The 57,092-nt window shown below is 73.8% G+C and carries 49 protein-coding genes (1 of these 49 running past the window's edge); 25 read left to right on the top strand and 24 right to left on the bottom strand.

What is annotated here, in order from left to right; genetic code table 11:
* Positions 1–1,161, bottom strand: partial view of a malto-oligosyltrehalose trehalohydrolase gene (gene treZ, locus ABT026_RS28615; RefSeq protein ID WP_351118070.1) — the 5' portion only. Its footprint begins 585 nt before the window's first position; the window shows 1,161 of its 1,746 coding nt (coding positions 1–1,161); its start codon is at positions 1,159–1,161; its stop codon lies off the left edge, out of view.
* A 182-nt stretch (positions 1,162–1,343) separates the two neighbouring features.
* On the opposite strand from treZ, the gene ABT026_RS28610 reads away from it, so the two are divergent.
* Entirely contained in the window at positions 1,344–1,826 is a 483-nt protein-coding gene (locus tag ABT026_RS28610; protein ID WP_351118069.1) for an SSI family serine proteinase inhibitor, read from the top strand.
* A gap of 173 nt (positions 1,827–1,999) precedes the next feature.
* On the opposite strand, the gene treY is transcribed toward ABT026_RS28610, so the two are convergent.
* The gene (gene treY / locus ABT026_RS28605) at positions 2,000–4,348 is read right to left on the bottom strand and encodes a malto-oligosyltrehalose synthase (protein WP_351118068.1); all 2,349 of its coding nucleotides are present in this window, start codon (positions 4,346–4,348) and stop codon (positions 2,000–2,002) included.
* A 234-nt stretch (positions 4,349–4,582) separates the two neighbouring features.
* Positions 4,583–6,718 carry a glycogen debranching protein GlgX gene (glgX, locus tag ABT026_RS28600; RefSeq protein ID WP_351118066.1) on the bottom strand — a complete coding sequence of 712 codons (2,136 nt, stop codon included), beginning with the start codon at positions 6,716–6,718 and terminating at the stop codon, positions 4,583–4,585.
* A 432-nt stretch (positions 6,719–7,150) separates the two neighbouring features.
* On the opposite strand from glgX, the gene ABT026_RS28595 reads away from it, so the two are divergent.
* The 3 genes from ABT026_RS28595 to ABT026_RS28585 all read left to right on the top strand — a co-directional run bounded on the left by ABT026_RS28595 (position 7,151) and on the right by ABT026_RS28585 (position 9,786).
* Positions 7,151–8,386: a DUF5919 domain-containing protein gene (locus ABT026_RS28595; protein ID WP_351118065.1), complete on the top strand. Its 1,236-nt coding sequence runs from the start codon at positions 7,151–7,153 to the stop codon at positions 8,384–8,386.
* Between the two features lie 135 nt (positions 8,387–8,521).
* On the top strand, positions 8,522–9,232 hold the full coding sequence (locus tag ABT026_RS28590) for a 3'-5' exonuclease (protein ID WP_351118064.1): 711 nt from the start codon (positions 8,522–8,524) through the stop codon (positions 9,230–9,232).
* Positions 9,229–9,786: a hypothetical protein gene (locus ABT026_RS28585; RefSeq protein ID WP_351118063.1), complete on the top strand. Its 558-nt coding sequence runs from the start codon at positions 9,229–9,231 to the stop codon at positions 9,784–9,786. The genes ABT026_RS28590 and ABT026_RS28585 overlap by 4 nt, the downstream gene beginning before the upstream one ends.
* A gap of 67 nt (positions 9,787–9,853) precedes the next feature.
* Here the strand turns inward: ABT026_RS28585 and ABT026_RS28580 are convergent, their stop codons facing one another.
* Together ABT026_RS28580 and ABT026_RS28575 are read right to left on the bottom strand one after the other, a co-directional pair.
* Entirely contained in the window at positions 9,854–10,747 is an 894-nt protein-coding gene (locus tag ABT026_RS28580; protein WP_351118062.1) for an aminoglycoside phosphotransferase family protein, read from the bottom strand.
* 240 nt (positions 10,748–10,987) lie between these two features.
* The gene (locus ABT026_RS28575; protein WP_351118061.1) at positions 10,988–12,022 is read right to left on the bottom strand and encodes a M4 family metallopeptidase; all 1,035 of its coding nucleotides are present in this window, start codon (positions 12,020–12,022) and stop codon (positions 10,988–10,990) included.
* 190 nt (positions 12,023–12,212) lie between these two features.
* Here ABT026_RS28575 and ABT026_RS28570 point away from each other — a divergent pair, with 190 nt between their 5' ends.
* The 13 genes from ABT026_RS28570 to ABT026_RS28510 all read left to right on the top strand — a co-directional run bounded on the left by ABT026_RS28570 (position 12,213) and on the right by ABT026_RS28510 (position 24,429).
* A complete protein-coding gene (locus ABT026_RS28570; RefSeq protein ID WP_351118060.1) occupies positions 12,213–13,523 on the top strand; it encodes a hypothetical protein in 1,311 nt (436 codons plus the stop codon).
* Between the two features lie 86 nt (positions 13,524–13,609).
* A complete protein-coding gene (locus ABT026_RS28565) occupies positions 13,610–14,194 on the top strand; it encodes a GNAT family N-acetyltransferase (protein WP_351118059.1) in 585 nt (194 codons plus the stop codon).
* Between the two features lie 614 nt (positions 14,195–14,808).
* Positions 14,809–14,988: a putative leader peptide gene (locus ABT026_RS28560; RefSeq protein ID WP_351118058.1), complete on the top strand. Its 180-nt coding sequence runs from the start codon at positions 14,809–14,811 to the stop codon at positions 14,986–14,988.
* 144 nt (positions 14,989–15,132) lie between these two features.
* A complete protein-coding gene (locus tag ABT026_RS28555) occupies positions 15,133–16,824 on the top strand; it encodes a nitrite/sulfite reductase (RefSeq protein WP_351118057.1) in 1,692 nt (563 codons plus the stop codon).
* Positions 16,825–16,993: 169 nt separating this feature from the next.
* Complete coding sequence (locus ABT026_RS28550) at positions 16,994–17,704, top strand: phosphoadenylyl-sulfate reductase (protein ID WP_351118056.1); 711 nt, start codon at positions 16,994–16,996, stop codon at positions 17,702–17,704.
* Positions 17,701–18,288 carry an adenylyl-sulfate kinase gene (gene cysC, locus ABT026_RS28545; protein WP_351118055.1) on the top strand — a complete coding sequence of 196 codons (588 nt, stop codon included), beginning with the start codon at positions 17,701–17,703 and terminating at the stop codon, positions 18,286–18,288. Before ABT026_RS28550 ends, cysC begins: the two co-directional genes overlap by 4 nt.
* Positions 18,285–19,220, top strand: a complete 936-nt coding sequence (gene cysD, locus ABT026_RS28540) for a sulfate adenylyltransferase subunit CysD (protein WP_351118054.1) — start codon at positions 18,285–18,287, stop codon at positions 19,218–19,220. Before cysC ends, cysD begins: the two co-directional genes overlap by 4 nt.
* Before the next feature lie 2 nt (positions 19,221–19,222).
* Positions 19,223–20,572, top strand: coding sequence for a sulfate adenylyltransferase subunit 1 (locus tag ABT026_RS28535; protein WP_351118053.1), 1,350 nt, complete (start codon positions 19,223–19,225; stop codon positions 20,570–20,572).
* 2 nt (positions 20,573–20,574) lie between these two features.
* Positions 20,575–20,748, top strand: a complete 174-nt coding sequence (locus ABT026_RS28530; protein ID WP_351118074.1) for a hypothetical protein — start codon at positions 20,575–20,577, stop codon at positions 20,746–20,748.
* Positions 20,749–20,795: 47 nt separating this feature from the next.
* On the top strand, positions 20,796–21,899 hold the full coding sequence (locus ABT026_RS28525; protein WP_351118052.1) for an ABC transporter substrate-binding protein: 1,104 nt from the start codon (positions 20,796–20,798) through the stop codon (positions 21,897–21,899).
* Between the two features lie 67 nt (positions 21,900–21,966).
* Entirely contained in the window at positions 21,967–22,758 is a 792-nt protein-coding gene (locus ABT026_RS28520; RefSeq protein WP_351118051.1) for an ABC transporter ATP-binding protein, read from the top strand.
* Entirely contained in the window at positions 22,745–23,650 is a 906-nt protein-coding gene (locus ABT026_RS28515) for an ABC transporter permease (protein WP_351118049.1), read from the top strand. Before ABT026_RS28520 ends, ABT026_RS28515 begins: the two co-directional genes overlap by 14 nt.
* A gap of 11 nt (positions 23,651–23,661) precedes the next feature.
* Positions 23,662–24,429, top strand: a complete 768-nt coding sequence (locus ABT026_RS28510) for a sirohydrochlorin chelatase (RefSeq protein WP_351118048.1) — start codon at positions 23,662–23,664, stop codon at positions 24,427–24,429.
* Between the two features lie 7 nt (positions 24,430–24,436).
* Here the strand turns inward: ABT026_RS28510 and ABT026_RS28505 are convergent, their stop codons facing one another.
* Complete coding sequence (locus ABT026_RS28505; protein WP_351118047.1) at positions 24,437–24,985, bottom strand: DUF1697 domain-containing protein; 549 nt, start codon at positions 24,983–24,985, stop codon at positions 24,437–24,439.
* A gap of 65 nt (positions 24,986–25,050) precedes the next feature.
* On the opposite strand from ABT026_RS28505, the gene ABT026_RS28500 reads away from it, so the two are divergent.
* Positions 25,051–25,578, top strand: coding sequence for a flavoprotein (locus ABT026_RS28500; RefSeq protein WP_351118046.1), 528 nt, complete (start codon positions 25,051–25,053; stop codon positions 25,576–25,578).
* 190 nt (positions 25,579–25,768) lie between these two features.
* Here the strand turns inward: ABT026_RS28500 and mgt are convergent, their stop codons facing one another.
* The 4 genes from mgt to ABT026_RS28480 all read right to left on the bottom strand — a co-directional run bounded on the left by mgt (position 25,769) and on the right by ABT026_RS28480 (position 30,141).
* On the bottom strand, positions 25,769–26,986 hold the full coding sequence (mgt, locus tag ABT026_RS28495) for a macrolide-inactivating glycosyltransferase (protein ID WP_351118045.1): 1,218 nt from the start codon (positions 26,984–26,986) through the stop codon (positions 25,769–25,771).
* A gap of 65 nt (positions 26,987–27,051) precedes the next feature.
* Positions 27,052–27,861, bottom strand: a complete 810-nt coding sequence (locus ABT026_RS28490) for an ABC transporter ATP-binding protein (protein ID WP_351118073.1) — start codon at positions 27,859–27,861, stop codon at positions 27,052–27,054.
* Between the two features lie 70 nt (positions 27,862–27,931).
* The gene (locus tag ABT026_RS28485; protein ID WP_351118044.1) at positions 27,932–29,050 is read right to left on the bottom strand and encodes a FecCD family ABC transporter permease; all 1,119 of its coding nucleotides are present in this window, start codon (positions 29,048–29,050) and stop codon (positions 27,932–27,934) included.
* Positions 29,047–30,141 carry a FecCD family ABC transporter permease gene (locus ABT026_RS28480; protein WP_351118043.1) on the bottom strand — a complete coding sequence of 365 codons (1,095 nt, stop codon included), beginning with the start codon at positions 30,139–30,141 and terminating at the stop codon, positions 29,047–29,049. Before ABT026_RS28480 ends, ABT026_RS28485 begins: the two co-directional genes overlap by 4 nt.
* A gap of 96 nt (positions 30,142–30,237) precedes the next feature.
* Between ABT026_RS28480 and ABT026_RS28475 the strand changes: the two genes are divergently transcribed.
* The gene (locus tag ABT026_RS28475) at positions 30,238–31,209 is read left to right on the top strand and encodes an ABC transporter substrate-binding protein (protein ID WP_351118042.1); all 972 of its coding nucleotides are present in this window, start codon (positions 30,238–30,240) and stop codon (positions 31,207–31,209) included.
* A gap of 253 nt (positions 31,210–31,462) precedes the next feature.
* On the opposite strand, the gene ABT026_RS28470 is transcribed toward ABT026_RS28475, so the two are convergent.
* The 3 genes from ABT026_RS28470 to ABT026_RS28460 form a co-directional block, all read right to left on the bottom strand.
* Entirely contained in the window at positions 31,463–32,062 is a 600-nt protein-coding gene (locus ABT026_RS28470; RefSeq protein WP_351118041.1) for a TlpA family protein disulfide reductase, read from the bottom strand.
* A 488-nt stretch (positions 32,063–32,550) separates the two neighbouring features.
* Entirely contained in the window at positions 32,551–32,766 is a 216-nt protein-coding gene (locus ABT026_RS28465) for a hypothetical protein (RefSeq protein WP_351118040.1), read from the bottom strand.
* A 100-nt stretch (positions 32,767–32,866) separates the two neighbouring features.
* A complete protein-coding gene (locus ABT026_RS28460) occupies positions 32,867–33,232 on the bottom strand; it encodes an MDR/zinc-dependent alcohol dehydrogenase-like family protein (protein ID WP_351118039.1) in 366 nt (121 codons plus the stop codon).
* 191 nt (positions 33,233–33,423) lie between these two features.
* Here ABT026_RS28460 and ABT026_RS28455 point away from each other — a divergent pair, with 191 nt between their 5' ends.
* Together ABT026_RS28455 and ABT026_RS28450 are read left to right on the top strand one after the other, a co-directional pair.
* Positions 33,424–34,425 (top strand): helix-turn-helix domain-containing protein, encoded by a 1,002-nt coding sequence (locus tag ABT026_RS28455; protein WP_351118038.1) that lies wholly within the window; start codon positions 33,424–33,426, stop codon positions 34,423–34,425.
* A gap of 315 nt (positions 34,426–34,740) precedes the next feature.
* Positions 34,741–37,164 carry a helix-turn-helix transcriptional regulator gene (locus ABT026_RS28450; RefSeq protein ID WP_351118037.1) on the top strand — a complete coding sequence of 808 codons (2,424 nt, stop codon included), beginning with the start codon at positions 34,741–34,743 and terminating at the stop codon, positions 37,162–37,164.
* A 19-nt stretch (positions 37,165–37,183) separates the two neighbouring features.
* On the opposite strand, the gene ABT026_RS28445 is transcribed toward ABT026_RS28450, so the two are convergent.
* The 11 genes from ABT026_RS28445 to ABT026_RS28395 form a co-directional block, all read right to left on the bottom strand.
* Entirely contained in the window at positions 37,184–37,912 is a 729-nt protein-coding gene (locus tag ABT026_RS28445) for a gamma-glutamyl-gamma-aminobutyrate hydrolase family protein (protein WP_351118036.1), read from the bottom strand.
* Positions 37,909–39,249 carry a PLP-dependent aminotransferase family protein gene (locus ABT026_RS28440; RefSeq protein WP_351118035.1) on the bottom strand — a complete coding sequence of 447 codons (1,341 nt, stop codon included), beginning with the start codon at positions 39,247–39,249 and terminating at the stop codon, positions 37,909–37,911. Before ABT026_RS28440 ends, ABT026_RS28445 begins: the two co-directional genes overlap by 4 nt.
* A gap of 25 nt (positions 39,250–39,274) precedes the next feature.
* Positions 39,275–41,674 (bottom strand): carbamoyltransferase HypF, encoded by a 2,400-nt coding sequence (hypF, locus tag ABT026_RS28435; RefSeq protein WP_351118034.1) that lies wholly within the window; start codon positions 41,672–41,674, stop codon positions 39,275–39,277.
* Positions 41,675–41,686: 12 nt separating this feature from the next.
* Complete coding sequence (hypE, locus tag ABT026_RS28430) at positions 41,687–42,718, bottom strand: hydrogenase expression/formation protein HypE (RefSeq protein ID WP_351118033.1); 1,032 nt, start codon at positions 42,716–42,718, stop codon at positions 41,687–41,689.
* Between the two features lie 80 nt (positions 42,719–42,798).
* Positions 42,799–43,386, bottom strand: coding sequence for a cysteine hydrolase family protein (locus tag ABT026_RS28425; protein WP_351118032.1), 588 nt, complete (start codon positions 43,384–43,386; stop codon positions 42,799–42,801).
* A 140-nt stretch (positions 43,387–43,526) separates the two neighbouring features.
* On the bottom strand, positions 43,527–44,996 hold the full coding sequence (locus tag ABT026_RS28420) for a condensation domain-containing protein (RefSeq protein WP_351118031.1): 1,470 nt from the start codon (positions 44,994–44,996) through the stop codon (positions 43,527–43,529).
* A 90-nt stretch (positions 44,997–45,086) separates the two neighbouring features.
* Positions 45,087–45,278: a hypothetical protein gene (locus ABT026_RS28415; RefSeq protein WP_351118030.1), complete on the bottom strand. Its 192-nt coding sequence runs from the start codon at positions 45,276–45,278 to the stop codon at positions 45,087–45,089.
* The gene (locus ABT026_RS28410; RefSeq protein WP_351118029.1) at positions 45,275–46,174 is read right to left on the bottom strand and encodes a phenylalanine 4-monooxygenase; all 900 of its coding nucleotides are present in this window, start codon (positions 46,172–46,174) and stop codon (positions 45,275–45,277) included. The genes ABT026_RS28415 and ABT026_RS28410 overlap by 4 nt, the downstream gene beginning before the upstream one ends.
* A gap of 58 nt (positions 46,175–46,232) precedes the next feature.
* Positions 46,233–48,143, bottom strand: coding sequence for a non-ribosomal peptide synthetase (locus ABT026_RS28405; RefSeq protein ID WP_351118028.1), 1,911 nt, complete (start codon positions 48,141–48,143; stop codon positions 46,233–46,235).
* A 67-nt stretch (positions 48,144–48,210) separates the two neighbouring features.
* Positions 48,211–48,939, bottom strand: a complete 729-nt coding sequence (locus ABT026_RS28400; protein WP_351118027.1) for a thioesterase II family protein — start codon at positions 48,937–48,939, stop codon at positions 48,211–48,213.
* A gap of 21 nt (positions 48,940–48,960) precedes the next feature.
* Positions 48,961–52,038, bottom strand: a complete 3,078-nt coding sequence (locus tag ABT026_RS28395; protein ID WP_351118026.1) for a condensation domain-containing protein — start codon at positions 52,036–52,038, stop codon at positions 48,961–48,963.
* 248 nt (positions 52,039–52,286) lie between these two features.
* Between ABT026_RS28395 and ABT026_RS28390 the strand changes: the two genes are divergently transcribed.
* From ABT026_RS28390 to ABT026_RS28375, 4 genes are all read left to right on the top strand, one after another.
* Positions 52,287–53,036, top strand: coding sequence for a 2OG-Fe dioxygenase family protein (locus ABT026_RS28390; protein WP_351118025.1), 750 nt, complete (start codon positions 52,287–52,289; stop codon positions 53,034–53,036).
* Positions 53,033–54,328, top strand: a complete 1,296-nt coding sequence (locus ABT026_RS28385; protein ID WP_351118024.1) for an MFS transporter — start codon at positions 53,033–53,035, stop codon at positions 54,326–54,328. The genes ABT026_RS28390 and ABT026_RS28385 overlap by 4 nt, the downstream gene beginning before the upstream one ends.
* Positions 54,325–56,697, top strand: a complete 2,373-nt coding sequence (locus ABT026_RS28380; RefSeq protein ID WP_351118023.1) for a M20/M25/M40 family metallo-hydrolase — start codon at positions 54,325–54,327, stop codon at positions 56,695–56,697. The genes ABT026_RS28385 and ABT026_RS28380 overlap by 4 nt, the downstream gene beginning before the upstream one ends.
* Positions 56,698–56,774: 77 nt before the next feature.
* On the top strand, positions 56,775–56,954 hold the full coding sequence (locus ABT026_RS28375; protein WP_351118022.1) for an MbtH family protein: 180 nt from the start codon (positions 56,775–56,777) through the stop codon (positions 56,952–56,954).
* Positions 56,955–57,092 lie beyond the last annotated feature (138 nt).

The following is a 57,092-nucleotide window of genomic DNA, read 5'->3' as shown; positions in this document are numbered from 1 at the left end:
GCCCTGCGCGCGGTTGCCGATCTGGTCGTGGGTCTGGGAGTAGCCCAGCAGCTTGTGCGCCGCGAACCGGCTGCGGTCCAGCGGCCGCCCGTGCCGCCGCCCGCGGAAGCCGGAGTACGTGCCGTCGTGGAAGAACCCGGCGGTCAGCGTCTTGGCCAGCGCGGCGAAGGGGTCACGGGCGAAGTCCTCGTAGTAGCCCTGCGACTCGCCGGTCAGCGTGGTGTGCACCGCGTGGTGGAAGTCGTCGTTCCACTGGGCGTGCAGCCCCAGCCCGCCCGTCTCGCGGGGCGCGACCAGGCGCGGGTCGTTCAGGTCGGACTCGGCGATCAGGAACAGCGGACGGCCCAGTCCCACCGCCAGCCGGTCCACGGCCGTGGAGAGCTCCTCCAGGAAGTGGTAGGCCCGGTTGTCGCACAGCGCGTGCACCGCGTCCAGCCGCAGCCCGTCCAGCCGGTAGTCCCGCAGCCAGGACAGGGCGCTGTCCACCAGGAAGTCGCGGACCTCGTCCGAACCGGCGGCGTCCAGGTTCACCGCGGCGCCCCACGGCGTGTGGTGGGTCTCGGTGAAGTACGGGCCGAACGCGGGCAGGTGGTTGCCCGACGGACCGAGGTGGTTGTGGACGACGTCGAGCACGACGCCGAGCCCCAGCTCGTGCGCCCGGTCCACGAAACGCTTGAGGGCCTCGGGCCCTCCGTACGGCTCGTGCACCGCCCACAGGGAGACGCCCTCGTAGCCCCAGCCGTGCCGGCCGGGGAACGGGCAGAGCGGCATCAGCTCCACATGGGTGACGCCCAGGTCCGCCAGGTGCTCCAGCCGCGCGGCGGCCGCGTCCAGGGTGCCCTCGGGCGTGAAGGTGCCGACGTGCAGCTCGTAGAGGACCGCGCCCGGCAGCGGCCGCCCCGGCCAGTCCGCCCGCCACCGGTAACGCCCGTGGTCGACGACGGCGCTCAGCCCGTCCGGGCCGTCCGGCTGCCGCCGCGAGCGCGGGTCCGGCAGCACCGGCCCGTCGTCCGGCGCGAACCCGTACCGCGACCCGTCCGCCGCGTCGGCCTGCGCCGTCCACCACCCCCGGCGCAGCGCGTCGGGTTCCATCGCGTGCTCGCTCCCGTCGCAATGGAGCGTCACCCGGCCTGCCTGCGGCGCCCACACCTCGAACTCCACGAACGGCTCCCCTTCGTTCCAGCGATTGGCCCGGATTCCCTGGTTGCAGCGGGTCCATCCTGCGTCACCGAGGGATCATCGCGCTCCGGATCAGACCTTTCCCTCCCGTGCGACGCCTCACGCCCTACTCCCTTCAGGTGACTTGGGTGTGGCAGACCCCCGCGCATGCCGATGCATGGGCTATGAGACTGATCCCCTGCGCCCCGGCCTTCCGGGGCCTTCCGGTGCGCGGCGCCCTGCTGACGGCGGCCGCGCTGCTGCTGACGACGCCCACGGCCCCCGCCCAGGCGGCCCCCGAGCCCTACCAGGGCAACTGGGTCTACCTGTCGGTGACCGGCGCGGACGCCCGTTCCGGGGCGCCGGCCGCCGCCCGAGGGACGCTGCTGCTGTGCGACCCGCCGCAGGCCGTGGGCCATCGTGAGGCGGTCCGCGCCTGCGCCGAACTGGCCGACGCGCGCGGTGACCTCCAGGCGATCCCTGCGCGGTCCGACGCGGTCTGCCCCATGCGGTACGCGCCGGTGACCGCCCGGGCCCGCGGCGAATGGGGCGGCAAGCTGGTGCAGTACACGGAGACCTTTCCCAACGAGTGCGTGATGACCGCCCGAACGGGTGATGTGTTCACGCTCGCGGAGACTGCGCCGGCCGAGGTCCCCGGCCCGGCGTGAGGGCGTGACGGCGTGACGGCGTGAGGGCGTGACGGCGTGACGGTGTGCGGGAGTGATCCGCCGCCGGGGCCGGCGCGGACGGGCGGGCAGGCGGGCGGGGCGCGGTCTTCGGGCCGCGCCCCGCCCCCCGCGTGGCCCCACCGGAAGGGGCTCGCGGGGCCGGACGCCCGGGGTCAGTCGTCGTCGGCGCGCTCCAGCAGGGCGACCGGCAGCGGGCCGAGAAGGTCGGAGAGAGGGACCCGCCCCTCGAACACCCGTCCCGGGGCGCACAGGTCGTTCCAGCGGCCGGGCGGCAGCGGAAGCTCGGTGCCGCCCCAGCCGCCGGACTCCGCCAGGCGCAGCGACAGCCGGGTGACCACGGTCAGCACCCGGCCGGAGCGGCTGAAGGCCAGACAGTTCCCGGCCGCGGCCCCCTCCGCGGCCAGCGGGCGGTAGGAGGCGTCCGCCCCGAACAGCTCGGGCCGGCGGCGGCGCAGGGCGAGTGCGGCGGTGGTGAGCACGCCCTTCACGCCCGGGTCCGGGTGCGGGAGGACGGCCGGGTCGCGGTTGTCGGGGTCGACCAGGGCCCGGTACTCGCCCTCGCCGCCCTGGTAGACGTCCGGGACGCCGGGCATCGTCAGGTGGAGCAGCGTCGCGGCCAGCACGTTGGCCCGGATGTGCGGCTCCAGCGACCGGCGCAGCTCCGTGACCCGTCCGCCGGGCGACCCGCACAGCGCGGTGGTGACGAAGGTGGTGACCGTCTCCTCGTAACGGGCGTCCTGCTCGGTCCAGGTGGTGTGCAGGCCGTTCTCGCGGGCGTGCTTCAGCAGGGCCCCCGACAGCCGCTCCTCGGAGGGCTCGCCGAGCCCGAACAGCGTCTGCCAGCCCGCCCAGGCCAGCTGCCGGTCGGGTCCGCCGCCGCTCGCGGTGCTCGCGGCGGTCGCCTCCTCGACGACCTCGGCCCAGCGGTCCGGGCACTGGCTCAGCACCGCGATCGCCGCCCGGACGTCGGCGCTGCGCTTGGTGTCGTGGGTGGAGAGCACCGTGCCGGTCAGCGGCCGCTCCCGCTGGAGACGGGCGCACCAGTCGTGGAACTCGTCGGGGGTGACGGCGGGACGGTCGGGGGAGCCGCCCACCTCGTTGGCCGACAGCAGCGGGACGTGCCGGTAGAAGGCGCTGTCCTCCACGGACTTGGCGCGCAGCGCCGACGAGGTCTGGGCGAAGCGGGTGCACAGCTCGACCTGTTCCGGCCACTCCCCGTACCGGCCGACGAGCAGCCCGCGGACGACGTCGACCGCCTCGGCCTCCTCGGGCACCGTGAACGCCGCGCGGGCCTCGGCGGCGGCCTCCTCGGTGAGCACCGTGACGGCGTCGCGCGGCGTGTACGGGCGGTAGACCTCCATGCGCACCAGCAGTTCCCGCAGCGCGGTGCGCAGCGCCCACGGGGCGCGGTCGCGCAGCTCCGGATCGGTGCAGGAGGCGCAGGCGGCGGCCGCCGCGCGGGTCAGCCGGGTGGTCTCGGCGGCGAGTTCGTGGTCGATCACCCGCTCGGCGCTGCGGTGCCGGGTGGCCTCCCAGTCGCCGCCGAGGGCGTCGGGCACCGCGGTGTGCCGCCGGTGGTGGTCCAGCAGGGCGCGGGCGCCGTCCGGGTCGGTGAGGACCGCGTCCAGGCGGCGCAAGGTGTCGTAGCCGGTGGTGCCGGCCACCGGCCAGGCCTCGGGGAGGCGTTCGTCCTCGGCGAGGATCTTCTCCACGACCGTCCAGCGGCCGCCGGTCGCCTTCTCCAGGCGCCGCAGGTAGGCCCCGGGGTCGGCCAGGCCGTCCGGGTGGTCGATGCGCAGGCCGTCGACGACGCCCTCGTCGAGCAGCTCCAGGATCTTGCCGTGGGTGGCGTCGAAGACCTCGGGGTCCTCCACCCGTACGCCGATCAGCTCGGAGACGGTGAAGAAGCGCCGGTAGTTCAGTTCGGTGCGGGCCAGCCGCCACCAGCCGAGGCGGAAGAACTGGGCGTCGAGGAGTTCGGGCAGCGGCAGGTCCTCGGTGCCGGGGCGGAGCGGGAAGGCCTGGTCGTGATGGCGCAGCACGTCCCCGTCCACGCGCAGGTGGGGGAGTTCCGCGCCGAGCGGCGCGCCGAGGACCGGCAGCAGCACGCGGCCTCCGCCGGCCTCCCAGTCGATGTCGAACCAGGCGGCGTACGGGGAGCCGGGACCCTTGCGCAGCACCTCCCACAGCGGGCGGTTGTACAGCGGGGCCATCGCCATGTGGTTCGGCACGATGTCGACGACCAGCCCGAGGCCCAGCGAGCGGGCCGTGCGGGACAGGGAGCGCAGGGCGTCCTCCCCGCCCAGTTCCTCGCGGATCCTGGTCGGGTCGGTGACGTCGTAGCCGTGCGTGGAGCCCGGCACGGCCTCCAGGACGGGGGACAGGTGCAGGTGCGAGACGCCTAGGGCGGCGAGGTGCGGGGCGGCGGCCTCGGCCGCGGCGAACGGGAAGCCCGGCTGGAGCTGCAGCCGGTACGTGGCGGTGGGCGCGCGGGAGTCCATGCAAGGGGTGTACCCCGACTCGGGGCGGGCGTTGCCGCGTTCCGCCGGACGAGTGACGCGAGGGGTCGACGGGACGGGCGGGGGCGCCGCCGGCACCGGCCCGCCCCGCCCCGGCGGCCAAACCGCTCCGGCCTGGCACCGGACCGCCCCGCCCGGGGCGACGGGGCCGAGGCGGGGCGGGGCGGTGTGCCGTGCGGGTGGCGGCCGGGCAGCTAGGGGCCCCGGCCGCCGGGGTCAGGCCGGGCGCTGCAGCACCGTCAGGGAACGGTCCGTCAGCGTCAGCCGTTCGCCCGCGCGCAGCTTCGGCCCGCCGCCCTCCGGCACGCCCTCGGCGAGGGCCGTGTCGACGACCACCTGCCAGTGCTGGCCGTGGTCGTCCGGCAGGGTGAACTCCATCGGCTCGGGCGAGGCGTTGAACAGCAGCAGGAACGAGTCGTCCGCGACCCGCTCGCCGCGCGTACCCGGTTCGGAGATGGCGTTGCCGTTGAGGAACACGGTCAGCGCCCCGGCCGTCGTCGTGTCCCAGTCCTCCGGCGTCATCTCCGCGCCCTCGGGGGTGAACCAGGCGATGTCGGAGAGCTCGTCGTGGGTGCCCGCGACGGGGCGCCCGTGGAAGAAGCGGCGGCGGCGGAAGACCGGGTGGTCGCGCCGCAGCCACACCATCGCCCGGGTGAACTCCCGGATCCGCAGCGTCTCCTCGTCGAGTTCCCCGTCGTCCTCCCCGGACGGCCAGGCCACCCAGGCCAGCTCGTTGTCCTGGCAGTAGGCGTTGTTGTTGCCCTGCTGGGTGCGGGCGAACTCGTCACCGTGGCTGATCATCGGCACGCCCTGGGAGAGCATCAGGGTGGCGATGAAGTTGCGGATCTGCCGGCCGCGCAGCTCCCGCACGCCCGGGTCGTCGGTGTCGCCCTCCGCGCCGCAGTTCCACGACCGGTTGTGACTCTCGCCGTCCCGGTTCTCCTCGCCGTTGGCCTCGTTGTGCTTGTCGTTGTAGGAGACCAGGTCGCGCAGGGTGAAACCGTCGTGGCAGGTGACGAAGTTGACCGAGGCGAGCGGACGGCGGCCGTCGTCCTGGTACAGGTCCGAGGAGCCGGTCAGCCGGGAGGCGAACTCGGCCAGGGTGCGCGGCTCACCGCGCCACAGGTCGCGCACGGTGTCGCGGTACTTGCCGTTCCACTCCGTCCACAGTGGCGGGAAGTTGCCGACCTGGTAGCCGCCCTCGCCGACGTCCCAGGGCTCGGCGATCAGCTTCACCTGGGAGACCACCGGGTCCTGCTGCACCAGGTCGAAGAAGGACGACAGCCGGTCCACCTCGTGGAACTGGCGGGCCAGCGTGGCCGCCAGGTCGAAGCGGAAACCGTCCACGTGCATCTCGGTGACCCAGTACCGCAGCGAGTCCATGATCATCTGGAGGACGTGCGGAGAGCGCATCAGCAGGCTGTTGCCGGTGCCCGTGGTGTCCATGTAGTACCGCGGGTCGTCGGTCAGCCGGTAGTACGAGCAGTTGTCCAGGCCGCGGAAGGACAGGGTGGGGCCCAGGTGGTTGCCCTCGGCGGTGTGGTTGTAGACCACGTCGAGGATGACCTCAATGCCCGCCTCGTGCAGCGCCCGCACCGCCGACTTGAACTCCAGCACCTGCTGCCCGCGGTCACCCCAGGAGGCGTAGGCGTTGTGCGGCGCGAAGAAGCCGATGGTGTTGTAGCCCCAGTAGTTGCTCAGACCCAGGTCGGCCAGGCGGTGGTCGTTCACGAACTGGTGGACCGGCATCATCTCCAGCGCCGTCACGCCCAGATCGGTCAGGTGCTCCAGGATCGCCGGATGGGCCAGCGCCGCGTAGGTGCCGCGCAGCTCCTCGGGCAGCCCCGGATGCCGCATGGTCAGGCCCTTCACATGGGCCTCGTAGATCACCGTCTCGTGGTACGGGGTGCGCGGGGGCCGGTCGTCGCCCCAGTCGAAGTAGGGGTTCACCACCACCGAGGTCATGGTGTGCGGCGCCGAGTCCATGTCGTTGCGGCTGTCCGGCTCGCCGAAGCGGTAGCCGTAGACCTCCTCGCCCCAGCGGACGGACCCCGACACCGCCTTGGCGTACGGGTCCAGCAGCAGCTTGGCCGAGTTGGTCCGCAGCCCGCGCTCGGGGGCGTACGGACCGTGCACCCGGAAGCCGTACCGCTGACCGGGCATCACCCCCGGCAGATAGGCGTGCCGGACGAAGGCGTCGCTCTCCTTGAGCTCGACCGCCGTCTCCGAGCCGTCGTCGTGCAGCAGACACAGCTCGACACGTTCCGCGGTCTCCGTGAAGACCGCGAAGTTGGTGCCGGCGCCGTCGTAGGTGGCGCCCAGTGGGTACGCCTCTCCCGGCCAGACCTGCATGGACTCGACTCTCCCAGGTAGGTACGGATCGGCGGTGCCTGTGCGCCTCGCCCAGTTCCTGCCGATTCTTCCCGAAAGACGGCGAAGCACGCACCGATGCTCCCGATCGGATACCCCGGGTCAACGGAGTTGGTCGCAACCTCACCCGGAAAGGGGACGCGGAATCATGAAGGTCCGGAGGGGGATGCGGAAGAAGCGGAATCGGCCATTCTGGGCCGGTGACGCTGCTGAGGCCGACGAGCACCCCTCCGACCACCGCCGATGCGGTATGAAAAGACTCACTCCGTCTCCGTCGCACTGCTGGAACGGGCGTGCCGGATGCGGTAGTTGGGGAACGAGCCTGTGCATCCGGCTGCACCGCCCGCCAACCCGGAGTAATCTTTCTTGATCATTGAAGAGGACGGCTCCAGGGGAGCGGAAGGCGGTGCACGGGTGGGCTCGGGAGGCCTGGAGTTGCCCCCTGGCGACGGCGGTCGTGAGGGAAACCCGGCAGACGCCCCGCCCGGCGCGGTGTCGCTCGCCCGGCCGATGGAGGCCGCCATCGGGCCGGAGCTCGAATGGGGCGCCGAGGCCTGGAGCGAGGTGCGCACCCGGGCCCAGCGGGCCGGCCGGGCCTACATCTGGCTGAATCTCGTCGAACAGCGGATGCGCGCGGTGGTGGCCGCGGTGCTGCGCCCCGTCTACGAGCCGGTCCACGGCGAGGACTGGGTGGTCGCCGCCGCAGGGCCCGCCGGACAGGAATGGGTGCAGCGGGCCGTCGCCGTCCGCGAGGTCAGCCGCCGCAAGGGCTACCTGCTCGACCCCGCCGACGACAACGTGCTCAGCTTCCTCACGCTTCCCCAGCTACGCGAGTTGACGGTCCAGCACTGGCCCTGCTTCGAGCCCTATTTCGACGACCGCCGCGACCTCGAGCTGGCCCTGGACGAGCTCGAGGTGGCCCGCAACGTGGTCACCCGCAACCGGGCCCTGTCCGCCGCGGTCCTCTCCCAGGCCGAGCGGGCCTCCGCCCGGCTGCTGGACATGCTCGGCGCCGGCGGGGACGTGCCCTCCGCCCGTCGCCTTCCGGTCGACGCCGTCGAGGACCTGGTCGGCGACCGGTACGCCGACGTGGTCGCCGTCCACCCCGACCGGGTGCGGATGCTGCGCCACTTCCCCGCCGAGGACATCTTCGGCGGCGCGCGCCGGCTGGACGCCATCGGCATCGGCCTCAACCTGCTGGTGCAGAACTTCTCCGGGCGGCGGCTGGTCCGCCTCGCCGAGTCCGGCACCCGGGTGCGGCTGCTGTTCCTCAACCCCGCCTCCAGCGCCGTCCGCCGACGCGAGCGCGAACTCGGCATCAAGCGGGGCGAGCTGGCCCGCGCGGTCGAGATGAACATCCTCCACATGCGCCGGGTGCGCTCCCGGCTGCGGGACCCGGGCGCCTTCGAGATCCAGGTCTACGACGAGACGCCCCGCTTCACGGCCTACCTGGTCGACGGGGACGGCGCCGACGGCGTCGGGGTCGTCCAGTCGTACCTGCGGCGCACCCGGGGCATGGAGGCCCCGGTGATGCTGCTGCGCAACGGCGGCCGGGTCGTCAGGTCGGGGGAGGCGGAGGAGAGCGCCCTGTTCCCCACCTACCGCGAGGAGTTCGAGGTGGCCTGGGCGGATTCGCGCCCGGTGTCCTGATCTCCCGATATCCGCCGGGCCGATTTCGGCCGTAAGGGGGCGGGAGGGGACGGAACGCGGCCCCGGCGTTGTCAGTGGTGCGTGCGAAGGTGAGGAACACCTGGGGGAACGCATCACCACGAAAGGGGGGCCGCCATGGGCTGGCACCACGCACCGCTGATCGGCTTCGACCTGGAGACCACCGGCACCGATCCGCACGAGGCCCGCATCGTCACCGCCGCCGTGCTCGAGGTCAGGGAGGGCGAGGTCGCCGGGCGCCGGGAATGGCTGGCCGATCCCGGCATGGAGATCCCCGCGGAGGCGGTCGCCGTCCACGGCATCACCAACGAGCGGGTCGCGGCCTCGGGCCTGCCCGCCGACCGGGTGGCCGACGAGGTGGCGGGCGTGCTCACGGGCTACTGGCAGTCCGGCATACCCGTGGTGGTCTACAACGCCGCGTTCGATCTCACGCTCCTGTCCGCCGAGCTGCGCCGCCACGGCCTGCCCTCGCTGCGCGAGCGGCTGGGCGGTCAGGACCCGGCGCCGGTGATCGACCCGTACACCGTCGACCGGGAGGTCGACCGCTACCGCCGCGGCAAGCGGACCCTGGAGGCGGTCTGCGCCGAGTACGGCGTCCCGCTGGACGGCGCCCACGACGCCTCCGCCGACGCGCTGGCGGCGGCCCGTCTGGCCCGGGCGATAGCCGAGCGCCACGCCAAGGTGGCCGGCCTGGGCGTGGCCGAACTGCACCGGCAGCAGATCGGGTGGCGCGCCTCCTGGGCGGCCGGGCTGCAGGACTTCCTGCGCTCCAAGGGGGAGACGGACGCGGTGGTCGACGGGGCGTGGCCCCTGCGGGAAGCCGCGTGAGCGCCGCCGCGACGAGCGCCGCCGAGGTACGGGACCCCGGTGCGCGGGACGGCGGCAGGTTCCTGGTCTGCCACGACTACGGCATGGGGCAGCTGTGGTGGTGGGTGCGGGCGCCCTCCGCCCGGGCGGTCGTGGAGGCCGTCGCCGAGGTCGAGGTGGTCGACGACCCGGACACCGCGCGGTGTGCGCGGGGCTGGAACCTCGCGGAGGTGGGGCTGACGGACCCGGACCCCAACCCGCTGACGAGCCTTCGCCGGCAGCGCGACGAGCAGCGCGCCCGGCCCGGCTTCGGGGTGCTCGCCGGGCGCGAGCGGGTATGGCTGCGGGAGGTCCGGGACGAGAAGGGGGAACCGGTCGTCCTCCTGCTCGAGCTCGGTCCCGACGGCCGGCGGCTGCGGCAGGTCGAGATCGCCGCGGACGGCACCGGTGTGCGGACCGGGCCCAAGGACCGGCTGTTCGATCCGCCGGTGGACCTGTGGGACCCGGACCTGGCCCCCCGCCGGGCGAGTCGGCAGGAGTTCGAGGCGGCCTGGGAACGGGCCCGCCAGGCGTGAACGGGCCCGCCGGGGCCGCGTCCCCGGCCTGCTGAGGCCCGCGTCCCCGGCCGGCCGCGGCCGTGCCTCAGAAGGGGTACCAGCGGACCGTCGGGTCGCCGTCGCGCAGCGAGGCCACCCGGCGCTCGAACTCGGCCAGGGCCTTCGGGTTGGTGGGCGCGTGCTGGGCGACCCAGGCGCAGCTCGCGGTCTCCCGGGCCCCGCGCAGGACCGCGCAGCCCTCCCACTCCCGCACGTCCCAGCCGTACGCGGCGGTGAAGGCGTCGTACGCCTCGCCGGGCAGTCCGTAGCGGTCGTGGGAGAGGGCCATGACCACCAGGTCGTGCTCGCGCAGGTCGTGGGAGAAGGTCTCCAGGTCCATCAGGACCGGGCCGTCCGGGCCGATCAGGACGTTGCGGGGGAGCGCGTCGCCGTGGATCGTCCCCGGCTCCAGGTGCGGGGTGAGCGCGGCCGCCTCGGCGGCGAAGCCGTCCCGGCGGGCGCGGAGGTAGGCGGCGTCCTCGGGGTCGATCGCGTCGCCGGCCAGCGTCAGCCAGCGCTCGACACCGCCGAGCAGCTCACGGCGGGGGAGCGGGAGAGGCGGGGCGGGCAGGGCGTGCACCACCCGCAGCAGCTCCGCCAGGTCGCGGGCCCCGGCCGGGCGGACCGGATCGGGCAGCCGGTGCCAGAGGGTCAGCGGATGGCCGTCGACCAGTTCGGGCTCCCCGGCGGCGCGCGCCGCCGGCACCCCCTGCTCCTCCAGCCAGCGCGCGACGGCCACCTCGTGACGGGCGCGGTCCAGCAGGTCGGAGGTCCGGGCGATCTTGGCGACGAGGCCGCCGACGGCGAACACGGCGTTGTCGCCGAACGACAGCAGCGGCGCCGTCCCGGCGTCGATGCCACGGAGCCGCTGGTACGCGTGCGCGTGGGCAGGCGTGGCGGCGGCGGTGGCCAGGACGGCGCGGGCCGTTGCCTCGTCCATGGGGGCCCTTCTGACGTGCGGATGACGTATCGATGACGTGCGGACCCTGCGGGTCCGGTCCGGGCCCAGTCTCCCACCGCGCCACCTGGGGACGTCCGGGGGCGTCCCCCTCCCGCCGCGCCTTCTGAGCAGCCGCGCCACTCGGCCACCGCTCCCGTACGCTCGTCGGGAAAAACACAAGGCCGGCGTCCTGGTGAAGCGACGCCGGCCCCGGCACCACCGCCGCGCGGCGGGCGGGCGTCAGACGCCCGGGATCGCCCGCGCCCGGAAGGCCGCGCGGACCGCGTCGGCCGCCTTCGCCCCGTACATCTCCTCCGCCGTGGCGACGGTCGCCCGCGCCGCGTCGCTGAAGCTGGTGTCCGGGGCGAAGTCGAACTGGGCGTTCACGATGATCCGGTCGGCCGTGCGGGCGCCGAGGGCCCCGCGGATGTCGAACAGGGCGCGGGACCAGATCTGGCCGTCCGCGTGGACCTCGCCCACCCGGTCCGCGTAGGTCTTGGACCCGTCGACCCGCCGCAGGCAGTGCGGGGTCCCCGAGTACGGCACCGAGTCCCAGTCCGCGACGCAGGCCAGGTCGGCGTCGCGCGTCCACCCGTACCGACGGACCGCGTGGTCGCCCACGGTCACCGCGAGGTAGTCGCCGAAGGCCTCGCCGATCGCCCCGGCCTCCACCGAGGTGCCGTATCCCGGCACCTGCGCGTGGTGCACCGCGTGCCCGTACTCGTGCACGATCACCTCCGCGTCCTCGGCGTCGTCCACCCCGCCCTTGCCGAGGCGTATCTCCGCCTTCTTGTCGGTGAAGTAGGAGTTGTCCGCGCCCCACTGGTTCAGCCGGACCGGCTGGGCCCGGTCGTTGACGCCCGGCAGCTCGCTGCCGAAGCCGAGGCCCTGCAGGTACTCCTGCGCCTCGTTGATCCAGAAGTACGCCATCACCTGCTCGAACTCGTCGTCGTGCCGGTCGTAGGCGCCCGCCCGCGCGACCTCGGCCGGGGACCCGGTCTCGGAGCGGACGGTCACCCACCGGCCGGAGAGCCGGCCGCTGCCGTCGAGGTTGCGCAGCGCCGCCAGGGCGTAGGCGGACTCCGGCACGGCGGACGCGGCGTCCTTGGCGTCCACCAGGGTCTGGTCGCCGGTGGCCTGCACCGGGTTGACCATGAAGACACGCCCGGCCGGGGCGCCCTCCGCCGCGACGACCGGTCCGGCGGCGGCCAGACCGGCCAGCGCCGCCACGGCGACGGCCGCGGCGGTGGTGCGGCGAGGAGTGTGACGGATCATGTGTGGATCCTCCGGTGTCCGTGGGTAAGGAACGGGGGGTGGGTGGCGGCGATCCTTCCCCATCCACCAGGGTGTTGACCAGGCTCGGCCACAACTGCCGTACCATCCACGGACAACTCCTCATGACCGGCGGTGGACACAACTCCGTTGCCGCGGAACAGTGTTACGGCGAGGACACAGGAGGAACCCGATGGCACGGGGCAGGCACCGCAGACGCAGAAGGGGTGTGGCGCTGCGTGCCCTGCTGGGTGGGACGGCGCTGGCCCTCACCGGAGCGGCGACCGTCATCAGCGTGTCGCAGGCGACCGACGACACCCCCGGCGGCCTGCAGCGACTCCCCGCCGCCACCGGGCCCACGCTCCGCGAGGAGGCCGTTCCGTGGCCGCGGCTCGACGCCCTCGCCGACCGGCTGGGCGGCGCCGTCCCGCTGCGCACGGTGCTGCGCGAGGCCGAGCACACCATGCCGGGCGGCGACGACTGCGCGGACGAGGGATCCCTGCCCGCGGAACCGGCGGCGGCGCGCTCCTACTGCTGGGACAAGGCCGACGCGCGGGACGAGGACTGGGCCCCGGTGTCGGTGGCCGCGCCCGCCGACTCCGACCGGCGCTGGGGCGAGGACCCGGTGATCGTGTCCGCCTGGACGCGGACCGAGGACGCCGACGGGCCCGGATCCGCGCGGGTGGCCTTCGTCGACGCGGGCGACCCCGACCGGCTCACGTACACCTGGGGACTGCTGGCCCTGCCCACCCCGCAGGCCGAGGACGGGCTGGGCGAGGGGTACCGGCCGCTCGGCGCCGAACTGCGCGGCATCGTCTGGTACCAGGACAAGTTGCTGGCCACCGTGGGCGGGCCCGGCGGCGGCGAGACCCTGCACGTCTTCTCCCTGGACCGGGTGCACCGGGCGGAGGGCACGCGGGCGGACGACGGAAGCCGTTTCGTCCTGCCGGCCGTGGCCTCGTACCGCCTGCGCGGCGCCGGGTGTTCCGAGGGGGACGACAATTCCGCCTGTCTCGGCGCGCTCTCGGTGGACCGCTCCACCTCCCCCGACACCCTGGTCGCCGCCGAGCGGCGGGACGAGGGGCGGTCGCGGCTGTGGCGCTACACCTTCAGCGGCTACCAGGGCCGGGAGGGACTGCTCTCCGTGGACGGCAGCGGCTTCGCGCGGCCGGTGGAGAGCTACCGGACGGAGGCGACCGGCATCCGGGGCGTGGTGGCGCACCGGCCCGAGGGCGCCGCCGAGGACCGGTGGTACCTGGCCGCCGACCCCCGCGAGGCCCAGGGAGGCCGCGGGGCGCTGTGGGCCCAGTCGGCGGGGGAGCGGACCGCCCGCGCCGCGCGGTGCGGGGACTACGACCTCCCCTTCTGCTGGGCCGCGGGAGCGCGCGGGCTGGCGTACCGCTCGGGCACCGGTGAGCTCTGGGGGGTCGCGGACGCGGCGGGGGACGGGGAGCGGACCCTGTTCGCCGTGCCGCTGCGCGCGGTCGACGCCTCGCTGGAGTGACGCGGCCGGAGCCTGCCCGACGGGTGAGGTGTGCGATGACCGGCGGTTTCTCGACAGAGTTCCCGCCCGGATGATTGTCTGACCGCATGAGCAGCACGACCACCGCCACCACAGTCACCACCTGGTCCCTCGAGCAGACCTCCGCCGCCGACCTGCGTCCGGCCGCCGTGCCGGAGGGCGACGTCCGCGTGGTCCGGGCCGAGGTGCCCTCGCCGGAGTTCAGCCGGTTCCTGTACGCCTCGGTGGGCGGCGACATCACCTGGATCGACCGGCTCGGCTGGTCCCACGCCCGGTGGCGGGAGCACCTGGAGCGGCCCGGCGTGGAGACCTGGGTGGCGTACGACCGGGGCACGCCCGCCGGATACGTGGAGCTGGAGGCGCAGGACGAGGGCGTGGTGGAGATCGTGTACTTCGGCCTGCTGCCGGACTTCCGGGGCCGGCGGATCGGCGGGTACCTGCTCTCCGAGGGCGTCGCCCGCGCCTGGGACCTGGCCGGCCGCTGGCCGGGGCGCACGTCGACCACGCGGGTCTGGCTGCACACCTGCAGCCTGGACGGCGAGCACGCCATGGACAACTACCTGCGCCGCGGGTTCCGCCTCTTCCGCACCGAGACCGCCGAGGAGAACGTCCCCGCCGCCCCCGGCCCCTGGCCCGGCGCGTTCCCGGCCTGACCCCGCGTCCGCGACCCCGCCACCGGGACCCGGGCCACCCGGAACGCCCGGCCCGCGCGCCCGCCACAGCGTGATCGGCGGCATCCCGCACGCCCCGGGCCGCCCAGCCCCGCCTTCGGCACCGGGCCCTCTGTACCCCGCCTTCGGCGCCGCGCCCTCTGCGCCCGGGCCTTCGGCACCCGCGCCCTCTGCGCCCGGGCCTTCGGCCCACGCGCCCGCGGCGCCGCCGCCGACCCTGCGCGCCGCCGCGAGATCGCCGACTTCCTGTTGTGCCGTCGCCGCGAGGACGAGGAGCTGCGCGGGATCGCGGAGGCCGGCGACCGGTGGCGCGGCGGGGCCTTCGGCACCCGGGCCCTCGGCCCACGCGCCCGCGGCGTCCCACGCGCCCGCCGCCCCCGCGGCCCGAGCCGGACGGTTCCGCCTCGCCCCGGGCGCCCGCCCCCAACGGTCCGAGCCGGACGGTTCCGCCTCCTCCGTCCCGCCCGCCCCGCCGGCCCCGTCCGGCGCACGCGCCTCACGCCCCCCCCCGCGGCCCTTCACCTGCCTCAGGACCTCTCTCTCCAGCGGCGTCCCCGGACGCCACTGACCAGGGCGTACACCGCTGACGTGCGCCGATGTCCATGACACGGACATATCGCATAGCGAGACGCAAGTGTCCGGATCATGGACGACAGTGGACGCTCGCCAGGACCCCGTGCCACGCTTCCGCCATGTTCGGAACTGGAATCGCCCTGGTGAGTCGACGACACGTCGACCTCGGTCGCATGTCCAGCGCCATCTGTCCGGCCTGCTGACGAGACCTCAGCCCCCCGACAGCCTCGCGACACCCCCTCCCTCCTCGTTCCGCGCCCGACGACGCCGCGGGACGTCTCCTTGCCCCTGCGCTCATCCGCCCAGGTCAGAGCCGTATGCCCGTCTGTCCCGAAGGACTGTGAACCATGGCAGCCACGCCCCAGAATCCCGCCGCCTCCCGCCGCAAGGTGAGCCGACACCGCGGCGAGGGTCAGTGGGCCGCCGGACACTTCACCCCGCTCAACGGGAACGAGCAGTTCAAGAAGGACGACGACGGTCTCAATGTGCGGACACGCATTGAGACGATCTACTCCAAGCGCGGATTCGACTCCATCGATCCCAACGACCTCCGGGGCCGCATGCGTTGGTGGGGTCTGTACACCCAGCGCCGCCCCGGGATCGACGGCGGCAAGACCGCGATCCTGGAGCCGGAGGAGCTGGACGACAGCTACTTCATGCTCCGTGTCCGCATCGACGGAGGCCGTCTCACCACCGAGCAGCTGCGCGTCATCGGGGAGATCTCCCAGGAGTTCGCCCGCGGCACCGCGGACATCACCGACCGGCAGAACATCCAGCTGCACTGGATCCGCATCGAGGACGTCCCGGAGATCTGGAACCGCCTGGAGGCGGTGGGCCTGTCCACCACCGAGGCCTGCGGCGACACCCCGCGCGCCTTCCTCGGCTCCCCGGTGGCCGGCATCGCCGAGGATGAGATCATCGACGGCACCCCCGCCCTGGAGGAGGCCCACCGCCGCGTCGTCGGCAACCCCGCCTACTCCAACCTGCCGCGCAAGTTCAAGACCGCGATCTCCGGCTCCCCGCTCCTGGACGTGGCGCACGAGATCAACGACATCGCCTTCGTCGGCGTGCGCCACCCGGAGCTCGGCCCCGGCTTCGACCTGTGGGTCGGCGGCGGCCTCTCCACCAACCCCAAGCTCGGTGTCCGGCTGGGCGCCTGGGTGCCGCTGGACGAGGTGCCGGACGTCCTCGAGGGCGTCATCTCGATCTTCCGCGACTACGGCTACCGCCGGCTGCGCAACCGCGCCCGCCTGAAGTTCCTGGTCGCCGACTGGGGCCCGGAGAAGTTCCGTCAGGTGCTCCAGGACGAGTACCTGAAGCGCGAGCTGGCCGACGGTCCGGCCCCCGCGGAGCCGGTGGAGCGCTGGCGTGACCACGTCGGCGTGCACCGGCAGAAGGACGGCCGCTACTACGTCGGCTTCGCCCCGCGCGTCGGCCGTGTGGACGGCGCCACCCTCACCAAGATCGCCGACCTGGCCGCGGCACACGGCTCCGGGCGGCTGCGCACCACGGTCGAGCAGAAGATGATCGTGCTGGACGTGGCCGAGGAGCAGGTCGCCTCACTGACCGAGGGGCTGCGCGCGCTCGACCTCGTCGTCGAGGCCTCCTCGTTCCGCCGCGGCACCATGGCCTGCACCGGCATCGAGTTCTGCAAGCTCGCCATCGTCGAGACCAAGGCGCGCGGCGCCGCGCTGATCGACGAACTCGAGCGCCGCCTCCCGGAGTTCGACGAGCCGCTGACCATCAACCTCAACGGCTGCCCCAACGCCTGCGCCCGCATCCAGGTCGCCGACATCGGGCTCAAGGGCCAGCTGGTGCTCGACGAGACCGGACAGCAGGTCGAGGGCTACCAGGTCCACCTCGGCGGCGCCCTCGGGCTCCAGGCCGGGTTCGGCCGCAAGGTCCGCGGCCTGAAGGTCACCTCCGCCGAACTCCCCGACTACATCGAGCGGGTGCTGCGCCGTTACCTGGAGCAGCGCGAGCCCGGCGAGCGGTTCGCCGCCTGGACGACCCGCGCCGCCGAGGGGGACCTGTCGTGAGCGAGCGGGCGGCCCCCTTCCACTGCCCCTACTGCGGGGACGAGGACCTCAGGCCGGGAGAGACAGGGCACGGCAGTTGGGAATGCGGGGCGTGCAACCGCGCATTCCAACTGAAGTTCCTCGGGCTGCTCGCCCGCGGCTTCCAGAAGGACACGCAGCAGGAGGGGACATGACCACGGCACAGGAGCAGCGCACCGCCGAGGAGCTCAAGGCGCTCGCCGAGCGGGCGGGCCGCGAGCTCGAGGACGCCTCCGCCCTGGACATCGTGCGCTGGGCCGTCGAGACCTTCGGCGACCGCTTCTGCGTGACCTCCTCCATGGAGGACGCGGTGGTGGCCCACCTCGCCTCCCGGGTGAAGCCCGGCGTCGACGTCGTCTTCCTCGACACCGGCTACCACTTCGAGGAGACCATCGGCACCCGGGACGCCGTCGAGGCCGTGATGAACGTCAACGTCCTCACCCTCACCCCGCGGCAGACCGTCGCCGAGCAGGACGCCGAGTACGGGCCGAAGCTGCACGACCGCGACCCGGACCTGTGCTGCAAGCTGCGCAAGGTTCAGCCGCTCGAGCGGGGCCTCCAGGGCTACCAGGCCTGGGCGACCGGCCTGCGCCGCGACGAGTCCCCGACCCGGGCGAACACGCCCGTCGTCGGCTGGGACGACAGGCGCGGCAAGGTCAAGATCTCGCCCATCGCGCGCTGGACCCAGGACGACGTCGACGCCTACGTCGCCGAGCACGGTGTGCTCACCAACCCGCTGCTGATGGACGGTTACGCCTCCGTCGGCTGCGCGCCCTGCACCCGCCGGGTGCTGGAGGGCGAGGACGCCCGGGCCGGCCGCTGGGCCGGGCGCGGCAAGACCGAGTGCGGGCTGCACGGATGACCGGCGGCACCCGGGCACCGGGGCAAGCGACCACCAAGGAGAACGAGCACGTGAGCGGAGCCACCGTCTGGCTGACGGGTCTGCCGAGCGCCGGCAAGACCACGATCGCCCTGGAGCTGGCCGGGCGCCTGCGCGCGGAGGGACACCGCGTGGAGGTCCTCGACGGCGACGAGATCCGCGAGTTCCTCTCGGCGGGCCTCGGCTTCAGCCGCGAGGACCGTCACACCAATGTCCAGCGCATCGGCTTCCTCGCCGAACTGCTCTCCCGCAACGGCGTGACCACGCTGGTGCCGGTGATCGCGCCCTACGCCGACAGCCGGGACGCCGTCCGCAAGCGCCACGAGGCCGGCGGCACCCCCTACCTGGAGGTGCACGTCGCCACCCCGCTCGACGTCTGCTCGGTGCGCGACGTGAAGGGCCTGTACGCCAAGCAGGCGGCCGGCGAGATATCCGGGCTCACCGGCGTCGACGACCCGTACGAGGCGCCCGAGACCCCGGACCTGCGCATCGAGTCGCAGGACCAGACCGTCGCCGAGTCCGCCGCCGCCGTCCACGCAGCTCTCACCGAAAGGGGCCTGGCATGACCACCGTCGCCGCACTCCGCGACACCGCCGCGGGCCAGGGCCCGCTCGGCCACCTCGACGTGCTCGAGTCCGAGGCCGTGCACATCTTCCGCGAGGTCGCGGGCGAGTTCGAACGGCCGGTGATCCTCTTCTCCGGCGGCAAGGACTCCATCGTGATGCTGCACCTGGCGCTCAAGGCGTTCGCGCCCGCGCCGGTGCCCTTCGCGCTGCTTCATGTGGACACCGGACACAACTTCCCCGAGGTCCTCGAGTACCGCGACCGTGTGGTCGCCGAACATGGACTGCGCCTCCATGTGGCCTCGGTCCAGGACTACATCGACCGCGGTGTGCTCCGCGAACGCCCCGACGGCACCCGCAACCCGCTCCAGACGGTCCCGCTGACCGAGACCATCCAGAGCGAGAAGTTCGACGCGGTCTTCGGCGGAGGCCGCCGCGACGAGGAGAAGGCCCGCGCCAAGGAGCGCGTCTTCTCCCTGCGCGACGAGTTCTCCCAGTGGGACCCGCGCCGTCAGCGCCCCGAGCTGTGGAACCTGTACAACGGCCGGCACGCCCCCGGCGAGCACGTCCGGGTCTTCCCGCTCTCCAACTGGACCGAGCTGGACGTCTGGCAGTACATCAAGCGCGAGGGCATCGAGCTGCCGGCCATCTACTTCGCCCACGAGCGCGAGGTCTTCCAGCGCAACGGCATGTGGCTGACGGCCGGCGACTGGGGCGGCGCCAAGGACGGCGAGCCCCTCGAGTTCCGCCAGGTCCGCTACCGGACCGTCGGCGACATGTCGTGCACCGGCGCCGTCGACTCCGACGCCGCCACGCTGGACCAGGTGATCGCCGAGATCGCGGCCTCCCGTCTCACCGAGCGCGGCGCGACCCGCGCCGACGACAAGCTCTCCGAGGCAGCGATGGAAGACCGCAAGCGCGAGGGGTACTTCTAACCATGACGACCACCACCGAGCAGGCCGCACAGGCCGCCGAACCCACCACGCTGCTGCGGTTCGCCACCGCCGGATCCGTCGACGACGGCAAGTCCACCCTGGTGGGCCGGCTGCTGCACGACTCCAAGTCGGTGCTCGCCGACCAGCTCGAGGCCGTCGAGCGGGCCTCCGCGAGCCGCGGCCAGGACGCGCCCGACCTGGCGCTGCTCACCGACGGTCTGCGCGCCGAGCGGGAGCAGGGCATCACGATCGACGTGGCGTACCGTTACTTCGCCACGCCGCGGCGGCGGTTCATCCTCGCCGACACCCCCGGCCACGTGCAGTACACCCGCAACATGGTCACCGGCGCCTCCACCGCCGACCTCACGGTGATCCTGGTGGACGCCCGCAACGGGGTCGTGGAGCAGACCCGGCGGCACGCCGCCATCGCCGCCCTGCTGCGCGTCCCGCACGTCGTGCTGGCCGTCAACAAGATGGACCTGGTCGACTACGCGGAGCCGGTGTTCGCGGCCATCGCCGAGGAGTTCACCGCCTACGCCACCGAGCTGGGCGTGCCCGAGGTGACCACCGTCCCCATCTCGGCGCTGGTCGGCGACAACGTCGTCGAACCCTCCGCCCACATGGACTGGTACGGCGGCCCCACCGTGCTGGAGCACCTGGAGACCGTGCGAGTCGACGGCATCGTGGACACGCTCCCGGCCCGGCTGCCCGTGCAGTACGTGATCCGCCCGCAGACCGCCGAGCACCCCGACTACCGCGGCTACGCGGGCCAGATCGCGGCCGGCTCGTTCCGCGTCGGCCAGGAGGTCACCGTGCTGTCCTCCGGCCGCACCACCCGGATCTCCGGCATCGACCTGCTCGGCGTGCCGGTGGAGAGCGCCCGCGCGCCCCAGTCGGTGACCCTGCTGCTCGAGGACGACCTGGACATCTCCCGCGGCGACCTGATCGCCCCGAGCCAGGACGCCCCCGCCGCCGGCCAGGACGTCGAGGCCACCGTCTGCCACGTCGCCGACCGGCCGCTCACCGAGGGCCACCGGGTGCTGCTCAAGCACGGCACCCGCACCGTGAAGGCCGTCGTCAAGGAGATCCCCTCCCGGCTCACCCTGGACGACCTCTCCCTGCACCCCAGGCCCGGGCAGCTCGCCGCCAACGACATCGGCCGCGTCGTCCTGCGCACCGCCGAGCCGCTGCCGCTGGACGCCTACGAGACCTCCCGCACCACCGGGGCGTTCATCCTGATCGACCCGGCCGACGGCTCCACGCTCACCGCCGGTATGGCCGGTGACTCCTTCGCCTCCGCCAAGCAGGTCACCGAGGCGGCCCGGGCGGACGAGGACGGGTGGGACTTCTGACCATGAACACCCCCGGTTTCTTCGACACGTTCGCCAAGGAGGGCGGCCGCGTCGGCAGCGGCACCCTCGGCAGCGGGCAGGGCGGAGTCGCCCGATGTGCGGGCCGCACCCGGCACGTCCGGCACCACCGACTCCGCACCGAACGAAGACCCGACCGCCTCCCGGCCACCGCCTGACACGACGACAGGCGGTGACCGCCGGGCCACCGAGAGGACACCCTCCCGTGCCTGCCAACCGCTCCCTGTTCCGCCGGGGCCTCGCCGTGGCGGCCGTGCTGCCGCTGCTGGCGCTCGGCGCCTGCGGCTACGGCTCGCAGGCGAAGGACGACGCGTCCGACGTCGTCCCGGTGGGGGAGAAGACCGACGGCCTGGACACCGTGCGCATCGGCTACTTCGGCAACCTCACGCACGCCACCCCGCTGGTCGCCCACCGGAAGGGCTTCTTCCAGCAGGAACTCGGCGGCACCGAGGCCTCGTACCACGTCTTCGGCGCCGGCCCGTCCGCGATCGAGGCGCTCAACTCCGGCTCCGTCGATGTCGCCTGGATCGGACCCTCCCCGGCGATCAACGGCTTCACCAGGTCGGAGGGCAAGAACCTGCGGATCATCGGCGGTTCCGCGTCCGGCGGCGTCAAGCTGGTGGTCGACCCGAAGAGGATCGGGTCGCTCGCGGACGTCAAGGGCAAGCGGATCGCCACCCCGCAGCTCGGCAACACCCAGGACGTGGCCTTCCTCCACTGGATCTCCGAGCAGGGCTGGACGGCCGACGCGCAGAGCGGCAAGGGCGACGTCTCCGTCGTCCGCTCCGACAACCGGGTGACCCCGGGCGCCTTCGCGTCCGGCTCGATCGACGGCGCCTGGGTGCCCGAGCCGACCGCCTCCAAGCTGGTCGCCGAGGGCGGCGAGGTGCTCCTCGACGAGAGCAGCCTGTGGCCGGACCAGAAGTTCGTGATCACCAACATCGTCGTCTCGCAGACGTTCCTCGCCGAGCACCCCGAGGCCGTCGAGGCGGTGCTGCGGGCGTCCGTGAAGACCAACGCGTGGATCGACGCCCACCCCGCCGACGCCAAGCAGGCCGCCAACGCCCAGCTGGAGGAGGACTCCGGCAAGGCGCTGCCCGCCGAGATCCTCGACCCCGCGTGGGAGTCGATCCAGGTCACCGACGACCCGCTGGCCGCCACCCTCGAGACCCAGGCGGCCCACGCCGTGGACGCCGGACTGCTCGAGAGCCCGCTGCTGGACGGCATCTACGACCTGCGCCCGCTCAACGCGGTCCTGAAACAGGCGGGGAAGCCCGCCGTCGACGACGCAGGCCTCGGTGCCGGCTGACCGCGGCGGCACCGGCGGCCGCGCCGAACGACCCCACCCACCCGTGAGCTTTCCCCAGGAGGTGACCATGGCGACCATCACCCTCGCCACGGCCGAGGACCACCGGACCGACGTCCGCAGTGCCGCGCGCATCGAGCACGTCTCCAAGTCCTTCGCCGGGCCCACCGGAACCCAGCTCGTGCTGGACGACATCACCCTCGACGTCGCCCCCGGCGAGTTCGTCACCCTCCTCGGGGCGTCCGGCTGCGGCAAGTCCACCCTGCTCAACCTGGTGGCCGGCCTCGACCGGCCCACCGCGGGCGACATCACCACCGACGGGCGCCCCGCCCTGATGTTCCAGGAGCACGCCCTGTTCCCCTGGCTGACCGCCGGGAAGAACATCGAACTCGCCCTGAAGCTGCGGGGGGTCGAGAAGAACCTGCGTCGCGAGCGTGCCGAGGAACTCCTCGAGCTGGTCCGGCTCAAGGGCGCCTACGACAAGCGCGTGCACGAGCTGTCCGGCGGCATGCGCCAGCGCGTCGCCCTGGCCCGCGCGCTCGCCCAGGACAGCCGGCTGCTGCTGATGGACGAGCCGTTCGCCGCGCTCGACGCCATCACCCGCGACGTGCTGCACGACGAACTCACCCGCATCTGGCGGGAGACCAACCTCTCGGTCCTCTTCGTGACCCACAACGTGCGCGAGGCGGTGCGGCTCGCCCAGCGGGTGGTGCTGCTCTCCTCCCGGCCCGGCCGGATCGCCCGCGAATGGCGCGTCGACATCCCGTACCCGCGCCGCATCGAGGACGCCGCGGTCGCGGAGCTGTCACTGGAGATCACCGAACAACTCCGTGGGGAGATCCGCCGACATGGCCAGCACTGACACCACCGCCGTCACCAGTGAAGACCGGCAGGCGGACGACACCGCCGGACTCGAGGCGGGCCTGGACGCCCTGGAGTCGGTGGAGACCGGGCGCACCCCGCTGCGGCAGACCCTGCTGCAGAAGGTCCTCCCGCCGGTCGTCGCCGTGCTGCTCGTCGTCCTGGTCTGGCAGCTCCTGGTCTCGCTGAAGATCGTCGACGACCCGACCAAGCTGCCCGCGCCCGCGGACGTGTGGGCCGAGATCGAGGAGTCCTGGCTCCAGGGCGAACTGCTCGGCTACATCTGGACCAGCGTCTCCCGCGGCCTGCTCGGCTTCCTGCTGGCGCTCGTCATCGGCACGCCGCTCGGACTGCTCGTCGCCCGGGTGAAGTTCGTGCGCGCCGCGATCGGACCGATCCTCTCCGGCCTCCAGTCGCTGCCCTCGGTCGCCTGGGTGCCGCCGGCCGTCATCTGGCTCGGCCTGAACAACTCCATGATGTACACGGTGATCCTGCTCGGCGCGGTGCCCTCCATCGCGAACGGACTCGTCTCCGGCGTCGACCAGGTGCCCCCGCTGTTCCTGCGGGCCGGCCGCACCCTGGGCGCCACCGGGCTGAAGGGCGCCTGGCACATCGTGATGCCGGCCGCGCTGCCCGGCTACGTGGCCGGCATGAAGCAGGGCTGGGCGTTCTCCTGGCGCTCCCTGATGGCCGCCGAGATCATCGCCTCCTCGCCCGATCTCGGCATCGGGCTGGGCCAGTTGCTGGAGAACGGCCGCAACGCCTCCTCCATGTCGCTGGTCTTCCTCGCCATCATCCTGATCCTGGTCGTCGGCATCGCCATCGACCTGCTGATCTTCAGTCCCCTGGAGCGGCGGATCCTGCGCGGCCGCGGCCTCCTCGTCAAGAGCTGAACGGTCCTGCCATGCACCACGCCTCCGCCCGCCCCGTCCTGCTGGTCATCGCCCACGGAAGCCGCGACCCGCGCCACGCCGCGACCGTCCACGCCCTGGTGGAGCGGGTGCGGGAACAGCGGCCCGGCCTGCGGGTGGAGACCTCGTTCCTCGACTTCAACGTGCCCTCGGTGACCGGGGCGCTGGAGTCGCTGGCCGCCGAGGGGGTGCGCGACGTGGTCGCCCAGCCGCTGCTGCTCACCCGCGCCTTCCACGCCAAGGCCGACATCCCGGCCGTGCTCCGCCAGGCCCCGGCCCGGCTGCGGATCACCACCGCCGAGGTGCTGGGCCCCGACCCGCTGCTCCTCGCGGCGCTGGAGCGTCGGCTGCACGAGGCGGGGCTCACCCCCGCCGACAGGCCCGCCACGGGGATCGTCCTCGCGTCGGCGGGCTCCACGGACCCGGAGGCGATCGCGGTGATCGCTGAAATCGCGCGGGAGCTGCGGCACACCGGTTGGTGCGCCGTGCGACCCGCGTTCGCCTCCGCGGCATCTCCCGAGGGCTTCCCCCGCACCGAGGACGCGGTACGGCGGCTCCGCGCCGCCGGCTGCGCACGGGTGGCCGTCGCGCCCTACGTCCTGGCCCCCGGCCGCCTCCCCGACCGCATCGCGGCCGGCGCCGCGTCCGCCGGGGCCGACGTCCTCGCGGGCGTCCTCGGCCCGTCCCCCGAGGTCGCCCGGGTCCTCCTCGCCCGCTACGACGCGGCCCGCCTCCCCGCGCTGAGCGCGCTGGGGGCGTGACGGCGCCTCAGGGCGCCGCAGTCAGCTCGGCCAGTTTCAGGACCGTGTTCCAGTTGCGGGTGGTGGCGGTCAGGCCCTTCACCAGACGGGGCCTGGACAGCTGGACGGCGAGCTTGGAGCGGCCCATGCCGTCCGGGAGGTACAGGTAGACGGCCCGGTCGCCGAGGCGGAACTGCTCCGGGAGGAACGCCTCGCGGTCCACCTCCGCGTACCGGTCCTCCTCCACGGCCCGGTCGAGGAAGGTGACGTGCAGCTGCTTGCCCTCCAACTCGGCTGCCGGGAAAGGGCAATCGGCGACGACGCCGGCCAGGTAGGCGTGGTCGCGGACCAGCACGTCGCAGGCGTAGGAGAACCGCTTCTCCAGCGCGGCGCCCAGCTCCGCGGCCAGCGCCTCCTCGTCGCCGCCCGCGGCGGTGAACACCGCCTGGCCGCTCTGCAGGTACGTCCGCACGTCCTCGTGCCCGAGCTCCTCGAGCACGGCCCGCAGTTCGGCCATCGGCATCTTCCGGCCGCCGCCCACGTTCACCCCGCGCAGCAGGGCCGCATACCTCGTCATGGCGTCACCCTACGGCGGAACCCCTGTGCTTGCCGGGAGTTGGCGGCCCGGTGTGGACTGCACGGGTGACGACGACCAGGACGCTGTACGTGATCGGCTGCGCCGCGCCGCCGCTGGACCGGCTGGACGTGGGGGTGCGCCTCGCGCGGGAGGCCGGCTGGCGGGTGTGCGTGCTGCTGACGCCCGCCGCCCGCCGGTGGGTGGGGGACCCGGACGCCCTCGCGGCCCGCACCGGGGCGTCGGTGCGCTGGGAGTACGGCGCCGGCGCGGACGACGCCCTGCCCGCGCCGGACGCCCTGCTCGCCGCCCCGCTCACTGTCAACTCGCTGGCCCGCTGGGCCTGCGCGATGTGCGACAGCCGGGCCCTGCTCGCGCTCACCGAAGGGCTCGGCCGCGGACTGCCGGCCGTGGCCCTGCCGTACTTCAACGACGCCCTCGCCGCCCACCCCGCTGTCGCCCGGCACGTGGCGTTCCTGCGGGAGGCGGGCGTGCGGGTGCTCCTGGGCGAGGGCGGGTTCGTGCCGCATCCGCCGCGCGAGGACGACGTGGCCGCGTACCCGTGGCAGGCGGCCGTCGACGCGCTCCCACGCTGACCGGCCCGCGGCGGACGTCTCTCGCCCCGGAGGGCCTGCCACGCCTCGGAGCCGGGCCGACGCCCCGGCGGACGGCCGATGCGATGACGGACGGCCGATGCCTCGGTGGGCGGGCAAGGCCTTGGCGGGCGGGCCGTCGGGCGGTGCGGCCTCGGTGAGGGCTCCTCGGTTTCCGGGCCGCGCCGCATGATCAGACGGAGAGGCCCTCACCGCCGGGCAGCTCCGCCTCGATCAGGTCGGCGGCGCGCCGGGTGCCGCCCTCCTCGGCCATCTCCGCGCGGATCGCGGACAGGCGGGCGGCCACCTCGGGGTCGTCGACCAGGTCCAGGGCCGCCGCGCGCAGCGACTCGGCGGTGGCCTCCTCCGCGGGGAGATGCCGGGCGACGCCGAGGCCCGCGAGCGCGTCCGCGTTCATGAACTGGTCCGCCGCCTGCGGGACCGCGATCATCGGGGTGGCGCTCGCCAGGCCCTCCTGGCTGCCGCCGGCGCCCGCGTGGGTGACGAACAGGTCGGCCTCGGCGAGGATCGCGCGCTGCGGCACCCAGTCGTGGACCTCCACCGAGGCGGGCACCGCGCCCAGTTCCGCCGGGTCGACGTGCCTGCCGATCTGCAGCACCGTGTGCCAGCCGGGCAGGTCGCCGAACGCCTGCACGCACTCCCGGTAGAAGTCGGGCCGCTTGGTGAAGGCGGAGCCGAGCGACACCAGGACGACCTTCGCGGCCCCGGCCGGGCGCTCCCAGCCGGCCTGCGCCGCCGCCTCGTCCTGGCAGGCGCCGACGAAGGCGTAGACGTCCTCGTTCACCCGGTCGGCGTTGGGCTGCAGGGCCTTGGGGATGAGGACCAGGGCCCGGTCGGGGCGCCCGCCGAAGGTGTCCGGGTCCAGCGGCACGCCGTGGTCGTCCAGCCACTTCTGGAACCGGGCGTAGTAGGCCTGCCCGCGCGGCGTCCTCCGAGGTTCCTCCCACAGCGGCTCGCCCACCTCCTTCTCGTACCCCTCCCAGGCGACCATGGCGGGGGAGAGGCAGACCGCGGGCACGCCCCAGCGGTGGGCGAGGACGCGCGCGGGGTAGGCCGCGATGTCGTACAGCACCAGGTCGGGCCGGTCGCCCTCGTAGGCCGCCTCGAGCTGCGGGAGCGCCTGGATCGCGTCGTCGAGGAACGGCTCGACGTTGTCCAGCAGGGTGGAACCCCAGGCCTCCGGCGGGTCCTCCGGGGAGGGCAGGGTGGAGTTCCAGGGCCTGACCTCCGCGCCGGTGACGGCGACCTTCTCCGCGAAGACCGGTGGGATCGCGTAGCTGACGCGATGCCCGCGCCCTACCAACTCCCGGATCACTTCCAGGCTCGGGTTCACGTGGCCGTGGGCGGCGATGGAGAACATGGCGATGTGCGCGGCGCGGGAGGTGGTCATGCCCCGAACCTAACCGGGCCGGATGCGCGTTTCACCCCGTTTTCGCGAGCCTACGGCCGCCGGGATCAGGGTCGGTCGGCCGGGACGCGGGCCGCGGGGACGACGACGGGGGAGCCGTCGCCCGGGGCGGTGAGGATGTCGGCGTCGACGCCGTACAGCTCCTTCACCAGGGCGGCGGTGACGACCTCGCGGGGCGCCCCCTCGGCGACGACCCTGCCCTCCTTCATGGCGACCACCGTGTCGGCGTACCGCGCGGCCAGCGCGAGGTCGTGGAGGACCATCACCACCGTGCGCCCGGCGGCGGCGACCTCGCGCACCAGTTCCAGGACGTCCACCGCGTGGCCGAGGTCGAGGGCGGAGGTCGGCTCGTCGAGGAGCACCACCGGCGTCTCCTGGGCCAGCACCACCGCCAGCCAGCAGCGCTGCCGCTGGCCACCGGAGAGGCGGTCCACCCTGTGGCCGGCCAGCTCCAGCGTGCCGGTGGCCTCCAGGGCGGCGCGCACCGCGGCCTCGTCCTCGCGGGACCACTGGCGCAGCAGCCCCTGGTGCGGGTGACGGCCGTAGCGCACCAGCCCCGCCACGGTGACCGCCTCGGGCGCGGTGGGCGCCTGCGGCAGCAGGCCGATGCGGCGGGCGGCGGTGCGGCGCTTCAGCTTCCGGACGTCCTCCTCGCCCACCCGCACGGTGCCGGCCTCGGGGTCGTGCAGCCTGGCCATGGAGCGCAACAGGGTCGACTTGCCGCAGCCGTTGGGGCCGACGATCGCGACGACCTTCCCGGCGGGCACCGACAGGTCGACGCCGTCGACCACACGCCGGCCGCCGTACCCGGCGACCAGGCCCTGGACCTCCAGGCGGAGGCCCTCGGCGGAGCTCATGGGGCTCAAGACGGATGTTCCTCTCAGGGGTTCAGGCACGACACGGGGCGCGGGCACGGGGCGTGGGCGCTCAGACGGTCTCGGAGCTGTCGCGGAACAGCACCCACAGCAGGAAGGGCCCGCCGAGCACGCTGGTGACGACGCCGACGGGGATCTCCACCGGGGCGACGACCCGGCCCAGCGCGTCCGCCGCCGCGATCAGCACCGCGCCGGCCAGCGCGGAGCCGAGGACGGGAACCCGGGTCGGCCCGGCCAGCCGGGACGCCACGATCGGCGCGGCCAGCGCGACGAAGGCGATGGGGCCGCCGACGCCGACCGCGCAGCCCGACAGGGCGACCGCCAGGGCGAGCGCCGCCCCGCGGGTGCGCCGCAGGTCGACGCCGAGGCTCGCGGCGAGTTCGTCGTCCAGCCGCAGCAACTGGAGCCGGTTGCCCGCGGCCAGGGCGAGCGGCACCAGGACGACCAGCACCCACAGCAGCGGGGTGCCGACGGACCAGTCACGGCCGTTGAGGCTGCCCACGGTCCACAGGAAGACGCCGCCGGCCGTGTTGTCGTTCTCCCGGGACATCACCAGGTCGGTGACGGCGCCGATCACCGTGGAGACGCCGATGCCGACCACCAGCACCCGGTGGCCGCGGGTGCCGACGCCGCCCGCGCACAGCACCACCAGCGCGGCGGCCGCGGCGGCGCCCAACGGGCCCAGCCACCAGTCGCCGATGGTCCCCGTGCTGGAGCCGACCACGGAGGCCACCACCACGGCGGTCGCGCCCTCGTTGACGCCGATCACGTCGGGGGTGGCGAGGCGGTTGCCGGCCAGGGTCTGCAGCAGGCAGCCCGCCATGCCGAGCGCGGCGCCCACCAGCAGCGCCACCATGATGCGCGGCAGCCGGAAGTCCCGCACCAGCATCACCGTCGCGGCGTCGCCGGTGCCGAGAAGGCCCTCGACGGTGCGGGCGAAGCTCATGCCGGTGGAGCTGGCGAACGAGGCCAGCGCGACCACGACCACGCCGAGCAGCAGCAGACCGAGGGCGACCACGGCGGTGCGGCGGGGGAACAGCCAGGAGATCCGGCCGGCCCGCACCACCGTGCTGTCGGGGGGCGTCACGTCGGGGGCGGGGGAGGCCGTGCCCGCGTCCGGGGCGGGCGTCTTCGCGCCGGGACCGGACGCGCGCGTGCCGGAGAGCGTCATGCCGCGCCTCCCGCGGTGGAGAACCGCCGGGAGCGGGCGATCCAGATCAGCAGCGGGCCGCCGATGAAGGCGAGCAGCACGCTGACCGGCGTCTCCCAGGGACGGATGACGACCCGGGCGAGGATGTCCGCCGCGATCATCACGCATGCCCCGACCAGCCCGGAGAGCGTCAACTGTCCTTCGATGCGCGGACCGGTGACGGCGCGCGCCACGTAAGGGGCGAGCAGCCCGAGGAAGGCGATCGGCCCGGCCAGGGCGACGGCGCAGCCGGCCAGCAGGGTGACCGCGACGGCGACCACCAGCCGGACCCGGCCGGGGTGGTGGCCGAGGGCACGGGCGCTGTCGTCACCGAGGGCGAGCGCGGCCAGCGGCCGTGAACTGCCGTAGGCGATCAGCAGACCGAGCGCGATCAGCGGCAGCAGCGGGTAGGTGTCGGAGGTCTCCACGCCCGCCAGGGAACCGATGGTCCAGTAACGGTAGACGTCGAAGGTCGACCGGGTGCCCAGCAGGACGTACGAGGTCATGCCGTGGAAGGTGGCGCCCAGCGCGGAGCCCGCCAGCACCAGCTTCAGCGGCGAGCCCGCCGCGCGCCCCGAGGCGGCCAGCAGCAGGACCACCGCGCTGGCCGTCATCCCGCCGAGCAGCGCGCACACCAGCACGCCGTAGGGCGACTTCACGCCGAGATAGGTGAGACCGACGACCACGCCCAGCGCCGCGCCGGAGTTGACGCCCAGCAGGCCCGTCTCGGCGAGCGGATTGCGGGTGGCCGCCTGGAGCAGACAGCCCGCGACGCCCAGCGAGGCGCCGACCAGGACGGCGGCGACGGTGCGCGGCAGGCGGACGTCGACCACGGCCAGCCGGAGTTGGGCGTCCGCGCGGGCCGAGGGCTCGCCCAGCAGGAAGTCCCAGGCGCGGGCGACGGGACTGTTTCCGGTGCCGATGAGCAACGACAGCAGGACACAGACCAGGAGCGCGCCCAGGAGACCGAGGGCCGTCCAGAGCGTGGGCCGGTGCAGGCGGCGTCCGGGCGGCCGGCCCGCCGGCCGGGGCGGGGAGGTTGGCTCACCTACCCCTACGTGCGCAGTCAGCATTAGGTTAGCCTAACCTACGAAACGCCGGGCGGATGTGACGCGCATCTGCCTTTGCCGCCCTCGCCGTTCGATGTTCCGGAGTGCCCGATCATGCGTATGAATGCCCGAATCTCCCGAGTCAGGGTGGCCGCCACCGTCGCCGCCGTCGCGGGCGCGCTGACGCTGACCGCCTGCGGAGGGACCACCGATGACGGTGCCGACGGTGCCGCGGAGGGCGGCGACAAGGGCGCGAAGGTGAGCGTCACCGACGCCACCGGCAAGAAGGTCGAGGTGCCCGAGTCCCCGAAGCGCGTGCTCGCGCTCAGCGAGATGGACCTGGACTCCTCGCTGGCCCTCGGCGTCAAGCCGGTCGGCCTCACCGCGGGTCGCGGCCAGCAGGGCGCCCCCGCCTACCTGACCGAGCAGGCCGCGGGCATCCCGGTCGTCGGCGCCGTCACCGGCCCGGACATCGAGAAGGTCGTCGAGGCGAAGCCGGACGTCATCCTGGCCGGCCAGATGGCCGACGAGCAGGTGCTCGAGCAGCTCCAGGCGATCGCCCCGACCGTCGTCACCATCGACGACACCAAGAACTGGAAGAAGGCGCTCGAGATCACCGGGCAGGTGCTCGGCAAGGAGAACGAGGCCAGGACCTTCCTCTCCGACTACGACGCCAAGGCCGAGGCCCTGGAGAGCAAGCTGGGCGACAAGGCCGGCGCGGAGGTCTCCGTCGCCCGCTACTCGCCCAAGGGCACCGCGGTGATGCAGCAGGGCGTGTTCATCTCCGACGTGCTGAACGACCTCGGCTTCGAGCGCCCCGGCATCCAGAAGGAGAAGGGCGAGGGCCATTCCACGCCGCTCAGCGACGAGAACCTCTCCGAGATCGACGGCGACTGGCTGTTCATCGGCACCCTCACCCCGGCCGACGGCACCCTGCTCGACGAGCTCCAGGCCAAGCCGGCCTTCGCCCAGCTGGACGCCGTGAAGACCGGCTCGGTGACCGAGATCGACGGCTCCAAGTGGACCAGCCTCGGCGGCGCGCTCGCCGCGGTGTCCGTGCTGGAGGACATCGAGAAGGCCATGGTCAAGTAAGGCCCGGCGCGCCCCGCTCGGCCTCGGTCCGGCACTCTCGCAGCGGCGAGGACTGCCGGACCTCGGCATGCCCCCGCCCGGCCCGCCCCACCTACGGTGGGCGGGCCGGGCGGGGGAGCGGAAAGCAGGGCGGGGCGGCACTGCGCCTGGGCGGCCACCGCGGCGACGGTGGTCACGGCGCTGGTCGGAGGGCGCAAGGACGAGGCCGGTCGAGGCACTTCGGCCCTCTGACCCGAGCTCGGGCAAGGCCCCGTCAGCCCTCGGCGAGCACCGGGTCGATCAACCCGCGCAGCCCTTCGTGCGACAGCGGTCCCACGGCGCGTGCGGCGACCCGCCCCTCCCGGTCCACGACCACCGTGGAGGGCACGCCCTGCGGGGGCAGGGTCCCCTTCGGGAAGCCGGACAGCAGGAGTTCGCCGGTGGGGTCGTACAGGCTGGGGTAAGTCGCACCGTACCTCTCCTCGAAGGCGACGGCACGGTCGGCGTCGTTGTCGCGCGTGTTGATGCCCACGAAGCGCACGCCGTCGCTCCGGGTCTCCTCGGCGGCCCGCACCAGGTGGGGCATCTCAGCCCGGCACGGCCCGCACCAGGAGGCCCAGACGTTGATCACGACGATCTCTCCCCGGTGGTCGGCGACGTCCAGCCGCTGCCCGGCCAGGGTCTCGCCACGGATCTCGCCCACCGGGCGGCGCTCGTCCTCGGCGACCACGGTCACCCCGGCGGTCGTCCCGCCTCCGGTGGCGCGTGCCCGGTCCTCCCCGCCCGCCCCGTTGCCGCAGGCGGCCAGATGCAGGGACCCGGTCGCGGCGAGGGCGATCGTCAGGGCCATCCGTGACACACGGGCGCGCTTCATGCCGGGCAGCCTCGCACAGCCCTCCGCGCGACGCCGTCCCGGGTACCGCGTGCGGTCGAGGACGAGGTCGGCCGGAGCCTCGTCCCGTCGCCCCCCGGGGCCGACGGTGACTCCTTCGACGGCGAGTCCTGGGGGTGTGCGAGTCGGCTGCCGGCGAAGGAACCGACCACTGCCGGCACCGGCGCCTGGCGCACTTTGTCCCGGACGGCCGTCACACGTGCGAGGCCGCGGCGACGGCAGGGCGCCCGGTGCGCCTCCTCGCGCTGCCGGCGCTGGACGACGGCCAGGCGGAGCGGGGGCGCTGCCTCGAGCTGCCGGCCCTGCCCGGCCGGGCCCCGGCGGCGCGGAGCGAGCGGGGGAGCGGCTCGCCCGGCAAGGGGCGTAGCGGCTCGGCAGGAAGGGGGGAGCGGCTCGGCGGGTAGCGGCGGTGCGGCTCGCCCGGCAAGGGGCGGTGCGGCTCGCCGGGTAGGGGGAGCGACTCGGCGTGACTAGTCCCAGCCGGTGGTGTCCTTGCCCGTGACGGGTCCGTCGGTCGTACGCGTGCCGGTCTCCGCCTCGTCGGTCGTACCGTCGGTCGCCCGTACCACGGTGGCGGAGGAGCCCTCGCCGTGGGTCACCGCGAGGGTCGCGCCGGTGGCGGGCAGGGCGACCAGGGCGAGCGTCACGCCGAGGCCGCGGACGGTGCGGAGGAGGGACTGGGACATGGGGACTCCCTGTTGCTCGAAGCGGGGTGGCGGTGACTCCCCGGGGTGTGGCCCGGCGTCACCTGCTGACATCGACAAGCTTCACGGCGGCGGGCACGGTTCACCAGGCGTCAGGGGTGGCCGTATCCGTCCTTCGCCTATTCCGTCCAGACTCGCGCGGAGGCTGGAGCATCCGGTCGAAGGCCTCGGGCACCAGAGCGCTGGAGCAGCCGAGGATCGCGGCCCGGTGCAGGGTGGGCTCGGCGTCCAGCGCGCGGCGCGCGACGGCGTTCGCGGTGTCCTCGCCGGCGTCGACGGAGGAGGTGTTCATCCAGAAGCCCACCGTGAGTTCGCCGTCCTCCTCCAGGTGGACGCTGATGTGCTCGACGCCTTCCCCGAGGAGCGCTCGGGAGTGGAAGGCGTGCTTCAGCCACTCGCGATCGTCCACGGGCCCGTCGAGCCGGATCCGCACATGTACCAGATTCACCTCGGCCACACTTCCGTAGATCACAGGTGGACGACAGGGACATTCCTGGACCATTTATGCAGCGGCCTGAAGCGGCCACCGCAAGTCCTTGATCGAACTTCTGCCGAGCTCACTTGATCACCTGCGTCCGGAGGCCGGATCCGGTAAGACTGGAGACAAGACGCATGTCTTTTGCCGCGGGGAGGCGTTCGTTGCTCGAAGTCCTGGGTCTGGACGAAGTCTGCGAGTCCGTCTACCGGACGATCCTGTCGCATCCGGAGAGCGATTTCGTCGATCTGCGGGAGAAGGTGGGGCTTCCCGAGGAGAGACTGCGTCAGGCGTTGGACCAGCTCAGCGAACTGGCGCTCGTGCGCCCCGCTGCCGGCCTGCCCGCCCGCTTCCGTGCGGTGAATCCGGAGGTCGGCATCCAGGCGGTCATCGCACGCCGGCAGGAGAGGGTGACCGCCGAGCAGGGGCGGATCGAGCAACTGCGCTCGGCGGCGGCCCAGTTGTCGGCGGAGTTCGCCACCTCCCGGCTCAGCAAGCAGGCTGAGGGCGTGGAACGCCTGGAGGGCATCGAGGAGATACGGGAACGGATCGCGGTGCTGGTGCGCGACGTCCGGTCGGAAGTCATGACCTTCGCGCCGGGCGGCGGGCAGAGCGAGGCGAGCATGGCCACCGCCAGGCCGCAGGACCAGGCACTGCTGGAGCGCGGGGTGGCCATGCGGACGCTGTACCTCGACAGCGTCCGCAACAGCCCCCCGACGGTGGCGTACGCGAAGTGGCTCTCGGAGTTGGACAGTCAGGTCCGCACCGCGCCCTCGCTGCCCGTCCGGCTGATGATCCTGGACCGCCGGACCGCCATCATCCCGGTCGACGAGGGCGACAGCTCGGCCGGCGCCCTGGTGCTGAGCGGCAGCGGCACCGTCACGGCCCTGTGCGCCCTCTTCGAGAGCATCTGGGACAGCGCCGTCCCCCTCGGCGAGAACGTGAGCCGGGAGCGGGACGAGCGCGGCCTCACCGCCCAGGAGGCCGAGACGCTGCGCCTGCTGGGCCAGGGGCTGACGGACGAGGCGGTCGCCAAGCGGCTCGGCGTCTCCGCCCGCACCGCCCGCCGCATCGCGGCCGACCTGTTGGAGAAGCTCGATGCCAGGAGCCGCTTCCAGGCGGGGGCGAAGGCCGTGGCCAAGGGTTGGCTGACCGCCGGAGAGTGAGTCCGGCACGGCGGGCGTTGGGGCTGGACGGCTTATGACATTGCAGGATTAGGACGTCCGGAGAGGGCTGACAACAGCACCGGGTCAGGGAAAAGTGCTGATCACCGCTGTGGCAGGGAGACAGCCCACTGTCTCCCTCCCCTTCCGCAAAGCCTGCCCCCCGAGGAGTCGTCCGTGCTCCACGCACGATCCACCACCGCAGCCGACGTGTCCGATCGTCCGTCCAGCACGCTCCGGGCCACTGCCCAGCGGTAGTTCTGCGTCGCCGCACACCTCGGGTGATCCCCGAGGCGATCCGCCGAGGAGCTGACAGAAGTGACCTTCGACAACCAATCCCCCGACGATCCGCCCCTGACCCGACTGCCCCGCGCCGTCGTCCGCCCCTCCGCCGGCGGACACCACCAGGACGGCCCGCTCGGCCGGCTTCTCGACCTGTCCGCGGCGGCACCGGTGATCGAGGTGCGGGGCGAGCGCTGGTCGGGCAAGAGCACCCTCCTCGCCGGTCTCTGCCGCCAGGCGGCCGACGGGGGGTGGACGCTCGCCTCCGGCAGCGGAGCGGCCCCCTCGCTCCAGGGTGTCCCCTTCGGTCTCTTCGTCGACGCCCTCGACGACGTGCTCTCCGCGTCCGGCGACTCGGGCGGCGCCGACGGCTGGTCCGAGGAGCGCAGGACGCTGCTGTCCGGCGTGTTCCCCACTCCGGGCAGGCCGCTGCCCCCTGGCCTCTCCGGTGATCCCGTCGGCCGGTACCGGACGTTCCGCGCCACCCGGCAGCTGCTCGAGTCGCTGGGGGCCTCCGGCGGCCTGCTGCTCGTCCTCGACGACGTGCACCGGGCGGACGAGGCGTCCGTGCAACTCCTGTCGTACCTGCTCGTCAACCCGCCGGCCGGGAACGTCGTCATCGCGCTCGCGCACCGCCCGCGCCAGGCGGACCACACCCTGCAGAGCCTGCTGAACCAGGCGGTCGCCGAAGGCCGGGCCCAGCGGCTCAGCCCGCCGCGCCTGTCGGAGGAGGCGGCCCTCGCCCTGCTGCCGGGGGACATCAGCCGGGTCCAGTGCGAGCAGATGCTCGCCGCGTCCGGGCACAACCCCGGTCTGCTGAAGGCGTTCGCCGCCACCCGGACGGTGCACGGCGGGGAGCGGGCCCCGGTCCCGCTGCCGCTCGACCTGCTCACCGACTGTCTGCGGGACTTCCGGACGCTGTCGCCCCTGGGGCGGCTGGTCGTCCAGGCGGCCTCGGTGCTCGGGGACGCCGTCGACCCGGACGTGCTCAAGGACGTCGCGGAGATCGACGACGAGCAGCTGCGCGGCGCGATCGACGAGCTGATCCGCGAGGACCTGCTGCACACCGGTCGCTTCTCCCGCCGGCTGGGCTTCAGCAGCCCACTGCTGCGCGCGGCCGCCTACCAGTCGGCCGGACCCGGATGGCGGCTGGGAGCCCACGACCGGGCAGGCCGCCGGCTCGCGCGGCGCGACAGCGGACCGGTCGAACAGGCCCGGCACCTGGGGCACAGCGCCGTCATGGGCGACGCGGACGGCGTGGACGTCCTGCGCGCCGCGGCGGCCGAGATCCTGTGGGCGGACCCCGGTCAGGCGGCGACATGGGCCCGCACCGCGCTGGACCTGTGCGGGCGCACGCACGACACGGGGCGCGAACGCCTCCTGCTCGCCGGAGCGCTGATCCTCTGCGGACGGCTGCGGGACGGGCTCGCGACGCTGGAGTCCTCGCCGCGGACCCTCTTCACCGCCTGCGCGGCACGGGCCGAGGCGGCGGTGCTGGGGCACACGGCGCTGCGGTACCTGGGCGGCCACGAGGAGGCGCGCGTCCGGCTGGAGGCGGCGCTCGACACGGCCGGCGACGGTTGCCCGGAGCACCGCGCCCTGCTGCTGGGCACCGCGCTGGCCGGATCGCTGGCGTCCGGCCGGACGTGGCCGGACGGCCGGACCGCCGAACTGCTGGACGCCGCCCGCGCTTTGCCGGACACCGGCCGCGGTTGGGCGAGCGCCCTGGCGGCGTCGGACGCCGTGAGGGCGGGCTCCGTCGAGCGGGCCGGCGCGCTCGCGGCCGAGGCCGCCGCCCTGTTCGACGAGGCGACGGACGACGAGGCCGCCCGGCACCTGGACGGACTCCTGCACCTGGCCCGCACGGAGTCCCGGACCGGGTCGGCCGAGGCCGCCCGGGCCCACCGGGAGCGGGGGATGCGCCTCGCGGAGGGCCGTCGGTTCGCCCTGTCCGTGACGCAGTTCGCGATGGACATCGCCGCGGCACAGGAAGGGCGGGGTGAGCGGGACGACGCCGCCCGGCACGCCGCGGCCGCCGCCTGGGCCGCCGCCACGACCGACAGCGCGCCGCTCCTCGCGAACGCCCGCGCCCTGTGCGGGCGTCTCGGTCCGGCCGGCGACCGCGGACCGCTGCGGGCCCTGCCTCCGCGCCCCGGCGAAGGAGTGGCCGCGCCCCCCGCCGCGCCCGCAGCGGCCGGGCCGCCGCGCAGCGAGCTCGGTTCCCTCAGCAAGCGGGAGCTGGAGATCGCCGTGCTGGTCAGCAGCGGCAGGACCAACCAGCAGATCGCCAGGACCCTCGCCGTCAGCCACAAGACGGTCGAGACGCACCTCGGCCGCATCTTCAAGAAGCTGATCGTCTCCTCGCGGGCGGAGGTGGCCGCGATGGTGGGCCGCTCCAGCGGCGTCCGTCACCGGTTCTCCGTCGACCGGATGCCCGGCCCGGCACTCCAGGCGGGCTGACCGCCGTCGCCGGCCCTGCTCACAGGGCCGCGGCGGCGACCGTCCGTGCGGAGGCCGCTCGGGCCGCGCAGGCGGCGACGAACCGGGCGAACAACGCGTCGTCGCAGGACACCTCGGGGTGCCACTGGACGCCCACGACGAACCGCCGTGAGGGGTCCTCGACGGCCTCCGCCAGGCCGTCGTCGCTGCGGCCGGTCACCCGCAGGGCGCCGGGGTCGTCGATCCCCTGGTGGTGGTGCGAGTTCACCCGGGTACGCGGGCCGTACACCTCGGCCATCACGCTTCCGGCGGCGAACTGTGCCGCGTGCTCCCCGAACACCCCCTCGGCGGGGCAGTGTCCGTGGTGCCCGAGCACGTCGGGCAGATGCTGGTGCAGGCTGCCGCCGTACTCCAGGGCCAGCAGTTGCAGCCCCCGGCAGACGCCGAGGACGGGCATGTCCCGTTCCAGGGCGCCGCGCAGCAGGAGCAGTTCGCCGGCGTCCCGCAAGGGCTGGGCCCGGTCCGTCTCCGTATGACGGGGTTGGCCGAGGAGCACCGGGTCGATGTCCACGCCGCCGGGCAGCAGGAGCCCGTCGACCCGGTCCAGCACGTCGGCGTCCAGGTCGTCCGGCGGCAGGACGACCGCGCGGCCCCCGTTCGCGGTGACGCCCCGCACGTAACTCTCGTGGATGACCGCGGCCCGGGCGTCCCAGATGTTCCAGCGGGCCTGCTCCAGGTAGGAGGCGATCGCGACGACGGGGCGGCTCACGAGGCGACCGCCTGGGCGTGGCGCGAGGGGGCGGGCGTCGTGCGCAGGGCGTCCGCGCACAGGGCGAGCGCCGTCTCCAGCAGGGGCGAGGTGCTGTCGACGGCCGCCCCGAAACGGCTGCGCAGGCGCAGTGCCGCGACGCGGTCGGCGAGCTCCTGCGACGGCGCGGTGTCGTGCACCGCCGCGGCGAACACGTCGGCGAGCTCGACCAGGTCGTCGCCGGCCAGCCCCTGGTAGGTCGGCTCGTTCAGGCCGATGCGCACACCCTGACCCGCGAAGCCGGGCAGGCCCGCCATGAAGTTGACCCGCAGACCCGCGGCGAAGAGGCGGTCGCTGGCCGTCTTCGGGGCGACGCCGTCGGCCTCGGTGTCCAGCCACAGCTGGTGCCCGGCCGAGTAGCCGCGGTCCTTCGCCGCCACCGTGATGCCGCGTTCGTCCAGCAGCCGGCCGAAGCGACGGGTGTGGGCGACGACCGCCCGCGCGTACTCGGGCCCGCCGCAGTCGCGGAACTCCAGCAGCGCGATGCCCAGGCCGATGGTCGAGGCGAAGTGGTGGCTGCTGATCAGATAGTCCTGGGTCTCGCGCACCCGCTGGTCGATCGCGGCGTCACGGGTCAGCACGACGGCCTTCTGCGGGCCGGGGAAGGTCTTGTGGGTGGAGCCGCTGAGACTGTCCGCCCCCTCGTCCAGCGGGTTGCGGAAGGCGCCGCCGAGCACCAGCCCGAACCAGTGGCTCGCGTCGACGTGGACCAGGGTGCCCGGGGACGACGCGCGGACGGTGGCCACCAGCGACGCCACGTCCACCGGGAAGAGGCAGTGCGACTGGTCGACGTAGACCAGGGTCGGACGCTCGCGCGCCAGCAGGTGCGCCGCGTGCTCGAGGTCGAGCTCGTGGGGACCGGCGCCGCGCAGGAACTCCACCCGCAGGCCCAGCCGGCGCGCGAGGCTCTCGGTGGCGAAGTGGCCGCCGTTCTCGGGGGCGATGGTCAGGACGGTCGAGCCGGGTTCCCCGCCGAGCGAGGCGAGCACCAGGGCCATCGCGTTGAGGCCGCTGAGCGGCCGGACCGAGACGTGCTCGGCGCGCCCCAGCTCGCGCAGCAGCGGCACCGTGAGGTTCATCTCCAGGTCGCGCAGCCGTTGGCCGCCGCGGAAGTGCCAGCGGTCCGGATGGTCGGACTCGTTGAAGAAGTAGCGGTGGTACGGGTCGAGCAGCAGCGGGAGCTTCGATATCCCCGACATGGCGTTCTCGGACGGCACCATGCTCAGGCCGCGCCGGGCCTCGCTCTCGTTCTCCGCGAGGAGCCGTACGACGTCGTCCAGCGTCACGGCAGTGTTCATGAGGGTGACTCCTGTCTGAGGGGGTTCACGCGGATCCGTGGGCCGTGGCGCGTATCCGGGCGCCGGCCACCATCGCCTGACCGAGGGCGATGCCGCCGTCGTTGGTGGGCACCAGCCGGTGCGAGCGGGCGTCGAAGCCCGCGTGCCGGAGTTCCACGAGGCAGTTGACCAGCAGGAACTCGTTGAGGAAGACGCCGCCGGAGAGGGCGACCTGCGACACGCCGTGCCGGGCGCGCAGGTCCTCGCAGCGCTCGACGACCATGGCCACCACCGCGGAGTGGAAGCGGCGGCTGACGGTGGCCGGGTCGGCGCCCGCGGCCAGGTCGGCCGCCATCCGCCGGATCACCGGGTCGGGGTCGACGACCGTGGGCAGGCCCGCGCCCGCGGGCGCCTCGGCGCCGAAGCGGTACGGGTGGTCGGCGGGCGTCAGGTCCCGGCCCAGCAGGCCCTCGAGCTCGATCGGGCCCTGGGCCTCGTACTCGGCGTACGAACAGACGCCCAGCAGGGCCGCGACGCCGTCGAAGAGCCGGCCCATGCTGGACACCGGCGGGGCGTTGAGGCCACGTCGCACCATGGTGGTGTACACGTGACGCTCCTGGTCGCCGAGGACGCGCAGCGCGGGAAAGGCGTCCTGGGCGGCCTCGGGGGAGCCGAGGGCCGTCAGGGCGAGCGCGAAGCCGGTGCGCACGGGCTGGTGCACCGCCATGTCGCCGCCGATCAGCGGGATCGGTCGCAGGTGCGCGACCCGTTCGGTCTCCTCGAAGCCGCCGAGCAGGAACTCGCCGCCCCAGATCGTGCCGTCCCGGCCGTAGCCCGCGCCGTCGAAGACCACCCCGAGCGTGGTCCCGGTCATCCGGTTCTCGGCCATGCACGACGCCATGTGGGCGTGGTGGTGCTGGACCTCCACGACCGCCCCGGGGCGCTCGTCGCCCGCCAGGACGTGGGAGCGGAACGAGGGGTGCATGTCGACGGCGACGTGCCGCGGTCGGAGTTCGTACAGCTCGGAGAGGTGGGCCGCGGTCTGCTTGTGCGAGGCGAACGTCTCGTCGTTCTTGAGGTCGCCGATGTGCTGGCTGACGTAGACCTTCGAGCCGGTGCCCAGAGCCACCGTGGTCTTGAGCTCGGCCCCGTACGCCAGGACGGGCTCGGGCAGCTCGTCGACCTCCACGGGGTACGGAGCGTACCCACGTGAGCGGCGCACGAAGGTGACCAGCGGCTCCGCCAGCCGCGGATGCTCCGAGCAGCGGACCACCGAGTCGTCGACGCGGACGTGGATGTCCCGGTCGTGGTGCAGGATCAGATCCGCGACCTCGAACAACTGGCCGAGGGCGTCCTCGTTGCGGTGGGCGATGGGATAGCCGGACACGTTGCCGCTGGTCATCACCAGGACGTCGAGTCCGGGACGGTCGAGCAGCAGGTGGTGCAGCGGGGCCGAGGGGAGCATGATGCCCAGGCTCGGGTTGCGCGGGGCGATCTCCTCGGGGAGCGGGCAGTCCCGCTTCCTGCGGAGCAGCACGATCGGCCGCGCAGGGGACTCCAGGAGTTCCGCCTCGGCGGCGCCGCACTCGGCGACCGCGGCCGCGCCGGCCAGGTCGGCCACCATCAGCGCGAAGGGCTTGGAGTCCCGCTTCTTGCGGGCACGGAGACGGGCGACGGCCTGCGCGTTCCGCGCGTCGACCACCAGGTGGAAGCCGCCGACGCTCTTGACCGCGACGATCCGCCCGGCGGCCAGTGCCTCGGTCGTCGCCCGCATGGCCTCCTCGCTCCCGGCGAGCGGCCCCGCGGGGCCGGACAGGGTCAGTCGCGGGCCGCACACCGGACAGGCGTTGGGCTGCGCGTGGTACCGGCGGTCACCGGGGTCCTCGTACTCCGCGCGGCAGTCGGCGCACATGGCGAAGGGCGCCATGGTCGTCTGCTCGCGGTCGTAGGGAAGGTCCTTGACGATGGAGTAACGAGGCCCGCAGTGGGTGCAGTTGGTGAAGGGATAGCGGTAGCGCCGGTCCGCGGGGTCGCGCACCTCCCGCAGGCAGTCGTCGCAGACGTGCGAGTCGGGGGCCACGATGGTGTCGGAGCGGCCGGTTCTGGCGCTCTGCCGGATCTCGAAGCCGTCCGGTGGGCAGGCCGGGAGGGAGGTGCGGGTCTCCACCCGCACCTCCACCACCCGTGAGAGCAGCGGCGCGTCGTCGTGCAGCGCCGTGGTGAAGGCCGACAGCTGGGGGAGCGGGCCGTTGACCTCGGTGAGCACCCCCTGGGTGTCGTTCAGCACCCAGCCGGTCAGCCCCAGGGACTTGGCCAGGGTGTAGACGAAGGGACGGTAGCCCACCCCCTGCACCACACCGCAGACCCGGACGAGCCACTGCTCGGCGGGCGGGGCGTCCGCCGGCCCGGTCGCGGGACTGTCACTCGTGATGGTGATCCGCTGCACGATGCGCTCCGATCAGCAGAGACGCGGAAGTTCCGCGCCCTGCAGCTCTTCGATCTCGCTGACCTTGCCGTCCCTGCCGACCATCTCCACGGCCTTCGCGGGCCGGTCGGTGACCTCGCCGATCACCACGGCCTTCCGGCCGTAGGGATGGGCGTGCAGGGTCTTCAGAACGGCGTCCACCGATCCGGGCTCGACGAAGAGGGCGAGACAGCCCTCGTTCGCCGCGTTGATCGGGTTGATGCCGAGCATGTCGGAGGCCATGCGCGTCTCGAAGTCGATCGGCAGGGCCTCCTCCTCCACGCGCACCGCCCGGCCGAGGGCGGCGGAGTACTCGTGCAGCACCGCGGACAGGCCGCCGCGCGTGACGTCGCGCATGGAGTGCACGGCGTCCTCGGGCACCGCCTTGTCGAGCGTGTCGATCAGGCCGTTGAGCGGCGCACAGTCGCTGAGCACGTTCTTCTCGAAGCCCAGGCCCTCGCGCACGGACAGGAGGTGGACGGTGTGGTTGCCGATCGGCCCGCTCAGCACGATCCTGTCGCCGGGCCGGACGTCGGTCATCCGCTTCGGCGGGCGGTGGAAGACGCCGATGCCGGTGGTGTTGAGGAAGATGCCGTCCGCCTCACCGGGGCCGACGACCTTGGTGTCGCCGGCCACGATCTTCACCCCCGCCTCGAGCGCGGTCTCGCGCAGCGAGACCAGCGCCCGGTGGAGCAGGCGGATCGGGAAGCCGGTCTCCAGGATCATCGCGAGCGTGAGGTACCGCGGTTCGGCGCCGACCACCGCGAGGTCGTTGACCGTGCCGCACACGGCGATCTTGCCGATGTCGCCGTTGCCGAAGAAGGGCGGGTCGACGACGAAGGAGTCGGTGGTCATCGCGATGTTGCCGGCCGGAACCGGCAGCATCGCGCTGTCCTCCATCTCGCCGACATAGACGTCGCCCAGCACACCCACCATGAACTCGACGAGTTCCCGGCTGAGCCGGGCGCCGGTGCCGTGGTCAAGGACGATCTGCTGGTCCAGAAAAGATTCCGTGGCCGTCTGCAACGGTGCTCCCTGTCGGGTCGGGGTGGGATGGGACGGGTGAGGACGGCGGGCCGGGCCGGCCCGCTGCCGGACGGGCGTGGTCAGGGGGTGCGGAACACCTTGCGGGGCAGCTCGCCCGTCTCGTCGATCAGCCGGATGATCTCGGACGACGGCTGGACCGTGGCGCAGTAGCCGTCCAGCCAGTCGAGGGCGCGGATCTTGTCGTGGTCGCGGGCGGAGACGACGCAGTCGCTCGGCACCCAGACGTTGTAGCCGCGGAAGAACGCGTCGGCGGCCGTGGTCTGGACGCAGATCTGTCCCTGCATGCCGGTCACGATGACCGTCTCGACGCCGAGGTCCTGGAGGCGGTCGTGCAGGTCGGTCTCGTAGAAGCCGCTGTCCTTGTTCTTCTCGACGAGGATGTCGGAGTCCTCCAGGAAGACCGGGAGGATCTCGGCGCCCTTCGTGCCCTTCTGCGCCGGGAGCCGGCCGCCCTCGTAGCGCTCGGCCACCGGGTCGTCCTCACGGTTGATCAGCTGCAGGTGGAAGACGTGGTGGCCGCGCTCGCGGATGTCCTTCAGGAAGCCGGAGAAGCTCGGGGTGGCCTCGGCCACCGCGTCGATCCGCTCCTGGTTCTTGTTGACGAGGTCGTACTGCAGGTCGTTGGTCAGTACCGCGATCTTGCTCATGCCTGGCTGCTCCTCGGCATCGGGGAAGTCGTGGCGTGCTGTCCGCCACTCGTCGTGATTAGAAGATCTCCGCGGGACGGCGGAGCCGGTAGTCGGGGGATCCCCTGACCGGCTCCTCCCGGTCGCGCGGTGCGGCGTGCTCAGCCGAGGACGCGGCGCCCGCCGTGCAGCGTCATCTCGGCCAGCACCGCGTGGTACGCCTCGACGAACCGCAGGACGCGCTCCCGGGAGAACACGTCGGTGCTGTAGATCGCGAGGCTGCGGGCGTCGCTCCCGTCGTGCCGCAGCCGCAGGCTCAGCGGCCGGGCGACGTAGGGCATCGGGGGCATCACCCGTTCGACGGCCAGCTCGCCCAGCCGGTCCGCCACGGCGATGTCGTTCTCCGCGGTGAACTGGACGTGGAAGAGCCGGTCCAGCAGACCGGGCTCGTCGAGGTGGGGTTCCAGCAGATGAGCCGGCACGTCGTGGTGCATCAGGTCGCGGTTGCTCTCCTTCGCGACCTGGGCGATCAGCTCGGTGAAGGTGGGGTTGCCGGACAGGTCGGTCCTGACGACCACGTCGTTGGAGAAGTCCGCGACCATGTCCTGGACCTCGGTGGCGTCCCGGTAGGAGACGGGCGCCCGCACGCAGACGTCCCGCTGCCCCGAGGCGCGGGCCAGCGTGACCTGGAAGGCGGCGAGACCCAGGGTGTAGACCGTGGTGCGGGCGCGCCGCGCCAGCGCGGTGAGCCGCCCGAACACCTCCCGCGGGAGCGGAACGTCGAGCAGCGCGCCGTACGGCGTCGGCTCGTCCGGCGCGGGCAGGTCCGTGGGCAGTTCGGCCGGCCGGGCGCCCCGCAGCCGGGCCGCCCAGTAGCCCGTGACCTCGGCGGCGCGCGGCCCCTCGACGAGGGCTCGGTGCGCCGCCGCGAAGTCCGCGGGGCGGGAAACGGGCGCCGGCAGGTGCGGCGCCGTGCCCGCCGCCCGCGCGAGGTAGCAGGCGCCGAGGTCGCGGACCAGGATCTCCAGCGCGCGGCCGTCCGCGATGATGTGGTGGAGGATCAGGAACGCGATGTGCTCCCGCGGCGCGGTCCGCAGCAGCCGCAGGCGGGCGAGCGGCCCGGCCGACAGGTCGAAGGAGAGGTCGACCTCCTCGCGGGTGAACTGCTCCAGCCCGCCCGGCGGGAGGTCGAGGACCGGCACGGACACACGCAGGGACGACGCGACGACCTGCGTGAGCCGTCCGTCCTCCAGGCGCAGGGAGCTCCGCAGGTTGTCGTGGCGCGCCACCACGTCGTTCCACGCCTGCTCGAGCGCCGCGGTGTCCAGCCGGCCGGACAGCCGCAGGCCGCCGGCGATGAGGGGCGGGGTGGACCCGGGCCCTCCGCGCAGGGACTGCCACATGCCCTCCTGCGCCACGGAGGCACGGAACCGCGTCTCCGCGCGGCCGTCGCCGGGCGCGCCGTCGTGGGGCCCTCCGTCACCGGCCGCGCCGCCCTCACCGCCGACACCGCCCGGCGCCGGCCCGGCCGCCGAGGCGTGGCCGCCCCGCACGGCGCGGGTGCGCAGGAGTGCCTCCTCCAGCCGCCTGCGGGCCTCGAAGTCCGTCCTGGACAGTTGTGTTCCGGTCATCCGGTCGCCTCCTAGGTTCCGGACCAGACGACCAGTTCCTCGGCGGGCGCGGCAGTCGGGGCTTTCCCCGGCGGGGGAGGAGGCGCGGGCTCAGCCGCGAGGACCCAGCGGATCCCCGCCCGAGCGGCACGCGGGAGCCTCCGGGAGGAGCCTGCCCGAGGTCAGCCACTCGACCACCATGTGCTGGGTGGTGGGGTTGCGGACGCGTCGCCGGGCGACCGCCCCGCACCGGACGCACACGTCCTGGTGCCGGCCGTCGGCCACCATCTCGTGGGTGCTCATGTCCGTGCTCCCGCCCCCGCCGCCGTCAGCCGGCCGACGGACTCGTCGCTCACGTTCTGGCAGAAGTCGCCGACGAAGTCCTCGAAGTGCGTGAGGGAGCGCGCGTGGAACAGCGTCGGCTGGTACCGGTCGTAGGCATAGTCCACGGTCACCATCTCCCGGGCGTCCATGGGCCGTATCTCCACGCCCCTGAACTCTCCCAGTTCTCCGTACGAGGAGAGCAGACTGGCTCCGAAGGCCATCATCTCGCCGCGTTCCTGGACGACTCCGTACTCCATGGTGAACCAGAAGAACCGCGAGACGGCGTTGACCGCCTCCTTGGTCGCCAGACGCCGCACGGTCCGCCCCACGAGCCGGTACAGCTCGGCGAACCGGGCGTCCGCCAGGGCCGTTCCATGCCCGACGACCTCGTGGACCATGTCCGGCTCGGGGGAGAACAGCGGCATGGAGGAATGGCGGATGAACTGCGTCGCCTGGAACGTGCCGTCCGCCAGGGTCCCGTAGAAGTCCTCCACCGGCACGATCCCGGCCGCCGGCGCGAACCCGAAACCGGTCAGCTCGCCGAGACGCCGTGAGACCTCCCGCAGCTGCGGCGCGTGGTCGTAGGGAAGCCGCAGGGCCTCGCCCGCCTCGTTCATCGCGGCGCAGGCGTAGGTCCGGTGACGTATGCCGAGTTCCCGGCGGATGACGCGCCAGCACTCATGGTCGTCCGGGGCGTACTCCACCTCGGGCGCCGGATCTCCCGGCCGGTGCGCCAGCGCGGCCGCCAGGACGGCGTTCCTCCTGCGCCCGTAGTCGTGGTCGTCCGAACCCGGGTGGTCCGGGCCCAGGCACACCGTCGGCGTGCCGTCGTCGCTCAGTGCCGACGGTACGTCCCGTAGGCCTTCCTGGAACATGGAACCGTGCTCCTTCGCATGTTTGCGTGTCGTCGGGCGGGGCGCCCCCGGCGTCCCGTCAGCGGTCTGCCTCGCCCCGTGGGGCCCGGTCGATCAGGGCGCAGAACTCGGCGAGGCCGGCGGCGCCCAGGACGTCGCGCAGGGACACCTTGACGCCGAACCGCGCGGTGACCTGCGTGATCATCCGGACGACGGTGAGGGAGTCGCCGCCCAGGTCGAAGTAGTTGTCGTGACGGCCCACGCCGGGCAGGCCGAGGCTGTCCGCCCACAGGGCGGCGACGACGTGCTCGGTCGCCGTGCGTGGAGGCGGCCCGGAGGGCGGGCCGGCCGGCTCGTCCGCCGTGGTCCGGTAGGGGTCGGGCAGGGCCTCGCGGTCGAGCTTGCCGTGGTGGTTGAGCGGCAGCCGGGGCAGCTCGAGGATCAGCGACGGACGCATGTGCTCCGGCAGCAGCTCTGCCGCGTAGGCCTTCAGGACGTCGGGGAGGGGGACCGCCGCCGCGTCCGCAGGGGAGTGCCGCTCCCCGGCGATCGCGGCCGCCACGTAGGCGACCAGCCGGGTGGAACCGGCGGCGTCGGTGCGGGCCACGACCGAGGCCTGACCCACCTTCGGATGGCGGGCCAGCACGTCGGCGACCTCGCCCGGCTCCACGCGGAAGCCGCGGATCTTGACCTGGTCGTCCACCCGGCCGAGGAACTCCAGGCCTCCGTCCGGGAGCCGGCGCACCCGGTCGCCGGTCCGGTAGACCCGGCCACGGCCCCGGAAGGGATCGTCCAGGAACCGTTCGGCCGTCAGGTCGGCGCGGTTCCAGTAGCCCCGGGCCACGCCCGGACCGCCCAGCCACAGTTCGCCGTCGCTCCCGTCGGCGACCCGGTGTCCCTGCGGGTCGACCACGTAGGCCAGGGTGTCGACGACCGGCCGGCCGATGCTCGGCACGTCGCCGGCGCTGCCGAGCGGCTGGGCGGTGGCGTACACGGTGGCCTCGGTGGGGCCGTACAGGTTGAGGAAACGGGTCCCGGGCAGGGCGCGCAACGCCTTCCACAGGGCCGGCCCGGTGGCCTCGCCCGCCACGATCGCCAGGGCCGGACGGCTGTCGTGCCCTTCGAAGAGCCCCAGTTCCATCAGGACGGTCAGCAGGGTCGGCGTGACGTCGATGACGTCGATCCGGTTCCTGCGCACGTAGTCGACGAGGGCCACCGCGTCGCGGCGCGTCTCGTCGTCCACGATCCACAGCGAGTCACCCCGCAGCAGCCACAGCATCTGGTTGAGCGAGGCGTCGAAGCTGAACGCGGCCGTCAGGGCGGAGCGCGCCGGCCGGTCCCCGAGGAAGGGGAACAGGTGCCGTCGGTGCCCCTGGGCGAGATGGGCGAGCGCACCCCGCTCGATCTGCACGCCCTTCGGGGCCCCGGTGGAGCCGGAGGTGTAGATGATGTAGGCGAGCCGGCCCGGGTCACAGGGCTCCGCCTCCCCGGCGGGCGGCGCCTGCCCGGCGTCACGGGTGTCGTGCCCGTCGTCCAGGAACAGCGTGGGGTGACCCGTGCGCGGGCCGCCGGGGTCGGTCAGCACGACGTGGGGACGGCAGTCGTCGAGGATCGTCTCGATCCGCGCCGGCGGGTAGGAGGGGTCCAGCGGCACGTAGGCCCCTCCGGCCTTCCACACGGCGAGGACGGCCACGACCGGTCCGACGCCCCGCCGCAGGCAGAGCGCGACCCGTGACTCGGCGGTGACGCCGGCTGCCCGCAGGCGGTCCGCGAGGGCGTTCGCCCGGGCGTCCAGCTCGGCGAAGGTGAGGTCACCGTCGGCGGCCGACACCGCGAGACGGCCGGGGTGGGCCCGCACCAGCCGCTCGAAGTGCGTGACGACGTCCTCGTACGGTGGTCCGGTCCGCGCCGGGTCCGGTGGGACGGCGGGGGAGGGCGCGGCGCGGACCGGGGAGGGGGCGGGCGGCAGGAACAAGCGACTCAGCTCCAAGGTGGGGTGCTCCGGTGGGCGCGGGCCCGGCCGGCGCGGCGGACGGGCGTCCTCGCCCGCGGGCGGTTCAGCAGGCGGTGCGGGCGGGGTGCGCCTCGTCCGCGATCAGCCGGAGGAGGGCGTCCTTGCGGTCGGTCAGGTACATGTGGCCGCCGTCGATCTCGGCCTGCCGGAAGGGGCCCGTGGTGACGGAGCGCCAGGTCCCGGCGTCCTCGGCGGAGACCCTGTCGTCGTGGCTGCCGCGCACGGCGAGCACGGGCACCCGCAGCGGCCGGGCCCTGGGGAAGACGTGGGCCTCGTGCATGGCCACGTCGGTCCGCAGCGGCGGCAGCACCAGCGGGTGCAGCTCGGGATCCGCGAGGGCGGGGTGACGGTAGCCGGAGATCTCCTGGACCCGGGCGACGAACTCGTCGTCGGACAGCCCGGTGACCCGGCGCTCCCCGGCGGCTGCCTGGTCGCGCGCTCCGGGCCCGCCCGAGCCGCTGACGACCAGCATCAGGTCGAGCCCCGGCCTCCTGCGGACCATGGCGCGCGCCGCACGGTGCCCGACGACCGCCCCGAAGCAGTGGCCGAGGACGACGACCCGTTCCGAGGCGGCGGACTCCTCCAGCATCTCGGGGACGAGCACCTCCATCAGGGCGTCCAGGTCCGTGCGCTCGGGCTCGGTGAAACGTTTCCCCCGGCCCGGGAACTCCACCGGGACGACACGCAGGTCGGGGTGGTGGCCGACCCAGGGCCGGAAGAAGGCGGCCCCGGCCCCGGCGGGCGGAAAGCAGAACAGGGTGGTGCTCGGCATGCGTTTCCTCTTTCTCGCTGGTCAGCGGGTTCCGGCCGGTCCTCCGCCGGCCGCGGCTCCCACCTGCTCCTGCGCGTCGGCGGGCTCGCCGACCAGGCGCTGCAGGACCTTCCAGGCGACCTCGGCAACCGTGAAGTCCGCGTACAGGTCACGCATCGCCAGGTCGACGCCGAGGTCGTCGCGGATCCGGGAGGCGAGGCGCACGGCCGTCAGAGAGTGACCGCCGAGGTCGAAGAAGTTGTCGTTCGCGCCGACGTTCTCCACCTCGAGGACCTCCTCCCAGATGCGGGCGATCTCCGACTCCAGCGGGGTGCGGGGGGCGACGTGCCCGGCGCCGCCGCCGGCCGGGGTCGCGTCCGGCAGCGGGAGGGCCGTCAGGTCGAGCTCGCCCGCCGCGGTGCGGGGGAGGGCGTCGAGCGGGACGACCGCCGTCGGCACGGACGCCGCGGGCAGGTCCTTCGCCAGGGCGTCGAGCAGGGCCGGCACGTCCAGGTGCTCACCGGGCGCGGCGACCACGTACGCCACCGGCCGCGAACCGCCGGATGCCACCGGCCGCGACAGCACCGCGCAGGCGTCGACGCACGGCAGCGCGCTCAGGGCGCTCTCCGCCTCCCGCAGGTCGAGGCGCAGGCCGTCGACGAGGAACAGCCCGTCCGCACGGCCGAGCAGGTCCAGCGTGCCGTCGGGCAGCCTGCGCGCCCGCTCGCCGGTGCGCAGCAACAGGCCGCCGGGCCGGGAGGCGTGCGGGTCGGGGACGACGTGCGGGGTGGTCGCGCCGGGCCGGTCGCCGAAGCCGGGGCCGAACGAGGAACCGGCCACGCACAGCTCACCCGTCACACCGAACGGGACCGGCTCCAGCCACTCGTCCAGGACGTGCAGGCCGTGTCCGGGCAGCCGCCGCCACCCGCCGGGGCCCGTGTCGGGTCCGGCCTCGCCCCACGCGACGGGGCCGGCCGTCCCCGGCAGGTCCAGCAGACGCACCACCCGGGCCGGACCGTCGCCGACGAGCTCGACGGCGCGCCGGGCGGCGTCCGGGGCTTCGCCCACCACCACGCGGGTCGCCGTACCGGGCGGAACCGGAAGATCCTCGGGCGCCACGCCGGCCAGGGACAGCACGGACGTCGTGCGGAACTCCTCCTCGGGAGCCCCGGGGAGAACGAGCGCGGCGCCACGGAGCAGGACCGGGAACATCTGCCGCAGCAGGTGTTCGGGACGCCCGGACCCGCACCACCAGCGGTCCGGGCCGTCCAGGGACAGGTGGGCGGCGACGTCCCGCGCGGCGGTCAGCACCGCGGCGTGGCCCAGGCCCGCGATCGCGACCGAACCGTCCGGCGACGGCGCCCAAGACAGCAGGGCGACCTCCTCCCCGGCACCGCGCCCCGCGTCACCGGGAGCGTCCACGGTCCGCGGGCCGTCCTCGGCCAGCACCACGGGCGCCCCGGAGGCGGCCACCACCCGCCGGACCGTCTCCTCGGGCAGCGAGGGATCCACGGCGAGCGGGACGCCCCCGGCCTTCAGGACGGCCAGGGCCCCCACGACCAGGGCACAGGACGGCGCCATCGCCAGGGCCACCGCGGTGCCCGCCCGCACCCCCGACCGCTCCAGCACGCGGGCCAGCTCACCGGCCCGCCGGTCGAGTCCCGCGTGGTCCAGCGCGCCGTCGCCCGCGACCACCGCCGGCGCGTCCGGCGTCCGCCGGGCCCAGCCGGCCAGGGCCTCGGGCACCCGGCCCTCCACCGGTTCGGCCTCGGGACCGTTCCATGCCGTCAGCAGGGTGTCGCGCTCCTCCGCCGGGAGGAGGGGCAGCTGTGACACGGCCCGCTCGGGCCGTTCGGCCACGGCCTCGAGCAGCGACAGGAAGTGGGCGCCGACGCGTTCCGCGGTGCTCGCGTCGAACAGGTCGGCGCTGTACTGCAGGACCACGTGGTGGCCGGCGTCGCCCGGCCGCACGTCGAGGGCGAGATCGGCCTTGGCCGTGCCGGTGTCGATGTGCGTCATCTCGAACTCCAGGCCCGCCGACTCCCATCGCAGGGGCGCCTTGGCCTGCAGGACCAGCATCACCTGCGCGCCCGGCGGCCGCGTCGAGGCGCCCTGCCTGCGCAGCAGGTCCGTCGCCTGCTCGAAGGGCAGCTCCTGGTGCTGGTAGGCGCCGAGGCAGACATCGCGCACCCGGTCGAGCAGCTCGCAGAAGTCCGGGTCGCCGGACAGGTCGGTGCGCAGCATCAGCGGATTGACGAAGTAGCCGATCAGGCCCTCGAGTTCGGGGCGGGTGCGGCCGGACATGGGGGAGGTCACGGTGATGTCGTGCTGCCCGCTCCAGCGGGCGAGCAGCACGTCGAACGCCGCCAGCAGCACCATGAACGGCGTCGCGTTCCTCCGGCGCGCCAGCGCCTCCAGCCGGTGCACGAGCGCGCGGGGGATCATGAAGTGGTGGGTGCCCCCGCGGTCCGACAGCACGGCCGGGCGCGGCCGGTCGGTCGGCAGCTCGCAGGGCACGGCGCCCGCGAGCGCCTCGGACCAGTGGTCGGTGAGCCGCCGCAGCCGGTCGCCGGTCAGGTGCTCGCGCTGCCACACCGCGAAGTCCGCGTACTGGATCGGCAGTTCGGGGAACAGCGGCTCGCGTCCCGCCAGGTGGGCCTGGTAGGCGGCCGTCAGCTCCTGGAAGAAGATGCCCGAGGAGGCTCCGTCGGTGACGATGTGGTGCATCACCAGGAGCGCCACATGGTCGCGCTCGCCCAGGCGCAACAGCCGCAGCCGGATCAGCGGCCCCTCCCGCAGGTCGAACGGGGCCGTGAGCTCCGCGCGCGCGATCTCCTCGAAGTCCTCGGGCGTCGCGTCGGTGACCGTCACCCGCGGCGGGGCGGTCGGCCCGATCACCTGGACGGGTTCGCCCTCCTCGAGGTCGAAGACGGTACGGAGCGCCTCGTGCCGCCCCACCACCGTCCCGAGGGCGCGCTCGAGGGCCCCGACGTCCAGCGGGCCGCGCAGGCGCACCGCCGCCGTGACGTTGTACGCCGCCTGACCCGGATCGATCCTGTTCTGCAACCAGAGACTCTGCTGCGAGAACGAGGTGTCGACCACCAGGGTTTCCTCGGTCATCGTTGTGGCTCCTCCTCGCTCGCGCCGGCCGCACCGGACCGGTGCCCGTCCCGGCGTACCGACGGCTTGTGCCTCCAACGGATGCTCCGCCAGGAGGCCGGCGCCCAGTAGTCGGGGGACTCCCCGACGCGGGCCCCGGCGGCCCCGCCGCGGCCCGCCGTGGGGCGTTTCCCCGACTGATGCGCGGCGCGGCCCGGTTGCCACGCTGGAGCCTCATCCCCTGTGCCACGCAGAAAGGGGGCACCGACGTGTCCGAGCCGAACACCGCAACGCACACCGCCACCACCCACCCGGCGACGTCCGCCGCGGTGCGGGAGCTGTCCTCCTGGGGCGGGTACCTCCAGCCGGCGGCCGAGCAGAGCGACCTCATCGGGGCGACACCGGCGGACTGGGCGCGCTTCGCCCGGCACTGGGACGACCTGACCGTCGACACGTACATGAGGGACGGCGGGGTCTACCGCTACCGCCGCTACGGCCACTTCCGGCTGGACGCGGCCACCGGTGAGCTCACCGCCCTGCCGCACGGCCCGTACCGCCAGGAGAGCAGCGTCAACCCGCTCAACGGCGGCGTCGAACGCCACTTCGACCCGCTCACCGACGCCTTCCTCGCGGACCCGCTCACCCGGTCCGTCGTGCTGTCCCTCGGCGAGATCTTCTCCGGCGTGGAGGGGGCCACCGACTGGGACGTCAAGCTGCACCCGTTCCGCATCGTCACCAGCTCCGCCGAGACGGGCCGGCCCGCTCCACAGGGCCGCCACCGCGACGGGTCCACCTTCGTGACCTCGCTGCTCGTCGGCCGGACCAACGTGAGCGGCGGCGAGAGCTCCCTGTACACGCCCGACGGCGAGCAGCTGTTCGCCACCACCCTGACCGAGCCCGGCGACCAGCTGCTGGTCGACGACCGTGCCGTGCTGCACGACGTCACGCCGGTCACCCCGGTCGACCCCTCGGTCGCCGCCCACCGTGACGTCCTGATCGTCGACTTCGACCTGCTGTGAAACCTCCGACGGCCGACAACCGCCGCTTCGGCCCGGGCTTCTGGCGGCTCTGGACGGCGACCACCGTCTCCGGCCTGGGCGACGGCATCAGGATCTTCGCCCTGTCGGTGTACGCGGCGACCCTCACCAGCGACCCGGTCCACGTGTCGCTGGTGGCCGTCGCGGGCCAGCTGCCGTGGGTCCTCGTCGGGCCCTTCAGCGGCACGCTCGTCGACATGGTCGACCGCTGGCGGATGCTGTGGATCTGTGACGCGGCCCGCTCGGCCGTGCTCGGCTGCTTCGTCCTGGCGATCCTCACCGGCCGTGCCGACATCGCCGTCGTCGTGGTCACCGCCTTCCTGCTGAGCGCTGTCGAGACGATGGCCGACAACCTGTCCCAGGCCGTGGTGCCGGACGTCGCGGGCTCGCGCAGCCTCGACGCCGCCAACAGCAAGCTGCTGACCGGGCGGCTCGTCACCATGGAGTTCCTCGGCGCGCCCGTCGGGACCGCGCTGTTCGTGGTCGCGCACCTGCTCCCCTTCAGCCTGGCGACCTTCTGCTTCGCCGCGTCCACGGCCTTGATCCTCGGCGCCCGCCCCAGGGGCGCGACGGCACCCAGGGCCCCCATCACGCTGCGCGGCGTCGGCTCGCGCACCGCGGAAGGCGTCGCCTGGCTGTGGCGCCACCGCGTCCTGCGGTCGGTCTGCGTGACGGTCGCCGTCCTCAACTCCGCGGTGCTGGCCGTCCTCGCCGTCGCGGTGCTGTACGCCCTGCACGTCCTGCACGTCAGCGAGACCGTCTACGGCATGCTGCTCCTGGTGATCGCCGTGGGCGGTCTGCTCGGACTGCTGGTCTCCGAGCGTCTCGTCGCACGGCTCGGCCGCGGCCGCACGCTCCAGCTGGCCCTCGCCGTCTGCCCGCCGGCCTTCGTGGTCGGCGGACTCGCCTCCCACCCTCTGGCCGCCGCGGTCGCCCTCGCCCTCGTCGGCACCGGTGTCGCGCTGGTCAACGTCGTCACGACCACGCTGCGGCAGGTGCTCGTCCCACCGGAGCGCTTCGGCCAGGTGAGCGGCGCCTACCGGCTCGTCGTCAACGGACTGTCCCCCCTGGGCGGTCTGGGCGGCGGTCTGCTCGCCGACCTGCTGGGACTGCGCGCCCCCTTCTTCGCGGCCGCCGTGCTGCTCGCCGCCTGCGCCGTCGCCTCGCTGACCCTCCTGTCCGACCGGGCCCTCGACGCGTCGCCCGAAGAGGCCGGCGAGCCCGGACCCGGGGGCCACGTCGGCCTCCCCGAAGCAGAAACGGCCTCCCCGTGAACCTTCGCACGATCCCACCCGCACCGGCCCCGCCCGCCGGACCCGACGTCCGCGGGCCCGGGCCGGACGGCCCCCGGGCGCGCCGCCTGCCCGCCGCGACACTGCTCCTCGCCGTCGTCCTGGCCGCCCTGCTGCCGGTGCTGGACCTGGCGCGCACCCCCGCCCCCGCGCCCGCGGACGCGCCTGCCACCGCGTTCTCCGCCGCCCGTGCCCAGGAGCACGTGGAGCGCGTCGCCGCCGCCCCCCGGCCGGTCGGTTCGGCCGCCCACGACCGCGTGCGCGACGACCTCCTGCGGGAGCTGCGGAAGCTGGGGCTGGAACCGGTCGTCCACCGGGGAGTGGGGTTCGACACCACCTCGGGCGCGGCCATGGCGGCGCCGGTCGAGAACGTCGAGGCCACGCTGCCCGGCGAGGCCCCGACCGGCCGGGTGCTGCTGGTGGCGCACTACGACTCCGTGGAGACCGGGCCCGGGGCCACCGACGACGGACACGGGGTGGCGTCCCTGCTCGAGACGGCCCGGGCGTTGCGCGCCGGACCCGCCCCCCGCAACGACGTCACCTTCCTCTTCACCGACGGCGAGGAGCTGGGCATGATCGGCGCCCACGCCTACACGGACGCCGGCCTGCTCGGCGACCCCGACCGCACCGTCGTCCTGAACCTCGAGGGGCGGGGCTCCGAGGGGCGCGTGGTGATGTTCGAGACGGGGGCGCACAGCGCCGGCCTTGTCCCGGCGCTCGCGGACCGCGTGCCCGTCACCACCTCGCTCGCCTACGAGGTGTACCGGCTGCTGCCCAACAACACCGACTTCAGCGTCTTCCGCGAGGCCGGCGCGACCGGCATGAACTTCGCGACCATCGACGGCTCGGCGAACTACGACAACCCGACCGACGACCTCGCCCACGCGAGCGAGGCCTCCCTGCAGGACATGGGGGACACGGCCCTCGCCGCCACCCGCACGCTCGGCGCCGCCGACATCCCGGCGATCCGCAAGGACGGCGCGGCCACCTACTTCACCGTGGGCGGGACGCTCGTGCGCTACCCCGCCGCACTGGTGCTCCCGCTGGCGGGCGCGGCCCTGGCCGCCTGCGCCGCGGCCACCCTGTTCGCGGCACGGCGCCGCCGGGTGCGCCCGCGCGCCATCCTGACGTGTGCCGCCACCGTGCCGGTGCCGCTGCTCGCCGCCGCCGCGGTCGGCTGGACCGGCTGGTACCTGATCGGTCTTCTGCGCCCGGACCTCACCGGCTTCGGCTTCGGCGACACCTACCGGTCCGAACTCACCGGCGGCGGACTCGCGTCGCTCACCGCGGCGGCGGTGTGGACGTGGGCCGCGGTGGTGCGCCGCGGACGAGGCGCCCTGGAACTGGGCGCGGCGGTCACCGGCTGGCTGACCCTGCTGACGCTGCTCACCGCCGTGTTCCTGCCCGGCGCCTCGTACCTCTTCCTGTGGCCCGCGCTGGCCGGAGCCGCCGGCCTCGCACTGGGGGCCCGCCTCGCGGAGGACTCCCCGTGGCGCGCCCCCTGCTCCGCGCTGGCCGCGGTCCCCGCCGCCGCGCTGCTGGCTCCGGTCGCCCTCCTGCTGTTCAGGACGGTGGGGCTGGCCCTGGTGCTCGTCCCGCTGGTGCTGCTCGTGCTGCCGGTGCTCGCCGCTGTGGCGCCGTTCACCGGCCGGACCCACGGCCGGCGCCTCGCGCTGCGGGCCGGCCTCGCCGCGCTGGTCGCGGTGACCGTCACCGCGGCCGGAGTGGCCCGCGACGGCGTCGACGCCCACCACCCCGCACAGGTCAGCCTCCTGTACACCGTGGACGACGGCGGCCGGGCCCGCTGGGTGAGCAACGGCCGCGGCGCCCACGACTGGGCCGACGCCCACGTCCCGGACGGACCGCGCGCCTTGGAGGACGAGTTCCCCGAGCTGCGCGACCCCGTGGAGTGGCGGACCGGCACGGCGCCCCGCGCCACGGTGGCCACACCCACCCTGAAGGTCCTGAGCACCCGCCCGACGAGCGGCGGCCGCGAGGTCACGATGCTCCTGGGCGCCGAGAACGGAACCGCGGCCCAGCTCATGCTGTACGCCGACACCCGCGCCGCGAAGGTCGGGCGGGCCACGGTCGGCGGCCGGACACTGCCCGGCGGCGACAACCGGATCTCCGCCGACGGCCGGTGGACCTGGGGCTTCCTCCACGCCGCGCCTCCGGCGGACGGGGTCAGGATCACCCTGAGGATCTCCGGGGAGGACCCGCTGGAGCTGCGGCTGCTGGCGAGGTCACCCGGCTTCCCCGCCGGGACCCTCGCCGGGGACAAGCCGGACGACGTCACCTGGGCGGCCCGCTCCTCCGGTTACACGCTCGCCGCCAAGGCCTTCACGATCTGACCCGCGGCCGGCCCCAGGCCGCGGCGCCCCCACCCGTGCCGCACGGCACCACCCACCCGCCACAGGAGAGGTTCACCATGCAGGAGCAGCAGGACTACCAGGTCGTCGTCAACGTCGAGGAGCAGTACTCGCTCTGGCGGGACGGCAGGGAACTGCCCGCCGGGTGGCGCGGTGCGGGCTTTGCCGGGACCAAGGAGGAGTGCCTCGCCCACATCGACGAGGTGTGGACGGACATGCGTCCGCTCAGCGCCCGCTGAGACGGCGGGCACGGCAAGGCGCACGGACGAGTGAGCGGCCGCGGCACCGGAGACCTCCGGTGCCGCGTTGTAGATACGGCTCTCGACGTACCGCGGCAGCAGGGCGTCGAGGACGTCCTCCGCGGACGGCTCGAAGTC

The sequence above is a fragment of the Streptomyces sp. NPDC002734 genome (assembly GCF_040295685.1).
Taxonomy (GTDB): Bacteria; Actinomycetota; Actinomycetes; order Streptomycetales; family Streptomycetaceae; genus Streptomyces.
The sequence above is the reverse complement of the archived record's forward strand: the minus strand, read 5'-3'. Positions and strand labels throughout refer to the sequence as shown.

Coding starts and splice junctions, on each gene's coding strand:
- ABT026_RS28580 (WP_351118062.1), bottom strand. CDS start 10,747: ATGGACGAGGCAACGGCCCGCGCCGTCCTGGCCACCGCCGCCGCCACG.
- ABT026_RS28475 (WP_351118042.1), top strand. CDS start 30,238: ATGAATGCCCGAATCTCCCGAGTCAGGGTGGCCGCCACCGTCGCCGCC.
- ABT026_RS28485 (WP_351118044.1), bottom strand. CDS start 29,050: ATGACGCTCTCCGGCACGCGCGCGTCCGGTCCCGGCGCGAAGACGCCC.
- cysC (WP_351118055.1), top strand. CDS start 17,701: ATGACCGGCGGCACCCGGGCACCGGGGCAAGCGACCACCAAGGAGAAC.
- ABT026_RS28610 (WP_351118069.1), top strand. CDS start 1,344: ATGAGACTGATCCCCTGCGCCCCGGCCTTCCGGGGCCTTCCGGTGCGC.
- ABT026_RS28520 (WP_351118051.1), top strand. CDS start 21,967: ATGGCGACCATCACCCTCGCCACGGCCGAGGACCACCGGACCGACGTC.
- ABT026_RS28510 (WP_351118048.1), top strand. CDS start 23,662: ATGCACCACGCCTCCGCCCGCCCCGTCCTGCTGGTCATCGCCCACGGA.
- ABT026_RS28570 (WP_351118060.1), top strand. CDS start 12,213: ATGGCACGGGGCAGGCACCGCAGACGCAGAAGGGGTGTGGCGCTGCGT.
- ABT026_RS28555 (WP_351118057.1), top strand. CDS start 15,133: ATGGCAGCCACGCCCCAGAATCCCGCCGCCTCCCGCCGCAAGGTGAGC.
- ABT026_RS28425 (WP_351118032.1), bottom strand. CDS start 43,386: ATGAGCAAGATCGCGGTACTGACCAACGACCTGCAGTACGACCTCGTC.
- ABT026_RS28515 (WP_351118049.1), top strand. CDS start 22,745: ATGGCCAGCACTGACACCACCGCCGTCACCAGTGAAGACCGGCAGGCG.
- ABT026_RS28565 (WP_351118059.1), top strand. CDS start 13,610: ATGAGCAGCACGACCACCGCCACCACAGTCACCACCTGGTCCCTCGAG.
- cysD (WP_351118054.1), top strand. CDS start 18,285: ATGACCACCGTCGCCGCACTCCGCGACACCGCCGCGGGCCAGGGCCCG.
- treY (WP_351118068.1), bottom strand. CDS start 4,348: ATGGACTCCCGCGCGCCCACCGCCACGTACCGGCTGCAGCTCCAGCCG.
- glgX (WP_351118066.1), bottom strand. CDS start 6,718: ATGCAGGTCTGGCCGGGAGAGGCGTACCCACTGGGCGCCACCTACGAC.
- ABT026_RS28480 (WP_351118043.1), bottom strand. CDS start 30,141: ATGCTGACTGCGCACGTAGGGGTAGGTGAGCCAACCTCCCCGCCCCGG.
- ABT026_RS28505 (WP_351118047.1), bottom strand. CDS start 24,985: ATGACGAGGTATGCGGCCCTGCTGCGCGGGGTGAACGTGGGCGGCGGC.
- ABT026_RS28560 (WP_351118058.1), top strand. CDS start 14,809: ATGTCCATGACACGGACATATCGCATAGCGAGACGCAAGTGTCCGGAT.
- ABT026_RS28490 (WP_351118073.1), bottom strand. CDS start 27,861: ATGAGCTCCGCCGAGGGCCTCCGCCTGGAGGTCCAGGGCCTGGTCGCC.
- mgt (WP_351118045.1), bottom strand. CDS start 26,986: ATGACCACCTCCCGCGCCGCGCACATCGCCATGTTCTCCATCGCCGCC.
- ABT026_RS28465 (WP_351118040.1), bottom strand. CDS start 32,766: ATGTCCCAGTCCCTCCTCCGCACCGTCCGCGGCCTCGGCGTGACGCTC.
- ABT026_RS28375 (WP_351118022.1), top strand. CDS start 56,775: ATGCAGGAGCAGCAGGACTACCAGGTCGTCGTCAACGTCGAGGAGCAG.
- ABT026_RS28395 (WP_351118026.1), bottom strand. CDS start 52,038: ATGACCGAGGAAACCCTGGTGGTCGACACCTCGTTCTCGCAGCAGAGT.
- ABT026_RS28415 (WP_351118030.1), bottom strand. CDS start 45,278: ATGAGCACCCACGAGATGGTGGCCGACGGCCGGCACCAGGACGTGTGC.
- ABT026_RS28470 (WP_351118041.1), bottom strand. CDS start 32,062: ATGAAGCGCGCCCGTGTGTCACGGATGGCCCTGACGATCGCCCTCGCC.
- ABT026_RS28440 (WP_351118035.1), bottom strand. CDS start 39,249: ATGAACACTGCCGTGACGCTGGACGACGTCGTACGGCTCCTCGCGGAG.
- ABT026_RS28530 (WP_351118074.1), top strand. CDS start 20,575: ATGAACACCCCCGGTTTCTTCGACACGTTCGCCAAGGAGGGCGGCCGC.
- ABT026_RS28575 (WP_351118061.1), bottom strand. CDS start 12,022: ATGATCCGTCACACTCCTCGCCGCACCACCGCCGCGGCCGTCGCCGTG.
- ABT026_RS28550 (WP_351118056.1), top strand. CDS start 16,994: ATGACCACGGCACAGGAGCAGCGCACCGCCGAGGAGCTCAAGGCGCTC.
- ABT026_RS28535 (WP_351118053.1), top strand. CDS start 19,223: ATGACGACCACCACCGAGCAGGCCGCACAGGCCGCCGAACCCACCACG.
- ABT026_RS28410 (WP_351118029.1), bottom strand. CDS start 46,174: ATGTTCCAGGAAGGCCTACGGGACGTACCGTCGGCACTGAGCGACGAC.
- ABT026_RS28590 (WP_351118064.1), top strand. CDS start 8,522: ATGGGCTGGCACCACGCACCGCTGATCGGCTTCGACCTGGAGACCACC.
- ABT026_RS28420 (WP_351118031.1), bottom strand. CDS start 44,996: ATGACCGGAACACAACTGTCCAGGACGGACTTCGAGGCCCGCAGGCGG.
- ABT026_RS28400 (WP_351118027.1), bottom strand. CDS start 48,939: ATGCCGAGCACCACCCTGTTCTGCTTTCCGCCCGCCGGGGCCGGGGCC.